This is a genomic window from Pseudoteredinibacter isoporae, from assembly GCF_040372805.1.
Taxonomy (GTDB): domain Bacteria; phylum Pseudomonadota; class Gammaproteobacteria; order Pseudomonadales; family Cellvibrionaceae; genus Pseudoteredinibacter; species Pseudoteredinibacter isoporae_A.
In genome coordinates this window covers 459164-516834 of the sequence record NZ_BAABWJ010000001.1, presented here as the reverse complement: position 1 = coordinate 516834, position 57671 = coordinate 459164, and the positions used below count along the sequence as shown (strand labels likewise).

Below are 57671 nucleotides of genomic sequence, written 5' to 3'. Positions count from 1 at the left end.
TCGAGTGTTGATTGAGAGTGCCTGTGTGGTTTTGGGTTTGGATCGAGCGGGTTTTGTTCTCGTTGCCCGATTCAAAATCAACACCCAGGCCATCAGGCTGGCTGCGATAAAAAAATAACTTAAACCCAATTCCCAGCCTGCCAGGGATTGCCAGCAAAACAGTGATGCCACCAACGCAAACAAGGCTGCGCCGCGAAATCCAGGTTTGCGGTGATCCGGCGATTGCCAGGAAAAAAACAGGCAGCTCATCATGGCTGCCTGAGTGGTCAGTGCAAGGGCAAACCACATGCTGAATACCTTATATTGTTGTCGTAACGGATATCGTCAGCAGCATTCATCGCGGCTGACGATGCCAATGTCGATTTAGAAACGGTAGTTAATGCTGGCGGTTACGGTACGACGTACACCTGGGAAACAATCGCCGCGAGTGAGGCAAGAGGTCAGGTATTCTTTATCGCTGATGTTGCGGACATTCAAGGCGGTGTCCCAGTGATCGTTAATGCGGTACCCGAGCATGGCATCGGCCAATGTGTAGGAGTCGGTGACATAACGAACAGTCGCGTTTTCTGAAACACTTTTGCCAACATGGCGAACTCCGACGCCCGCCCGGAAACCGTTCAGGGACTCTGGTTCCCAGCTTGCCCAAAGCGATGCGTTGCTTTCGGGGGTTGCGGACAGTTCAAAATCGTTGGGGTCTTTTGCGTCCAATTTCGACGCAGCGACTTGAAGGTAGAATTCGCCCAGACGAACATTGCCTTCGAATTCGATACCTTCCAATTTACTTACGCCCAGCTGCTGGCCTTGTGTGGCAGGCAACGCGTTGGGATTAGGTAGATTGGAAATTTCGATGTCGAAATAATTCAGTGTGAAGATGCCAGGGAAACCGTCTGGTTGAAACTTGATGCCGACTTCAACTTGCTCACCCTCTTCCGGTTTTAGCTGAACCCCTTGAGCAGTTTGTCCAACGACGGTCTCAAAGGACTCGGCGTAACTGATGTAAGGCGAAACGCCGTTGTCGAACGCATACAAAATACCTGCGCTCAATGAAACGGCATCGTCTTTTTGTACGCTGCTGCCATTATCATTTTCAACGTCGTCGTAACGCAAACCGGCGGTAAGGTGCCAGTTGCCAATGGTCATCAGGTCGGAGATATAAAGGCCAATGTCTTCAACATTCTGCTCGGGGTTGTCGAGGTAAATGGCATCGAATATGGCTTGATCGGGAGCGCCGGGGTAAACCGGGTTGGCGAGATCCAGCACATAACGGAAGTCGCCCTGAAGGACACCGCCGCCATAGTAGTAGGAATTGTTGTTGTCAGTGGTGACATCTTGATATTGCACACCGGACAGAACTTCGTGTTCAATCGCGCCGGTAATAAAGTTAGCACTCAAGCGGACATCCAGCGCGTACTGCTCTGATGTGTTGTCAGCTTGGTAAAACGAGCGTGGCACGGTGGTCCCGGTGGCAACCGGGGCTCCAACAACATCGTTTAAATAACGGCTGTTGCCATCACCTGTAAAAGCCGCCCAAGCTTGGTGGTAGTCGGCTTCGCCGTCACGCCACAAGGCGGTAGTCTGCAATTTAAAGGTGTCGTTAATGCGATGACTGGCCAGGAAAGTGAGCTGTTTGCTTTCGGTATTGAAACGGTTGAATCCCGGCTCACCCACATAGACATCCTGATCGAGATAGCTTCCATCGGGCAGCGGCTCCAGAGTACCGACAATAGGAATAAACTGTGAAGCACTGTCGCTGTCGGTATCGTTGTACATGCCAATCAAGGTCATGCTGGTGTCATCGCTGGGGCGATAAGTAATGGAGGGCATGAACACCTTGGTTTCATCGGATACATGATCGACCTGCGTATCACTGTCGCGATACTTACCCACCAAACGGTACAACCATTTGCCGTCTTCGCTTAAGGGGCCTGTCACATCAACCGCAATTTGTCGGCGATCGAAGTTGCCTATTTCGGTCACCACCTCACCGGCTTGTTCGTCTCTGGGGGTTTTGGACACATAGTTCACCAGGCCACCGGGTGAGCCTTGGCCGTACAGTACCGAGGCGGGACCTTTTAACACTTCGACCTGTTCAATGGTGTAAATGTCGGCGCGGGAGGCGTTGTAGCTACCGAACAATTCCTGAATAGAATCCCGATAGCGGGGAATTTCAAGCCCTCGAGAACGGATCCAGTCACCGCGAGTCGCGAAGCCGTAGGTTTCCGCCGTGACACCGGCCAGATAGCTCACGGTTTGCGACAGATTCAGAGCGCCTTTCTCGATAAATTGATCCGCCGTTTCGATGGAAACCGAGCGTGCTAATTCCAGAATGGGAGTGCTGTGCTTGAGCGCGCTGAAGTCACGCAGGGTACCAACCACTTCAACGGTTTCGATTTCGTCACTATTCGCTTCTTCGGCCAGACTGGCTTGAGCCACAGCTGCGGTAAGCACACTCAGGAACAGGACGCCTCGGCGGGACTGAGATTTCATGGGAACTCCTATAAAAATACAATTGATAATAATAATGGTTCCCATTATCTCAGTCACTTGCTTTAATTACAATTGACTAGATCAGGCAAAAGTGGGGCAAAAGTGGGACAAAAAACGCCGAAGAATCCGTGATGAAGTGCTCTAAGGGGGCTGGGAGGGCGCATGAACAGGGCGATTTCGCCGGATATGACCCGCTCTTATTAGGTGATTCTAATGTAGGGCTATTGCTCCTGTTAGTGTGCCAGGGCTTCGATATGGCTCAGTCCCCGTTTGAATTTTTTTTCAAATGCCGGCGACTACACTCAGCTGTCCAACTTAAGGAGGTTGTATGTCGAGTGTTAGATATCCGTGGCCCATCATGTTATCAGTCTTATGGGGCGCCCATATCCAGGCCGCCGATAGTGCGGTTAAAAGCCCGTCCGTTGAGTCGTTTTCAAAACTCTACCAGTCAGTGAAAATCAATCCCGAGCATCGGGAGATGGCGTTGATTCCATCCTCAGAATTTTCTATGGGTTGCGACCCCTATCGCGATGAAGTTTGCAGCTACGTTCCAGAAGAGCAGCAGCACAAAGTGTATGTCAGTGCTTTTAAGATTGATAAGTACGAGGTGACGACTAATAAGTACGCTGAATGTGTAAATGCCGGTGAATGTGATATCCCGACGGCAGGAGGACTCATGCACTACGGTGACCCAGAAGCGGGTAACTTTCCCATCAATGGTGTCTCCTGGTATCAGGCAAAAAAATATTGTGAATGGGAGGGTAAGCGGTTGCCAACGTCCGCTGAGTGGGAGTTGGCTGCACGAGGTACGGATGGGCGAACTTTCCCTTGGGGAGATGAAAAAGCGGATTGCACTCGCGCCGTGATGGACCGTGAAAACGCCGGTTTTCTAGGATGTGGAACGGGCAACAGTCTCAATGTGGGTTCCAAGCCTAAAGGTGCGTCACCCTATGGTGTTATGGATATGGCCGGTAACCTCTGGGAATGGACCAGCGATTGGTATGACGAACACTATTACTTCAACAGTGCTTACGACAATCCCAAGGGGCCTTCACACGGTGAATTAAAAATTACCCGTGGTGGTGATTTCTTGAGTCGCCAAAGTTATGAGCTTCGAACCACTGGACGTTTTCCTTATTACCCTTCTAACCCGAGCCCGGCGATTGGCTTTCGCTGTGTATTCGATGATGTCGCCGAGGTGAAATGATATGGCTATTAATATGTGGATCGCATTGGGTACTGTATCTGTTGCCCAGGCCTTGTATGGTGACGTTCAGCATCGGGAAATGGTCAATATTCCTGCCGGTGAATTTATCATGGGCTGTAAAGCGTCTGATGGTGTGTACTGTTCACCGGGTAGTGATGTTCACAAGGTGCATCTGGATGCTTATAAAATTGATAAGTATCTGGTTACATTCGAGCGTTATCAAGCTTGTATTGATGATGGTTATTGTACCGAACCGTATTATGGTGCGGCGTGCAATTATAAAATGAAATGGTCGGCAAAACATCCGGCCAACTGCATTACTTTTAAACAAGCTGAAATGATTTGCGCCTATGAGGGTAAACGACTACCGACAGAAGCCGAGTGGGCTAAAGCTGCTCGGGGGCCTAAAGCGAATCTTTTCCCTTGGGGGAATGCACCCGAACCAAGTTGTGACAGAGTGGTCATGAACCAGCGCGTGGATGGCAATAAAATTGGTCCAGGTTGCGGTGCAGGAACAACATTGGAAGTCGGTAGTAAGGTGAAAGGCGCATCCCATTACGGGGTTATGGATATGGCTGGCAATGTGTTCGAATGGACGTCGGATTGGTATTCAGAAACCTATTTTAATAAGAGCCCTTATAAAAATCCCAAAGGGCCTGCGACCGGCAGTGCGAAAGTATTACGTGGCAGTGCCTGGACAGCAAAATACAGAGACGGCTTGGCGCTGACGGTGCGTTGGCCTTATGCCCCTGCCGGACAGGGGTATGTGGTTGGCGCACGTTGCGCGCAATCGCTCAACTGATGGGCGGAATACTTTTTTTCAATAAGGTGAGAATCAGTTTCTGAGAATCATCCCGGTTGATCATTGTTGGGCCGTGTCGCAAAAACTGGGCATTGAGGTGGCTCAACAGTGCCATTAAATGTATGGCGTCGGCATGGGGGTGTGGAGAATTGAACAAGCGGAAAAAGGTTTCCATCAGTTCAATGTCAATCAGGTCCTGGGCGGCGATTTTTTTGGCGATGGCCGGGTAGTTGCTTAGTTCGTTCCTGAATAGCCGGTCCAGTTCCATTAGGTAAATATGTTGATCGTCTTGGGGGGTCGCGATCTCAAGCAGGACTTGACAGTACTGATTTAAAATTTTGTTTCGATCGGTTTCTGATGTGAGGTTGGTGTTTGAAAAGCCATCAATGAGTGAGTTGGCATAATCACGGTACTCGGACATTTCGCGATGGTAATGCGCCATATAAAAATAGAAAGCGGACTCAATGAGGTTTTCGATGGTTTTGAAATGATAGGAAATCGAGCTCGGGTACACGCCGGCCTTTTCCGAAACCGATTGAAACTTAATGCCTTTGATTCCTTCCTCGAGAAGAACATAAAGCGTCGCTTCTAGGATGGTGTCTTTGCTGAATTGGCTGCGGTTATTGTCGGACATGAAAAAGCTTAAATAGTTATTCGGTTTATCAGAAGAGCAGCTTATCGAATCATGGCGCGGGCGTCGAATGATTCCAAAGAGAAGCTCTCGCGAAGGATAGGAGAATGTCATGAAAGCATTATCACGAGAGCAATACCAAGCTGTGGTTCATGGGCTTTACAGTGTGTTGCTGGGTTTGTTGGGTGGAATCTTGTTAATTTACAGCGCTCTGGATGAAGTGGCGCTATGGCCTCTCGGCTCCTGGACGTGGACGCTTCCTGGCGAAGTGTCCTTGTGGCGTGCTCTGCATACTGGGCCGCTGCTAAATGGAGTGCTGGCGATTGTTCTGGTGTATGTCTCAGCCAGTCTTGGGGCAACAGCCGCACGAGCCCGTCGCATTGCTTACGCTTTAATCATGATGGTTTGGGGCAATGGTTTGTTTTATGTGTTCCGAATCTGGGGACAGACTCGAGGTTTGGCGGTGGAGAGCCAGCAATTCGGGGATGGTAATCTCGCCGATTTCGTTGCAATGGTTTCAGCTTCGCTTGCTATGCTCGCGACATTTTACGCTCTGACGGTATTGCTTGTGTTGGGTTTGACGAAAATCAGGAGTTTGCCATGAATTCCATTAATGTACGTCAACCGAATTTTGTGTTTGAAGATGATTTGGCGCTCATGCCGGATCCGGATGATTCTCTGTATTCTGCGTTCAGTTGCTCTGTCACTATTCTCGCTCCTCATATTGAGCGCTTTTTGATTCGAGTCATGCGGACCTGCAGCCAGAACCTGGAGCATGGTGCACTCAGGGATTCCGTCATTGCTTTTTGCGGTCAGGAGGCTAAGCATCTTGATAACCACGATCGCCTCAATGAGGTGTTGCGAACAAAACTCAGTGATGCCGGAAGGCAGAAACTATTAGACGCTGAAGCTGAGCTGCAAGGCGATTACGATCGCTTTTTTAAAGAAAAAGAAACGCTGTTTAATTTAGCCTATGCAGAAGGGTTTGAATCAGCAACCTGTGCGATATCGTTGTGGGCATTCGAGCACAATACGTTGCGTCATAGTCAAAAACCCTGGCGTGACATTATTGAATGGCATTTGGCGGAAGAGATTGAACATCGTTGTGTTGCCTATGATGTTTATCATGCAATGGGTGGTTCTTATCGCCACCGCCTGCTTTGGGGGTGCTATGGGCAATGGCATTTGTATCGCTATCTGCGTCTTTTTGGCTCTATATTTCTGAATGAATTTCCGGAGAGGGAGCAAAAACGGAATGTCTTAAAGCAACGTGGCCTGTCCCTGTTGAAAAAATGGATGGTGACTTTGGGACCGTCTTATTCTCCGGAAAAAATCAAGCTGCCGGAAGGTTTGGATAATATTTTATCGCAATACGAGTACAGCAGAAGGGTTGATCGAGTGTGAGAAGTAGGTAGGCAAAGAAACGGGCCAGGCTTAATCCAGTTGCCCGTCTTCAATCATTTCCAGAGTTTCGACCACATGTTCGGCAAAGCCATGGCCGCCCTCGTAATAGAGGTTGTACGTTACGCAGCCCATGCGTTTCAGTTGTCCAATTTCGTCGGGGAAGCGTGCGATCACCGCAATCTGGCCTTTGTACCCCAGGCGTTGAATCAGTTCGACCACTTCGACGTTCTCGCCGTGATTGGCAAGGCTGATCAAAATGATACGAATACTGCCCAGGTTCACCTGTTGCCAAAAATCCTGGTCACTGGCGTCGGCGCGAACGACCCGATAACCCTCACGCAGTAAACGTTTGGATTTTTTATCGGCTTCTTCCACGCCGACCACTCTGCCGGGATAAGCATGGCGCAGATAGCGATAGGCGCCCACGCCTACTCGCCCCATACCTAACACCAACACATCGGTTTGTTCCAAGTCCGGCCCTTGTTCCTGGGGCAGGCGTTTTTCCAGCTCAAAACGAGAGAATAAGTGACGGTAGCGGTTATAAATACCGTGGGCTTTGTCGTTGATCGGCGCGGCAATAAAAAATGACAGCGCTACGGCGATGGCCAGAGTGACCACCCATTCCTGAGGCAGCACGCCATTGCTTGCGGCGAGCGCAGCGACAATCAAACCGAATTCGCTGTAATTGGACAAAGACAATGACGCCAGCAGCGATGTTCGGGCTCGCAAATGTGTAATGGTCATCAACCAGTAGAACAGCAGGGGTTTGAAGCCTCCGGCAAATGCCAACCCAAGTGCCAGCAACAGCATAGCGATATCGGGCAAGCCATTCAGGCCAATGCTGAGAAAAAAGCCCACCAGGAAAATGTCTTTAAAGCTTAACAGGGCCTTGGACAATTCGTTGGATTTGATACCGCCGGCGAGCAACACGCCAAACACCAAGGCACCGAGATCACCTTTGACATTACAAAGTTCAAACAGCTTGGCGCCACCGAAGGCGATGCCAATACCAAACAAGACCAGCAATTCACCGTGACCGCTGCTGGCCAGCAAGCGATGCAAAAACGGTCGTGCGGGAATCAGTAAAAACAACAGGAGTGCCGTCCAGTCGGGAGACTTGCCAGTGCTGAGAGCAAGGAAAAAAACGGCTGCGAGGTCCTGAATAATCAAGATGCCGATGGCCACATTCGCGTGAATCGATGACGTCTCACCATGTTGTTCAAATACTTTGACGGCAAATACCGTACTGGAGAAAGACAGGGCGAAGGCGATGGTCCAGATGGCGGTGCTGTCGAGGCCGCCCAGGCTGGCAAGCCAGGGTGCCAGCATCATAAATAAAATGCCGAAACTGACCGTCGATGCCAGCATATGGCTGGAGGCCACGGCCCAAATCTGTGGGGCCATTAAATCTCGTACATTGAGCTTCAAGCCAATGGTGAACAGTAGCAGGGTCACACCGGCGTTGGCGATGGTGTCAATGATGCTGCCGGAGTTGCTGTCCAGGCCAAAGCCATGAATGAGGAAACCTGCCAGCAAATAGCCGAGCATGGGCGGGAAGCCTATGCGTTTAAAGCTCAGGCCAGCGAAGAGCGCAATAATGATGATAATAGGATCCAGCATTGGGTGCTCGCTTAATGGCTATGGTTAATCTGGCCTGCTTGTAGTTTAGCGCATTTTGTCGATAAGTCGCTGTTTTATAGATTTATTAGGAATAACTTTGTCCCACTAATGACTGGTTTGTCATCTAAGCTTTCATGCCAAGCCCCTAATGAGGGGGCATGCGAGCAAGAAGGGTATTTGACCTGGCTGCATTCGATAGTTAATTGCTATAAGGGATATCAAGTCAGTTAATTAGATTAATCAATAGTTGCCAGCCTATACTGCTCCTGTGTTCTGAGAGGCATCCTGGCGATGCCAATCATTGGAGAAGCTAACAGCCACAGCAAAAGAAGCGACAAGGGGTCTTACTATGAGTGAAGTTCAATTGCACAACCGCGAAGGTCAGCGCGTTCCATCGGTGACATTTCCCGTACGCGAGGGCGATGCCTGGGCGCATGTGAACAGTGATGAATTGTTTGCGGGCAAAACCGTTATTGTATTCAGTCTTCCGGGGGCCTTTACCCCAACCTGTTCCTCAACACATTTGCCGCGATATAACGAGTTGGCGCCCGTGTTCAAGAAACTGGGTGTGGATGATATTGTCTGCGTATCAGTGAACGATACGTTTGTTATGAATGCCTGGAAAATCGGACAAGAAGCTCAAAACATTACGGTGATTCCCGATGGTAACGGTGATTTCACTCGTGGAATGGGCATGTTGGTCGAGAAAAAGGAATTGGGCTTCGGCGACCGTTCATGGCGTTATAGCATGCTGGTGAAAGATGGCGTGGTTCAAAAGCAATTTGTTGAACCTCAGGAGCCGGGCGACCCGTTTAAAGTATCCGATGCCGATACCATGTTGAAATATTTGTCGCCGGAGTACCAACTGCCTGAATCCAGTACCATTTTCAGTAAGCCGGGTTGCCCGCACTGTATTTCGGCCAAGGCTCTGTTGAGTGAGCGCGGTTACAACTACGAGGAAATTGTGTTGGGCAGGGACGCGAGCATAGTCGCAGTACGTGCTATCACAGGGCGTGATACGGTGCCTCAGGTGTTCATCGGCGGCCAGCACATTGGCGGGAATGATGATTTGGTGCAGTACTTCGCCAGGAATTAACCGCAAGTTAGCAAGAGCCTGATAAAAAGGGGCAAAGCGTCAGCTTTGCCCCTTTTTATTGTCGGGTTTACTTCTTGGAGGCAACCCAGTCTTTCACTTTCATTTCTACGACCTGCATGGGCATGGCGCCGCTCAACAGTGCCACATCGTGGAACTCTTTTATGTCGAACTTATCGCCCAGTTCGGCTTTGGCCATGTCGCGCAGCTCCAGGAACTTCAGCATGCCCAGCTTGTAACCCAGGGCTTGGCCAGGCCAGGCCATGTAGCGCTCGATTTCGGCAACGGTTTCGGTTTCACCCATACCCGTGTTGGCCATCATGTATTCGATCGCTTCTTCACGGGTCCACTTTTTGAAGTGCATACCCGTATCTACCACCAAACGAACAGCGCGAAAAATTTCGGCTTTTAAGCGACCCAGGTCACCGAATGGATCATCTTTGTACTCTCCCATTTCCCAAACAACACGCTCAGAGTAGAGAGCCCAACCTTCAGAGTAGGCATTGTAGGCGGCTACACGACGCAGCAGTGGCAAACTGTCCTGAGCCAAGTTCAAAGCGATCTGCCAGTGGTGGCCGGGGTTGGCTTCGTGATACGTCAGGGTGCGCAAATCAAATTTCGGCACCGCTTTCATGTCGCGCAGATTGATCCAGTAAATACCGGGAACGCTGCCGTCCAATGTGGGTGCGGTGTAGCGGCCGCCGGCTTCACCGTCTTCTACTGCTTCGGGAATGCGGCGAACTTCAACGTCATAAGGGGGCTTGGTGGCGAATTGCTCGGGCATACGTTTGTTGATGTGTTCGATCATGCCGTTCAGATCGTTCAACAGCGCCTGGCGACCGGCGTCGGAATCTTCATACAGAAAACGTGCTTCATCGGTCAGGCCAATCATGCGCTCGCCCACGCTACCTTCGCTGTAACCCTGAGCTTTCAGAATGTCATCCATTTCCGCGGTGATACGAGCCACTTCGGCCAGGCCCACTTCGTGCACTTCTGCAGGGCTCATGTCGGTATCACCTAAGCGCTTCACCATTTCCAGATAGAACTTATCGCCGTTTGGCTGGGCCCAGATACCAGCGGCATCGCGGGCCTTGCTCTCATACTGGCGCAGTGTATCTGCAACCTTTCGATAGCCCGGGTATACGTATTTCTCGACGTTCGCTGCGGCCTGACTTAACAGCTCGGTTTTTTCTTCCTCGGCGAGGTCTTCGAGTTTATCCAGCTTGGTTTTCAGGCTGGTCACCAAGGTGTGTTCAGTCGCGGGGATAGCGCTGTAGCCGTCAACGAAATTCAAGGTGCTTTTCACCAGCGCTTTTGGCAGAACCCAATCGGTTTCTGAATCGCTGATCAGCTTACTGTTGATGTTCTCGATATAGGCTTCAAAGGCCACAAGGCGTTGGAGATACTGTTCCGCATCGGCTTTGGTTTTGATTTGTTGGGCATTTTGTAAGGTGGCAGGGCCATCAATCAGCGGGCCATTAATTTGGTTTACGATGAATGGGGTGTGGCCCATCCAGGTATCAATATAACCCTGCTCAAAACCTTCAACGCCGGCAAAGTAATTGAGAAGGTTGGCGCCCACGCGTTGATTGTCGAGGTTCAGGCCTTCGTTACTGACGTCCAGAGCGCTGATGGATTGTGCGGCAGTGGCCATGTTGCTGCGCAGTTGACGTTCCGCCTCCAGGGAGTAGTCTTCCATGCGACTGAGATATGCACCACCGGCGGTTTTTTCGTCCAGACCCACCTGGGTAGAGAATTGTGGTCGCGCGTTGAACAGGGCTGTGGTTGCGTCATCCAGCTGAGTGCCCAGACCTTTTTCGACGGGGGCGACTGGCGCCGCTTGCGCTACAGCCGGACTTTGTTGCTCGGCTACAGGCGCTTTGTTTTCTTCTTTGTTACCGCAGGCGCTCAGGGCGATAGCGGCGCTCAGGGCAATGGCGATGGGAGTACGTTTCATGCTTCTACTCGCTTTAGGTTATGTATTCTGTAATAGATCAACGGACGAGCGTGCGCAGGGCTCAATCAAAGCGCCACAGTTGCGGGCATTTAATCGCGTAAAAGGCTCGCCCAGTCGAGCCGAGGGTCACCAACCACATAAAAATCAGGGTTCAGCAGGCTGTCTTTGTGGTTGTAGCGTAAAGGGGAGAAGTCGGGGTTCAGTACCTGCCCACCAGCGGCTTCCACCACAGCTTGAGCCGCCGCCGTGTCCCATTCGCAGGTAGGCGCAAGTCGTGGGTAAAGCTGTGCTTTGCCTTCCGCAATCAGGCACAACTTGAGTGAACTGCCCATCGACAGCAACTCACAGCTTTGGAAGTCTTGTTGCAATCGTTCTAACAGGGCATCCAGAGCATCGGCGCCATGACGGCGACTGCCGACGACCGAGAGGGGGTCACCCAGGATTTGTTGTCGACATTGAATGGCTTCCTGGCGGATGTTCCCGGTACCCTGTCGGGTGTATTTCATGGCCCGCGGTTGCTCAGCCAGTTGATTTCCGAGGTAGCTGATGTCGAGAACCGGCGCATGCACCAGACCCAGCACCGGTCGATGCTGGTGAATTAAGGCAATATTTACGGTGAATTCGTCGTTGCGGCGGATAAATTCCTTCGTACCGTCCAGTGGGTCAATCAGCCAGTAATAGGGCCAGGATTGGCGTTCTTCGAAAGCGGGCATCTCAGCTTCTTCCGATAAAATCGGAATCTCCGGGCTGAGCTCGTTGAGTCTTTGGCAGATGATCTTGTGGGCCGCCAGGTCGGCCTGAGTTACTGGGGAATCGTCGCTCTTGTGCTGAACATTGATGTCCCCCTGTTGCCGGTAGACCGCCAATATGGCCTCACCGGCGGCGCACGCAATGTCCAGCAGGCGCTCATGCAAATCAGCTTGACTCAAGCTCGGGGCTTCTATGCTCATGGGGGTCCTTGTTTTATGTTAGTCTTAAATGGTGCAGGCCGCCGTTGGTGTAAGCCGCAAACGCCTGATGCCGCAGTGATAATGAGTAAAACAAATTATGATGTCTAATTCACCCCAAGTTCTGGTGGACTGGGAGCAGATCGATACTGTCTTGCTGGATATGGATGGTACCTTGCTGGATCTGCATTTTGATAATTATTTCTGGTTGCACCATTTGCCGCGACGCTATGTGGATACCCATCAAGTCAGTATGGAAGCCGCCACTGAAAAACTCCATGGCATGTTTGAAACCTATGCGGGCAAACTGGAATGGTATTGTCTTGAACATTGGTCAAATGCCCTGGAACTGGACATTCGGGCGCTTAAAGAAGAAGTGCAGGAGCGTATCGCCACACGCCCCTATGCCATTGAGTTCCTGCAACGGTTGCGAGCCTTGAACAAGAAATTGGTGTTAATCACCAATGCTCACCCGCAGAGCCTTTCTCTGAAGCTGGACATCACTGCGATTGACCAGTGGCTGGATGTGGTCATTTCTTCTCATGAGTACCGCCAGCCCAAAGAGCAGCAGGCGTTCTGGCATTGTTTGCAGGAGCAGGAACAATTTGACCCGGCGCGGACTCTATTTATTGATGATACCGTGCGCATTCTGGATTCCGCTGCGCAATACGGCATCAAACATTTGCTGTGTATTCATCAGCCCGATAGCCAACAGGCGCGCCGTGTTGACGACTATCCGGCCATCGATCATTTTGATGAAATCATGCCGCCACTGTAGTTTCGGTTGGCGACAATAAACGCCCTGACAGGCACAAGGTTCGATATATTTTGGACAAAGTAAGAATTGACAAATGGCTCTGGGCCGCTCGGTTTTTTAAAACCCGGAGCTTGGCAAAAACCGCGATTGACGGGGGTAAAGTGCACGCGGATGGCCAGCGGGTAAAGGCCAGTAAGGAAATTATGATTGGCCAGGTACTGACGATTCGTCAGGGCTGGGACGAAAAAGACGTTGAGGTGTTGGGCTTGTCTGACAAGCGTGGCCCGGCCCCTGTTGCCCAGCAGCTGTATCAGGAAACACCGGACAGTGTCGCCAAGCGCGAAGCTGAGGCAGAAAAGCGTAAAGTGTTGCGCGGTATTGATCTCATGCCTGAGCAGCGCCCAACAAAAAAACAACGTCGACAAATTCATCGTTTTCGCGAGCAGGATTATTCTGGTTAGCGACATAAAATAGCAATAGGTAAATTGGATGGTACTTATGTTTTCTCGCCGCATCGCTGTTGTGCTGGTGTCTATGGTTTCCTTGCTGCTGGCGGTTTCCGCTCAGGCTTCTCTCAGCAAGGACTACAACAAAGTCAAAAATGCGGTGATCAAAATTTACAGTACTTTGACGCCGCCGGATTATTTCACACCCTGGCGTTTGTTGAATTCCCAGCAGAGCAGTGGCTCAGGTGCGGTGATTTCGGGTAATCGCATTCTGACAAACGCACACGTAATTGCTGATGCCAGTTATTTGCAGGTTCAAAAAAACGGTCAGCCGAAAAAATATTTGGCGCATGTGGATTTTGTTTCTCATGAGGCTGACTTGGCGATCCTGAAGGTAGAGGACGAAAGTTTTTTCGATGGCATTACACCGCTTAAAGTGGGTAAGTTGCCCGAGCCGTTGGAAACCGTTTCGGTATTCGGTTACCCCTTTGGTGGAAATACGTTGAGCATTACCCAGGGCGTTTTGTCGCGCGTGGAGCACCAGTTCTATGCCCACGCTGGTGGTTACTTATTGGCTGGCCAAATTGATGCGGCGATCAATCCCGGTAATTCGGGTGGCCCTGTGATTGCAGGCAATAAAATCGTTGGCGTTGTGATGCAGGCAAACACCGGCGCGCGAGCGGAAAACCTTGGTTATTTTGTGCCGCCGTCTGTGATTCGTCATATTTTGAAAGATGCCGACGATGCAGAGCACAACGGTTTCGTGAATCTGGGGTTGCGTACCCAGAGTTTGGAAAGTCCGGCGTTGCGAGCAGCCCACCAGCTGAAAGACGGTGAGAGTGGTGCCCTGATTGTGAAAGTGTTTGAGGGCAGTGCATCCGAAGGTAAATTGTTTCCGGGTGATGTCATTCTGACAATCGATGACCATGATGTGGCGGAAGACCGCTCCATTGAGTTTCGTAAAAATCAGCGCACTAATTTCAAATACGCTCTGGATCAGCGTCATGTGGGCGACAAGATTACCCTGAACATCAGTCGCCAGGGGGAAAAGCAAACGGTGGAAATCATTGCCGCACCCTCACGACGTAATTACAGCTTGGTTCTAGCTGAGCGCTTTGGCCAACAACCTTCTTATTTTATTTATGGGGGTGTGGTCTTTGTGCCGTTGAATATGAACTTGATCAAACGTTGGGGCAGCAACTGGCACAGCAAAGCGCCGATTGATTTTTTGAGTGCTCGCGGACAATGGCGTTCACCAGAAAAAACTGAGTTGGTTGTGGCTTTGAAAGTGTTGCCCGCCGATGTGAATTTGGGTTTCCATGATTGGAAAAACTGGATTATCGAATCGGTTAATGGTGAGCCTATTCGTGACTTCAGCAGTTTTGTGGAGCAGGTTAGATCGAATCAAAGCGATTTCCTGACGCTGTCTGACAGTGATGGTTATCAGGTGATTCTAAATAAAGCAGAATCGGAAAGCAGTTTGCCCGACATTCTGGCTCGTTATCGTGTCCCAATGCCATTTTCCAGTGATCTGGAACCGGTGGCGATGGCTGAGCAGTCGTCCCCGTGAATCGCTCCTGGGCAGCGAGCGGTTTTGTAACAGCGATGCTTGGCATACTGCTTTGCAGTCCTGTGATGTTCGTTGTTGCTGAAACCAAGTTGTATAAATGGGTGGATGCCAATGGCAATGTGCACTACAGCGATAAGAAACCCAAGGGCCAGGCAGCAGAGGATATTTCTGATAGTTTGCCTGCTGCAAACATTGATTCCAGCCATGAAAAACTGCCGTCTCTGGACAGCATCAGTCAGCGGCGCCAGCAGGATGCCGAACGTAAGCAGAAACAACAGGCGGCCCGAGCCCAGCGCCGTCAAAAGGCCTGCCGAGAGGCCCGGCGCAATTTAAACCGCTACAGCAGCCGGTCTTATTTTCGCTATCGACCTGAAAATGAAAAAGTCAGCGAAGCTCAGCGCCAGAAAATGGTGAAAGATGCCAAGGCACGGGTAAGCGCCTTGTGTTCCTGAGCCCAGGCGAGTTCTCGCATGGGCGCAGGCAATCCTCTGCTCAGTCATGCGATGTGGGCTATCCCTTGATGCGCGAAAATTAGTCCCCATAATAAGGGGCTTACAGACATTAGCCGTGAGATCAGGTCCCAAGCAATGGCCAACAGCGATACGATTCAACACTTTATTTTCGAAAACACCGACATTCGCGGTGAAATTATCACTTTGGATGAGGCCTATCAGCAGGTGCGTAATAACAACGCAGCAGCTGAGCAGGAGGTGCCTGAGCGAGTATTGCGGTTGTTGGGTGAGTTTATGGCGGCGGTTGCGCTGCTGTCGGGTACTTTGAAGTTCGAGGGCTTGTTGACCCTGCAGGCGCGCGGTGATGGTGCAATGCCGATGATTATGGCCGAGGCGAGCTACCAAAAGGGGCTGCGAGCGGCGGTCCAGATCAACGATGCGGCAGCGATTGAAGCCCTTGAATCGGCCAGTCTGGCAGACTTGTTGGGTAATCAGGGCCTGTTGGCTATCCTGATTCAACCGGATAAGGGAGAGCGTTACCAGGGTATTGTGCCGTTGGTGAAGACCGATCTTGCCGCTTGCCTTGAGGATTACTTCGCTCAGTCGGAGCAGTTGGGTACCCGTTTTTGGTTGGCTGCTGACGAGAAGCGCGCCACCGGCCTGATGGTGCAGGAGTTGCCCCAACAGCTGGCGGATGCCGAGACCAATGCCGAGCACTGGCAAACCATTACAGCACTGGCAGAAACCATCAAAGATGACGAATTACTAAGCCTGGACCCGCACACGATTCTCTACCGCCTGTTTAATGAGGAAGACGTTCGTCTCTTCGACCCTCAAACGGTGAGCTTCCAGTGCAGCTGTTCAGAAGAGCGCTGCGTTGGCACCATTTTGTCAATTGGCCAGGACGAAGCCCAGCTGATTCTGAGTGAGCAAGATTTAATCACTATGGATTGCCACTTCTGTGGTCAGAAATACCAATTTGGTCCCCAGCAAGTAGAGAAAATTTTCGCTGAAGCGAACAACGCCCAGCACTGATTCCAGCGCTCAAATTTGACCTCCCGAAGGCGGCTTTTGGGCAATGCCCACAAAGCCGTTCTGGGCATTGCTACCGGGCGTTTCGGCGCCATCTCGAGCCTCAAAAAACTAGTAAAAATACTACCTAAAAAAGTGCCAGGATACGATCGAATCTCATTAGGTTTTCTGGCATAATGGCGCCCCCAAATTTACCAGCCCCCGGACATTGTAAGCCGGGGAGACAGATTTTAATTAAAAACGTCTATGCCTCTGGTGTTTCGGCAGTGTTTGCTGAAGTGCGGCGGTGCAGGCCCATAGCTGACAGGACACACCCATGACACAAATTGACGATTCTCCAACCGTCTACACAGATTTGAGCTCGGTAGAGCTGATTGAGCAGGCCCTGGCCCGTGGCGAAGGTAAGCTGGCTGCCAATGGCGCCTTTACCGCCGTGACCGGTGCTCGCACCGGCCGCTCTCCTGCCGATCGCTTCACCGTTGAAGAGCCATCCACAGCAGATAGCATCGACTGGGGTGCGGTTAACCGCCCATTTGACTCCGATAAGTTCGATGCTCTGTGGGAGCGTGTTGAAGACCATATTGCCAGTGTTGATTCTTTTGTTTCACACCTGCACGTGGCCGAAGACCCCGATCACTACCTCGCGGTAAAAGTGACTACTGAGACGGCCTGGCACAACCTGTTCGGTCGCAACATGTTTATCCGCACCGACAACTACAATCCGAAGGGCAAAGAAGAGTGGCGCATCCTGCACGCTGCCAACTTCGAATGTGTCCCCGAGCGTGATGGCACCAACTCTGAAGTAGCGGTTATCGTGAACTTCGCACAGCGCAAAGTGTTGTTGGCGGGTGCCAAATACGCTGGTGAAATGAAGAAGTCCATGTTTGCGGTTCAGAACTTCCTGTTGCCAGAAAAAGACGTGATGCCTATGCACTGTTCGGCTAACGTTGGTAAAGACGGCGATACTTGCCTGTTCTTTGGTCTGTCCGGTACCGGTAAAACCACCTTGTCTGCTGACCCTGAGCGTTACCTGATTGGTGATGATGAGCACGGTTGGGCAAAAGGCGCTGTGTTCAATATGGAAGGTGGTTGTTACGCGAAAACCATCGACCTGAGCCAGAAAAACGAGCCGGTTATCTGGGACGCTATTCGTTTTGGTGCCATCGTTGAAAATGTTGCCCACAATGACAAGCGCATTGCGGATTACAGCGACACCAGCCTGACTGAAAACGGCCGCTGTTCTTACCCGCTCGAGCACGTTGAAATGCGTGTTGAGGAAAACCGTGCTGGTGAACCGAAGAACGTCATCTTCCTGACCTGTGATGTATCGGGTGTGATTCCCCCGGTTTCCATTCTGAGTAAAGAAGCTGCGGCTTATCACTTCCTGTCTGGTTACACCGCTCGTGTAGGTTCAACTGAACTGGGTGCGGAAGCGGGTATTCACCCAGCCTTTTCAACGTGTTTCGGTGCGCCGTTTATGCCTCGTCCTGCTCGTGAGTATGCTGAGCTGTTGATGAAGCGTATCGAGGACTTCGATTCTAAAGTCTACTTGGTGAATACCGGTTGGACGGGCGGTGCCGGTGGTGCAAATGGCACTGGCTCTCGTTTCCCGATTCCGGTAACACGCGCAGTCGTTGCTGCGATCCAGAATGGTTCTCTGGAGGGCGTTGAAACTGAGCACATGGATATCATGAACATGGATATTCCTGTTGAAGTGCCTGGTGTTGATCAGTCTTACTTGAACCCGCGCGAAGCTTGGGCCGATAAAGACGCTTACGACGCTTCTGCTGGTAAGTTGGCAGGTTTGTTCGCCGAAAACATTCAGAAGTTTGACGTGAGTGCGGAAATCGAAGCCGCTGGCCCTAAAGCCGGTTAATCGATTCGCATAGAAAAAAGGCCCTGCGGGGCCTTTTTTTATGCCTGTTATTTTTTAATTCGAAAGAACTACTTTCTATCGGAGAACATTTTTTAAACTCGTACTAATTAGTTTTAGTGAGGGAACACTCCTCAAAAAAAGCCCTTGCCCAGCTGTGGCCATTTACAATATCAGGTGGGGCTGATAGATTCCCGCTCGCGATATTTGTCATAAAGATGAAACACAGGGATTGGGTGTATGTTCGACAGCGTTTTGGGTATTTTGAGTCTGTTTCTTTTTGCTCTGTTTGTTGTTCTTGCCTGCTTCTCCTATTTTAAACCCCTCCTCAGATCGTTCGTGATTGCCGCGGGTCTATTGTGGACTGCCTTAACGATTACTCATGTGTCTTCAGATTACTTTACCGGTAATGGCATTGATGAAGCGGCTATTTATCATATGTGGTATGGCTTCGAAGGCGCCGGTTTTCTGGAATACATCAAGCTGATGCTCTCAGCGGGCATTGCCCTGTTGCTGTTAGTGCTGACGCTGCTCTGGGTGACCGGGAGAATATCCAAAACCAAACAGGGGCGCCATAAAGTGTTGGTGCCTTGTGTACTGTTATTGGGTTCTGTGATTCTGAATCCCGCGGTGCACGATATTAAGGAATTATTGTCGGTGCAGTGGTCGCAGTCTGAGCAGAGTGATTTCTACCGCTATTACCAGTCACCGGTGATTACTCCGCTGGGAACAAAAAAGAAAAACATTGTTTTTATTTATGCCGAAAGTCTAGAGCGGACATATTTGGATGAGGCGCTTTTTCCTGGCCTGCTCGAAGGGATTAAATCGCTGGAGGCCAAGTCCACGTATTTTACTGACATCAAACAGTTAAGGGGAACGGGTTGGACGATCGGTGGTATTACCGCCAGTCAATGTGGCATTCCGCTTATTACTCCGTCTCATGTGAATTCCATGTCTGGCCTTGAGGGCTTTTTAAGCGGCACCACCTGTTTTGGGGATGTGATGAGCTCCATGGGGTATCAGCTCAATTTTGTCGGTGGCGCTAATCTGAATTTTGGCGGCAAAGGAAAGTTTTTTAAAACTCATGGCTTCGATCACGTTGAAGGTCGAACAGAGCTAAAAGATAAATTGAAGGTTGGTGGCTACTTGTCCTGGTGGGGCTTGTACGACGATGTGATCTTGAAATACGCCTATGAGCGATTCGAAGAACTTTCCCGTCAAAATGCACCTTTTGGTTTGTTCACGCTGACATTGGATACCCATCATCCCAAGGGGCACCCTTCTCGTCGTTGTAAGGGATTGAAGTATCAGGATGGCGAGAACGCTATTTTGAACTCGGTGAAATGTTCCGACTTCCTGATCTCTGAGTTTATAGAGAAAATTGAAGGCAGCGAGTTTGCTAAAGACACCGTTGTCGTTTTGGTGTCTGATCATTTGGCGATGAGAAATACGGCTTTTGACCAGCTTAAAAAGGGCAATCGCCGTGATTTGTTCATGATTCTGGATTTTGAAAACCCAGAAGCTAAAGCGATTAATGCGATGGGCTCGACGTTGGATGTCAGCGCAACGGTGTTGCCATTCATGGGCTACGAAGGCGCAATTGGCTTGGGGCGTAATTTGCTGAGTAGCGACCCGGTATTGACTCAGGATGTGCACAGCAAATTAAAATCCTGGGATGCGGATATCCTGAAATTTTGGAAATTCCCGAGTGTGCAAGGTGACACCCAAATTGACTGGGAAGCAAAGACGATCCTGCTGGGTGGACAGCAAATCAAGTTGCCGGCATTGCTCGAAATTAAACCAAACTTGACGACTGTGGCGCGTTTTCAGTTTAACCGCTCCCTGTATCACAAGACTTTTTCGGACGATATCGACGATATCCCGCCAGAGTCCTATTTTGCTTTGTTTGAAAGCTGCGAAAATATCGCCAAGATTCAACCCACCGCTCCCGAGGGAGAATATTGTGTGTTGAGTGGTCCAAACAAAACAGAAGCAAAAGTGGCTAAAATGGATTTGAGCACCACGTACAGTGCACGTGATTTTCGGCAGTTGTTGGGTATGGAATTGTAGTTCAACATCAGTCCACCGTGTGAGAAGCCAAGAGGTTCGCCAATGAAACTGCTGCATACCCAGGAAAATGCCTTCAGTTTGAGCAATATCCAAAACCTTATTGAAGCAGAAGGTATTCCCACATTGATCAAAAATCAGCATCTCGGTGCTGGGAGTGGCGAAATGCCCCACTTTGAAACCTGGCCGGAGCTTTGGGTACAGAATGAGTCCGACTACCCCAAGGCCAAAGCAATCCTGGATACTATTCTCGAGCGATTGGCGGCCCCGGGGGAGGCCTGGAAATGTGGAGCCTGTGGAGAAGAGAACGATGCCAGTTTTGAAATTTGCTGGCAGTGCAGCAAAGAGCGTTGATCCTGTCCACCCCTTCGATCGCTGATCCTAACTATCAGCTACCATCTATCTGTACCTATCTCAGCAGTGCCTCATCCATATAGGGTTGTGCTCTATGCCCGCGTTCGATGCCTGATTATTGTTTCCTAAGTATGACCAGGCCTCATCTCAGGCATCCCGTCCTCTTTTGCCGCTTGCTTTCGTAAAAGCAGACACGTTTTGGTGCGGTATGCCCGCTACAGTCTTCAGGCAGCTTATTTTTACCATTAGCCGATGGGGTATGTTTTATATGGGCACAGTGAATCAAGCCAGTCGCTTTCTGATGCAGGCTAGCCTTGGTGCCAACCGCTCGACAATCGAGCAGTTGGCTGACATGGGGCCAGAAGCCTGGCTGCAGCGACAATTGAATGCCAAGGCGCCGGAAGCGGGAAAGTTTCAGCGCAACACCGAGCAGATCTGGCACTACTTTCGTGGAGAGTTACTGAACGCTCATGGTAAGAGTGCCCTAGATGGCGATGGGAATAACCCGGCCCTGCCGTATAAGTGGTATTTTCATATGGCCTGGTGGCAGGATGCACTCAGTGAGCAGGAGCATCTTCTGCGTCAACGGGTGGCTCAAGCGCTGAGTGAGTTGCTGGTGATATCCGATAATTCCTCATTGGAACTGGATGCCATCGGCATGGCAAGCTTTTACGATCTGTTGTATGAGAATGCCTTTGGCAGCTACGCCGACTTGCTGTACGCCGTTTCCATGCATCCGTGTATGGGGGTCTACCTGTCCCATATGAATAACCAAAAAGCGGTGCCGGCCAAAAACATTCATCCGGATGAAAACTACGCCCGCGAAATCATGCAGCTGTTTTCCATCGGTTTGTTCATGTTGAACCCCGACGGTAGCTTGCAGCGAGACGAGCAAGGCAACAGCATTCCGAGTTACCACAACCGCGATATTCGAGAGTTGGCGCGCGTGTTCACTGGCCTGACTGCAGAGAGCTATCGCTATGAATGGAGTAATCGTTTTTGGTCAAGCAGTTACAACGGTCAGCCAGTTGGCTTTGATGACGGTGTTGAAAGCAGTTACAAAACCGTGCCTTTTGTGAATATGCGTAAGCCTATGGTGGGGCATGAGTCTCATCACGATCGTGGACGCAAGGAATTACTGGATGGTTTTATCAAACTACCGGGCGGGCAGTCAGTCAGTGAAGAAGTGCGTGAAGTGGTCGATCGTCTGGTTGCTCATCCGAATACCGCGCCATTTGTCGCCAAGCATTTAATTCAGCAAATGGTGACCTCCAATCCTTCCGGAGATTATATTGCTGCGGTCGCGGAAAAGTTCGGGGCACGCGGTGATTTGGCCGCAACCATTCAGGAAGTACTGAGTTACCCTTTGCGTAACTCTGTGAACGATACTAAGTACCCAGCCCAGCGTGAAGAAGATGGTCGCAGCTTACAGCCGCAAAAGCTGAAGTCGCCGTTGTTACGCCTGACGCAAATTCTGCGCGCGTTTAATGCCAGCAACCGCAGCGGTCATCTTTGGTTGATTGGGGATGATATTCAGGAGGCCGTCCAGCAGCATCCGTTGTCAGCGTCTACGGTGTTCAATTTTTATAAGCCCGATTTTGTGCCGCAAGGCATGTTAAAAGATATTGCCGAAGTTGCGCCTGAGTTTGAAATTCACACTTCAGCAACTTCAATTGCGTATGTAAATCTGATGTATTACTGGTTCTTTGGCAAATATTTGCCGGGAGTGAGCACTGAGATCAATCAAACAGATAATATCCAAAATGCCCCAGAATTGAATCCAGACTATCTGAATAACGTTGAACAAAATAAATTGCGCCTGGACTTTAGCGAAGAAATTCAAATCGCTCGTAATCCCGAGAGGCACGATGAGCTGATTGATCGTATGAGCGAATTGCTACTGGGTAAACGTCAGGCGGACATCAAGCCGGCAATACGCGAAGCGTTCCAGAGTTATCGCTTCAATCCAGAATGGGTGGTACAGACGATTGCTTTTATGCTGACCATTTCACCAGAATTCACCGTGTTGGAGGTGTAAGATGTTAAAGAATCTAACGCGTCGTCAATTTGTTCAAGGCAGCATGGCCGCGGGTCTTGCCGCAACGGCAGCGCCGACCTTTGCTCTTCCTGCTGTCGGGAATCAAAATCCACCTCCGCTCAATATTGATCAAGGCAAGCGTGCGCTGGTTTGTATCATGCTTGATGGCGGCAATGACAGCTACAATATGCTGGTGCCCCATTCGCCTTCCCATTATCGGGAATATGCTCAAAGCCGTGGTAATCTTGCGCTGGCAAAAGACAGTCTGCTGCCCTTGAATAATTTTCGAGACCGAGACGGACGCGAGTTTGCATTGCACCCGTCCATGCCCGAAGTGGCTGAGCTCTTCGAGCAGGAAAAGCTGTCTTTTGTAGCGAATATCGCGCCATTGATTGAGCCCACAAGCAAACAGGCATTTTTGGATCGCAGTGCACGTGTGCCATTGGGATTGTTGTCCCATGCAGATCAATTCAAGCACTGGCAAACCTCGCGCCCGGACATTCGTGTGCAACAAGGTTGGTTTGGCTACTTTGCCGATGCCATACAGGCGCAAAAGAAAGCAGATCAGATCCCAATGAACATTTCATTGGCGGGCTCGAACATTATGCAAAATGGTCGGCACAGCACCCACTACTCAATTACCGGGACGGGCAGTGTTGGTTTGGTGGTCAATGAAGAAGAGAGCGATTTGAATCGCGAAATTTTGCGCAGTTTCGAAACGATACTGAACACTTCTTATAGCGGCGATCCGTTTAAACAAACGTATTTATCCATTACACGTGAAGCACAGTTGCAGCATCGAAAGTTCAGTGAAGCAGTTGAAAAAATCAGTTTGCCTATCGAATTCAGCCGCAGCGATTTATCTCAGCAGTTGTCAAAGGTTGCGCAGTGTATCGCAGCTTCGGAAGAACTGGGCCTGCCTCAGCAAACGTATTTTTTGCGTTACATCGGTTGGGATCATCATGACGAGTTGTTGGCCAATCAAGCTCGCATGTTGAGTGTGTTGAGCAAGGCTATGGGAGAGTTCCAGCAGGCATTGGAATTAATGGGGCTGTCCGAGCAGGTGTTGAGTTTTACGGGCTCAGATTTTGGTCGCACGTTAACGTCGAACGGCAATGGCAGCGACCATGGCTGGGGTGGCCACTGTATGGTCATGGGGGATGCGGTTAAAGGCGGCAAAGTGCTGGGGCAATACCCTGCATTGTCTTTGGGGGATGACAATCCATTGGATGTTGGTGGAGGTGTGTTGATTCCTACGTTGCCGACTGATGTTTTGTTTGCTCAGCTGTCTATGTGGTTTGGCGTGAAGGAACAGGATATTCCTATGTTGTTTCCAAACTTACACAATTTTTCAGGGTTGAGTAATGAGCCCTGGCCTCGTCTGGATTTATTGAAAAGCTAATGAATACTCTTGCTCTTACGGCGCCCACTCGATTGGGTGCCGAAAACCATTTGTTGAATGATCTCAAGCCTCAATGGCAGTCGCGAATGGCCACAGCCACTCGCCTTATTCGTCAGCGTTTTAACGAATCGATTGATTGGCATTGGCTGGCGCAGCAATGTGCTGTATCGCCCAGTCATTTCCACTATGTTTTTAAAAGCGCTTTTAATGAAGGCCCTGGGCAGTTTCAACGTCGTATGCGCTTGCAGTACGCGTTGAGCCAGCTTCAGCTCAGTGACAAAAGTGTAACGGATGTGGCGTTGGAATCGGGCTTCTCTTCATCTCAGGCTTTGGCAAAGGCGCTGCGCAGGGTTCTTGGTTTGAGTGCTTCCGATGTGCGGCAGCTCTGTTCGCAACGAGATGCTCAGGTTTGGTTATCACTCTTGCCCAAACTTGGACAACCCCATCCGGATTTTCCGGAAAGCCTGGATAACTCGTTGTTAGAACGCATCGATATACGCTTGGAGCAACGAGGCGAACGTCATCTGTATCTGTATGAAGCCAATGCCCGGTCGGTAGGGCAAATTTATTGCGCTTGCAGTAAATACCTTCCACTCAATTGCGATACGGTGTTGGTGTATTCTCCTTGGGAAGCCTGTTCAGAGCCGGCCCAGTCCAGTTATTTCTGGGGCTATGAGGCCAAACCTGAATTGGCGAATCATCAGGTTCCTGCGCGGACTTATTTGAGTGCGACCGTCGTGATTGATTCTGAAGCGTCGTATCTTATGGTCTGGGAGGCGATCTATCGGCGTATGCTGGAAGAGGGGTTGGAGATTGATCAGGAAGCTTATCTCTGCGATGAACTTGCGGTGCAGCAGCGCGACGACGGTGGTATGTTGATTTCAATTGGTTTGCCAGTAAAACCCTGCAGCTGATTTCCCTGAGGGAATAAAAAAGGCCTGCTTGCGATACCGCAAACAGGCCTTTTCTTTTATGCCGGCATCAAATTGAGCAGGTCAGCTCACCCAGACGCTCGGTCAGTTTTTTGTTTTCGCTGTAGTCAATCGGAATGACGACCAGGCTTGGGCCATCGGTAGCAAAGGCGGTTTTCAATGCGCCCTGCAGGTCGCGAGAGTTTTCAACCTTCTGAGCATGCCAGCCAAAGGCTTCCGCCAGAGGCACCCAATCCGGGTTGCCGAAGTCGAGATCGGTATGCTTACCGAATTCATTTTCCTGCTTCCATTTAATCAGGCCGTAACCGCCGTCGTCCCACACCATAACGGTCAGATTCAGATTCAAGCGGCGAGCGGTTTCCATCTCCTGCATGTTCATCATAAAACCGGCATCACCGGAGATGGCCAGAATGTTGCGGTCTGGGTGCACAATGCTCGCAGCGATGGCGCCAGGCAGGGCAAAACCCATGGAGCAGAAACCATTGGGGATAAGACAGGTGTTGGGCTCGTGGCATTGGAAGTGTCGGGCAATCCACATTTTGTGTGCGCCAACATCACTCAGAGCGATGTCTTCCGGATTCATCACAGCGCGGGCATCCCACAGGGCTTTCTGTGGACGAATAGCCCCTTCGGTGTCATCGTCTTTATGCTTCGCCAGTTCGGCACTCATGTCGCGGCGCACCGCAGCTTGCTGAGACAAGTCAAAGTCCAGCTTATCCGCGCCGTATGCATCAACGCGTTCGTTCAGCATCCACAAGGCGTGAGCGAGATCGCCGACAACTTCCGTTTCAGGATGATAATGCTCGTCAATTTCCGAAGGCAGGAAGTCGATGTGCAAAATGTTTTTATTCTGATCGTTGTTCCAGAGTTTCGGGTGATACTCGACCATATCGTAGCCAAGGGTGATCACCAGGTCTGCGGCGTCCAAGGCGCAGGCGGGAATGTCCTTCGCACCCAGGCCGATGGTATAAAGGCAGTAATCCGCATTCATATCCACACAGCCTTTCGCCATAAAGGTGCTGACAACACCAATACCGGTTTTTTCACACAGTAAGCGCAGTTGTTTGGAGGCGCGGGTACGGATACAGCCGTTGCCCGCAATAATGACAGGGCGCTTGGCGTTTTTTATTTGCTCGAAGGCCTGATCCATAATCTTGTCGGCAGGTACCGGGCGGCGAGCTTTGCGAACCGATAGGGGAATTTTGTCGACGGGCAGCTTTGCAATATCTTCGGGCAGTTCAATATGCACAGCGCCCGGCTTTTCGGTTCGGGCGAGGCGTACAGCTTTGCGAACAATCTCGGGAATATTCTCTGGGTGCCATACCGTGGTGGCCCATTTGGTCACGGGCTCGAACATACCCACAACATCCATCACCTGATGGGATTCTTTGTGCAGGCGGGTTGAAGCGCCCTGACCAGTAAGCACCAGCATGGGCGCCCGGTCCATATTGGAGTCGGCGACACCGGTGATCAAATTGGTCGCGCCCGGGCCCAAAGTACCCAGACAGCCCGCAGGGTTACCTGTCAGACGCCCGTAGATTTCGGCCATAAATGCCGCGCCCTGTTCGTGTCGCGTGAGGATAAACTTGATCTTCTCGGACTTTTCCAGAGACATCATAAAGTCGGCATTTTCTTCACCGGGTACACCAAAGATGTACTCGATTCCTTCTTCTTCGAGGCATTTGACCATTAGATCCGATGCTTTCATCGCGCGGTTCTCCTATTGGTTGAGCGGCAGCGTCAGGCTTATGAAAAGTAAGAATTCGTGCTCCCAAGGCTCAGCTTAAGATGTTTTGTTTACTGTTCAAGCATAGACTATGTGAGCTGTTCTGCACATTTGGCAAAATTTATGACTGTCATAGCGCAGGCGCAAACATCTCCGTAATATTGGCGGCTGAAACAACCTTGCATCATCATTGCTCCTGATTATCGAATTGCAGCGGGGCCTAGAGTTGACGGGGGCATGCTGTCACAATAGGGCCTTTTGGCATGATCTGCCGCACTTACTATAAGAACTTATAAAAAGTACACAATAAGTACACTACAAGAACAAGAGACGAGACATGAGATCACGATTGGGCAAAATGCTGCCATTACTGTTCATAACACCGATGTGTTGGGGGGATTATCAGGCGCAGCAGATCCAGCAGGCTGAGCAGATTCGAGTAGCCGGGGACATGGCCTGGGGCGGCATTAAGGACTGGCAACTGAGCAATGGCCGTGTGTGTGCCGTCATTTCCGATGTGAAGCACGAAGGTGAACTGGCGGCTACGGGAGGTTATCTGACCGATTTCGGCTTCTGCCAACAGCCGGGGGAGGGCTTTGGCCAGCTCTATTTCGCAATCAATTTAAGCGGTACCAGCTCGCCAGCCTTTTATAAAATGGAGGCCCAGCAGGGCGACGATTTCGCCCGCGTCCTGGGGTGGGCAAAGCACGGCGGCTTCGAGCTGCAGGTGAGCTATGAGTTGAATGAGGACAATGCCGATAAATTACAAATCAAAGCTGAGTTAAGTCATAAAGAAGATGTGGATGGTTTCGACGCCGCAGCCTTTGGCTTGGTGAATCTGAACCGGGGCAATAAGGTCTTCAGCACCTCACTGGATGGGCAGGGACCATCGCCGGCCTATGAGCACAAACCATTACCCAGCGGATTGCTGGATGATCTCGGTGGCCTGGTCGGAGTCGATATGATTCTGAGTTTGCCCGATGCCGGAAAGCATCCGATGGTCTACGGCCAACACATCAAGAATGCTTATCTGCTGTCGGAAAACGGCGAGAAAAGCCAGCTGCCCAGCTTTGTCGGGGTAACAGAATCTTATTCCGCCGCGCTGACCTTCACTGAATCTTTTGTGTTCGATAACGACGGTGTTTTTCTCGACCCCTTAAAGCTGCTGGAAACCCAAATGGCGGATCTGGAGCTTGGTGAAACCCTAGTTGTGGAACATGAGATCAGCCTGGCTTCCGGGCGTGACGCGGCCTCTGTATTGAATCAATACTGGGATAAGCAACCGGCGGTGAAGTTGCAACTGCCGACTGCGGGGTTGTCGGTGTTTATGCAACGTGAGGCCGATGGGGCGGTAATCAATCACGCCATCAGTGATGTGGACGGACGCATTGCCTTGAGAGCGCCGGCCGGTAAGTATCGCCTGAGAATTGAAGCGCAGGGTCGGGTGTTGGCTGAACAAGCGGTTGATTTGCAAGCCGATATTGATCTGCCCAGTCCCGAATTAAAGGCCCAGGGGACACTGCGTTTGCCCCGGGGGCAAACTATGCGCTTGAGCTTTTTTCCTGAGGAAGGCCAATCCGTCAATTTTTCTCGCCAACCCTTCGGTTTCAGTACCGGGGGGCATCGTGAGGCTCCGGTTATTGATGTGATGCTCGCTGGGACAGAATCTGACCCTGACGTGATTTCCCTGGCGCCTGGTCGTTATCGTGTATTGGCCAGCCGAGGACCGGAGTATTCCGCTCATATGGTCAAACTGACGATCGATGCGACCAAGGAAAGCAAGCTCAGCATTACGGTACCGAAAGTGGAAGTTGCGACGCCCAATTATGTGCACGCCGATTTGCATACTCATGCGGCCCCAAGTTTTGATAACAGCTATCCTCAGGAACAACGCATTCGCAGTTATGTTGCACAAGGCGGAGAGGTGCTGGTGGCGACTGAGCATGAAACCATCTACGACTACCACCGCGATATCGCGGAAATGGGCTTGAGTGATCGTTTGGCCACGGTCACTGGCACCGAAATCACGGGCTTGGTGCAAAGTGAAGTCGCCCCCCATACTTTGGGGCACGCCAATGCATTCCCGCTGCAGATGCAGAAAGGGCAATACCGTAGTGGTGCGCCAGCCCATGAGAATAAGCGTTGGCGCGACGTTATTGCCGCGGTGCGCAAAAGCGATCCCGATGCCGTAATGCAATTGAATCATCCGCGTGTGATTTATCAAGCGGGCGAAATATCTGAGCCGGGCAGTCAACGTTACAACGAAAGCTATTTAATGCATCTGTTGGACGGGCGGGGTCATGATCCGAGTCAGCCTTTAACGGCTGAGCAGAATCGTAGTTTGATCGAAAAAGATCCTGAAACCGGTGTGCGAGATATTGATTTCGATGCGATGGAATTAATTAATGGTACCGGTGCTGGCCTGAATTCCTATGAGCAGCTGCGCAAAGACTGGTTCGCCTTTTTGAAGCAGGGCGTCAGGTTGGTGGGTACGGCCACCAGTGACTCCCATGGGCAAACCTATGGTGAAGTGGTGCTTGAGCCACGAACCTTGATTTACATGGCCAATGACGACGTCAGCGAATTTGATCAAGACCATTTTATTGCAGGAATTAAACGCGGCAATATGTATGGCACGACTGGGCCACTCTTGGATATCGCGCTGAGAAGCGGTGATCAGCAAGCCATGATGGGCGAAACTTTAGGCGCGAAAGACGCGGTATTGGCACTGACAGTGAATGCCGCCCAGTGGATCGATGTGCACACCCTGCGTATTTATATTAACGGTGAGCTCTACCAGCAAATGCCGATCAACAAGGGGCAGGAAAACCTTTTGCCATTAAGCTTTGGTAAAGACAGTTTTGTTACCGTGGAAGTGGAAGGTGACCGTAAGGGACTCTATGCTGAGATTGTTCCGGTGATGCCGCCTTTTGCTTTCAGTAACCCAATTTATGTGGATGCAGATCAAGATGGCCAATGGCAAGCCCCTGGCTTATAACAATTCTCTGAGGAATTTCGGCATCGTTGGTGTCATCTTTGCGATGATGGGTTTTCTGATGCTGTTTGGTGCGGGGCTTTGGGCCCACTCTGTATACAAGTTTAAAGCGAGTGCTGTGCTTGTTGAAGGGGAGGTCATTGATCTGCTGTCCCGCAGCGGTTCCGATTCGACCACTTACGCACCAAAGTATCGCTTTATGGTGAACGAGCAACAGGTTTACACCGTTGTGAGTCGCAGCAGCTCTAATCCACCAGCGTACGATATCGGTGAAAAGGTTCCGGTATTGTACGATCCCACCGACCCGATGGACGCGCGCATTGATGGTTTTCTTGGTTTGTGGTTTGGGCCAACATTAGTGGCGGGCATGGGGACGGTGTTTTCTTTGGTCGCCTTGATTCCTGGAATCCTGTATTGGCGCCGTCGAAAAGACGTTGATTATCTCATGCGTCAGGGTATGCCTGTGATGGCAGAGTTTCAGAGAGTTGAGCAGGATGACAGCGATAAGAAAGGCAACACGGTCTTTTATATTATCGCGCGTTGGCATGAGCGTGACGTCAATCAAGTGCACGTCTATCGCAGTGAACCCTTAGGCTTTGATCCCAGTGAGTTTCTGAGTCCCAAGCAATTGATTACCGTATTGGTTCACCGGCAAAAGCCGGATGTGTATTTTGTCGACACCAGTTTTTTACCCCAGCAACGAGTCTAGGGTTGCTTAAAAAAACAGCGCCTCAGCAGCTTGATTTGCCGCGTACCGCGGCATTTGATATATAAGCTGCTGTAGCGCCAGAAAGATTGTAGGAAGTGGCATGTCAGATTTAATTGGAGTTCAAGATGCGGACGAACGCATCTCTTTAAAGGAATATACCGAGAAAGCCTACCTGGATTATTCCATGTACGTCATTCTCGACCGGGCTCTGCCCAATGTAGGTGATGGTTTAAAGCCTGTTCAGCGTCGCATTGTTTACGCGATGAGTGAGTTGGGATTAAAAGCCAGTGCGAAATATAAAAAGTCAGCGCGTACCGTCGGTGATGTAATTGGTAAGTTTCACCCACACGGCGATTCGGCGGCTTATGAAGCGATGGTGTTGATGGCGCAGCCGTTCAGTTATCGCTATCCATTGATTGATGGTCAGGGTAACTGGGGTTCCCAGGACGATCCCAAGTCTTTCGCTGCCATGCGATATACCGAATCCAAACTCACTAAATACTCGGAAGTATTGTTGAGCGAGCTGGGTCAGGGCACGGTCGATTGGGTTCCCAACTTTGATGGCAGTATGGATGAGCCTGCGGTCATGCCTTCCCAGGTACCCAATGTATTATTGAATGGCACCACGGGTATTGCGGTGGGCATGGCCACCGATATTCCTCCGCACAATTTGCGCGAAGTGGTGACGGCAACCATCCATAAACTGGAAAACCCCAATGCCACCACCGCCGAGCTTTGTGAATTTGTTCAAGGCCCGGACATGCCCACGGAAGCTGAAATTATCAGCCCCAAGGCCGATCTGCAAAAAATGTATGAAACCGGCCGTGGCAGCCTCCGAATGCGCGCGGTGTGGTCTCAACAGGACGGCGACGTGGTTGTCACGGCGTTGCCTCACCAGGTCAGTGGTGCAAAAATTCTGGAGCAGATTGCGCAACAGATGCAGGCGAAAAAGCTGCCGATGGTAGCCGACCTGCGCGATGAATCGGATCATGAAAACCCAACTCGACTGGTGATTGTGCCACGTTCCAATCGTGTTGACGTCGACGCAATGATGAGTCATTTGTTTGCCAGTACCGATCTTGAACGCACCTACCGTGTGAACATGAACATGATTGGTATTGATGGCCGTCCTGGTGTGAAATCACTGGAAACCATTTTGTCCGAGTGGTTGAGCTTTCGCATGGTGACGGTGCGTCGCCGCTTGCAGTATCGCTTGTCTAAAGTCGAAGAGCGTTTGCTGCGTTTGGCTGCCTTAATGATCGTGTTCCTGAACGTGGATGAAGTGATTCATATCATCCGCACTGAAGATGAGCCCAAGCCTATTTTGATGGAACGCTTCAATCTGGTAGAGGCCCAGGCCGAATATATTCTGGATACCAAGCTGCGCCAGTTGGCACGGCTGGAAGAAATGAAAATCAAAGAAGAGCAGGAAGCCCTTGAGAAAGAACGCGATGACCTGAACAAGACCTTGGACAGTGCTCGTCGTTTGAAAACACTGGTGAAAAAAGAGCTGCAGGCGGCGGCTAAAGAGTTTGGTGACGACCGCCGCTCACCTATTGTTGCCCGTGAAGAAGCCGCGGCATTCAGCGAAACGGATTTGTTGGGCAGTGACCCAGTGACGGTGGTTATTTCTGAAAAAGGTTGGATTCGCGCCGCTAAAGGTCATGATATCGACCCATCGGCACTGAACTATAAAGCGGGCGATAAATTTAAAGTCGCTTGCAAAGGCAAGACGAATCAGAATGCCATCCTGCTCGACAGCACCGGGCGAAGTTATGCTCTGCCAGCACACACCTTACCTTCTGCTCGTGGCCAGGGCGAACCGATTTCCGGCCGACTGAACCCACCAAGTGGCGCCACTTTTGTGTCTACCATGATGGGGGATGCCAAACAAAAAGTGTTACTGGCCTCAGATGCTGGTTACGGTTTTATTGGCACGATGGGTGATCTGTTCACCAAAAACAAAGCGGGCAAAGCGGCACTGACCTTACCGAAGGGCGGCCGAGTACTGCCAGCCACCCCGATTCATGGCGGCGATGAGCCTCTCATTGTGGCAATCAGCAATGAGGGTCGCATGCTGGTATTCCCATTGAGTGAGTTACCGGAGCTGGCGCGAGGCAAGGGTAACAAAATCATGAACATTCCTTCTGCGCGGGTTCAATCCCGGGAAGAGTTTGTGGTTGCGGTGCAAGTGCTGAGTACAGGTCAACAACTGAAAATTTACTCAGGCAAGCGTCATCTTGGCATGAAGAGGGCCGACCTTGAGCATTACAAAGGCGAGCGTGGTCGTCGTGGCAATAAGTTGCCGAGGGGCTTCCAGAAAGTCGATTCTGTGGAAGTGGTCGAATAGACTGTTTTCTTATTAGGTTGGTAATGAGCCTATAAAAGGCGAGAATTTTCTCGCTTTTTTATAGGCGCCATATTCAAGGGCTGTCAGGCCGCCTCAGCTTTCTTATCGCTGAACTGCCTGGCGATTCGCACAAATTCAGCTTCGCAAGCTAAAAAGGCATCGATCACGCTCGGATCAAAGTGCGTGGCTGTACCTTCCAGAATGATCGTTTTGGCCTCATCATGACTTAAGGCGGGTTTGTAAACCCGAGCACTGATCAACGCGTCGTATACATCCGCCAGCGCCATTAAGCGTCCCGACAGTGGAATGTCTTCGCCCTTAAGCCCGGCGGGGTAACCACTGCCGTCCCATTTTTCATGGTGGCTCAAACTGATTTCCTTCGCGATACGCAAAAATGAATTACTGCCCAGCTGCCGCTCGGCCACCGCCAATGCATCGGCTCCGATTTGTGGGTGCCCTTTCATTATGTCGAATTCTTCTTCTGTCAGCTTGCCGGGTTTAAGTAAAATGCTGTCTGGAATGCCCACCTTGCCAATATCGTGAAGTGGGGCGGATTTATACAGCAGCTCTACGGTTTCGTCGTCAAGTTGTGCCGCATACGCTTCATGGTTTCTCAATTCCAATGCCAGGGCTTTTACATAATTCTGAGTACGTAAAATGTGGCCGCCGGTTTCGTTGTCACGAGTTTCTGCAAGACTGGCCAAGCCGAGAATGCTGGCGTCACGAGTCACGCTCAATTCGCGACTGCGTTCTGCCAGGGCGGCGATGGTTTGGTTTGTGTGCAAAGCCATTAAACCAAATTCATCGTTACTGCTGACAGGCACTTCGGCGCGCAAATCCCCCTTTGCTACGGAAGCCAGTGCCGCCTGCTCCATGCCGATGAACATCTTCAAATTGCCCGCGTAGGCAAAAATAATGCGCAATACATACACCATGATTACCGCAACGACAAAAGCCACCTCCGTCAGAATGTAACGTTGGGCAGTTGCGAGCGGTAAATCATCGCCCACTTGTTGCAACCATTGGAGATCTTTATTGATCACCATAAACACCACGCCAATGACGGCCATGGCACACACGCAAGCGAAGTGGCTGAATTTATGAGTGAGTGGATAGGGATCGCAGTCCGGCGTAATATGCTCGCCACTGAGGGCAAGTTGCCTGGCGATGGTACGCTCCAACAACAAGGCTTGATCACAGGCAATGAAAAAGCCGAGGATTGCCATTCCTATCAACACTTTTAAACCGCTGTCCAGCGGCGATTGGTAGAGCAGGCGGAAATAAATTGCCAACACAAATCCAAACAATAAAAACAGGCTGATATCCAAGGTAAACTGACGTTTAACCCGATATTTCAGTTCTGCCTTACCCACAAGCCCGCGCAGAGCGTAGCGCCCGACACCGACCAAGGCAAAGCTGAGCATGATAGGAATCAGTAGAGCCCCGAGGCTCAAACTGTCGAGAAAGGGGCATACCTGGACCCCATACAAACCGAACAGGGCTGCGGCGACCAGATAGTGTTGGCGATAGCTTTGTGTCATGATGCGAGTGATGATGAATATCCGCTAGTGTTCAAGTTATGTCGGCGGCACAAGCCCCGGCTTGAAGATTATTTCCCATGCCGATGGGGGTAGACAGCGGCTGAGCCGCGAGGAGTCTGTAATGGCGAAGGTACTAGGTGTCGGAGGTATATTTTTCTTTTGTGAGGATCCCAAGGCTCTTTCGTCTTGGTATCAGACGCATTTGGGTCTGCCCATTGATCCGAGCTATGGAGGTTGTGCCTTGCAGGCATCGGATATGCCGGAGAACGGTTATACCGTCTGGGCACCGTTCACCCAAGGCAGCGATTATTTCAAGCCGTCTAAAAAAGACTTCATGATGAATCTGGTGGTGGATGACTTAGCTGCCGCTCTGGAACAGGTGAAGCAGGGTGGGGCCGAATTGATTGGCGAGCCCGAGTCCCATGACTATGGTGATTTTGGTTGGTTTATGGATCCGGCCGGAAACAAAATAGAACTCTGGCAACCCAAGAGTTGATGGAGTGTGCTGGCCTTTGAGGGCAGCCCGATCAATACACAATACGATAAACAACGATAAGAACATCAGAGGTGACGATGTCCGAGTACCCCTTTATCCCTTTGGATTTTAAACCAATGCCGGAAGCTGAAATGAAAGCCAAGGCTGAATCGTTTTATGACATGATTAAACGTCGCCGCACCGTGCGGGACTTTTCTTCAAAACCTGTACCACGTGCCGTGATTGAGCATGCACTTAAAGCGGCAGGTACCGCCCCCAGCGGGGCTAATAAACAACCTTGGCATTTTGTGGTGATCAGTGATGCGGAAACCAAGCGCGAAATTCGCCTGGCCGCCGAAGAGGAAGAGCGTCAGTTTTATTCCGAGCGTGCGACGGAGGAATGGTTGGAAGATCTGGCCCCACTTGGGACCGATGATAAAAAACCTTTTCTGGAAACGGCGCCTTATCTGATTGCCATCTTCCTGCAGAAGTTTGAATACGATGAAGACGGCACCAAGCACAAAAACTATTACACGGCGGAGTCGGTTGGTCTGGCGTCGGGTTTTCTGATTGCCGCGCTGCATCAAGCAGGGCTGGCAACCTTGACTCACACTCCAAGCCCGATGAAATTTCTAAACAAAATCTGTAAACGTCCCGAGTACGAGCGCCCTTATATCCTTCTGGTTGTTGGATATCCGGAAGAGGATGCTCAGGTTCCGGATATCACAAAAAAACCGCTTGGTGAATTCACAAGCTTTATCGAATAAAACAACAAGAACAACACGATCATGAAAATACTGAAGTTTATTGCCTATGTGCTTCTGGCAGTACTCATCCTTGGGGGGAGTTTTGTTGCCCATGAGTGGTACGCCAAACCTGTCTTTATCAATAATTTTTTCAACCGGGAAGTGCTTAAGCAGGCCTTGAAAAGTCCTGAAATGCTGAGTCAGCTTCATATGCTGGAAAACATCGGCGTGCGTGGCCACAACCGAGAATTGGACGACGAAAGCATTGCCGCTGGCGATGCGATGCTGGCCGACCTGAAAGCCGCCAAAAGAACTTTGGATGAGTACAACGACGCTGACCTCAGTGCGTCGGAAAAACTGTCCAAAGATATCGCCAACTACTTATTCAGTTCGGTTGATGATTTTGAAAAGTACCGCTTTCACAATTATCCCGTGAATCAGTTATTCGGTGCCCAGAACGGCTACCCGAGTTTTATGGAATCTACCCATGAAATTAAAGTGGCCGAAGACGCCGAGAATTACATTGCTCGCTTAAACGCAGTGGGGAAAAAATTCCAGCAAGTACTGGATGGTCTAAAAGAGCGTGAAAAACGCGATATTTTACCTCCACGCTTTGTGGTGGATCGCGTTTTAGAGGAAATGAACAACTTTGTAAACACGCCGGCGAAAGAGAATATTCTGTACAGTAATTTGGAAAAGAAAACCTCTGAAATTGAAGGCTATGATAATACTGAGGTTCTGGCTCAGGCGGAATCGGCCATTCAGAAGGAGGTGTACCCGGCCTACCAAAACTTAATTGATTATTTCGATGCCTTGCGGGACAAAACCACCGAAGACGATGGTTACTGGAAGCTGCCCGACGGTGAAGGTGCGTATAAAGCCGCTCTGCGTTTATTCACGACAACGGAGTTGACCGCAGAAGAAATTCACGCGATTGGTCTGGCGGAAGTGGATCGGATTCAGGCGGAGATTCTGGCCATTCTGGCTGAGCAGGGTTACGACACCCGCGCTGGTTTCAGTGCCGCCATTGATGAAATGGCCTCTAAGAACGAATTTTATTATCCCGACACCGATGCCGGTCGCGAACAGATTATTGCAGACTATCAAACCATACTGGATGAAGTGAATCAGGGGTTAGGGGAAACCTTCAGCCTTCGACCCAGCACCACTGTGGACGTTAAACGCATTCCGGAATTCAAAGAGAAAACCTCTCCAGGGGCTTACTATCAGCCACCCGCATTGGATGGCTCTCGACCGGGGCAATTCTTTGCCAATCTGTACGACATTAAAGCCACACCCAAATACAGCATGCGTACTCTGGCGTACCATGAAGGCATACCCGGCCACCACTTTCAGGTCGCGATCGCTATGCAGCTGGAGGGCATGCCTTTGTTCCGTCGTTTCTCACCTTTTACCGCTTACGTTGAAGGTTGGGCGCTGTATGCGGAACAGCTTGCCTGGGAGCTGGGTTTTCAGAACGACCCCTTCGATAATATTGGTCGCCTCCAGGCCGAATTGTTCCGGGCGGTGCGTTTAGTGGTTGATACCGGTATTCACGCGAAACGCTGGACGCGACAGGAAGCGATTGACTATATGATCGCGAACACCGGTATGGCGGAATCCGATGTGGTTGCTGAAATCGAGCGGTATATCGTCATGCCTGGGCAGGCCACCTCATACAAAATTGGCATGATGAAAATTCTGGAGTTGCGTGACAAAGCCAAGACGGCGCTGGGCGATCAGTTTAACCTGAGCGATTATCATGATGTGGTGTTAAAAAATGGCGCTGTGCCGCTGGATATTCTGGAACAGCTCGTGGATAACTACATTCGCGAAAAACAGCAATAGCCTCTGAGGGCTTCGCTTGCCGGTGCTGACACTGGCAAGCGACTTGAACTTCGGGATTCCTGTTCTCTTCTTTTCATTCCTTTCTCTCCATTTGTCTGCTGCTTCGCGCGCCTTTTCTTGTTCATATGAGATCAAGATTGGCTCTGAGCTTTCTGAGTTTGTCCGGTGGGGCATTATTTTTGATCTTCTAATGCAAGTCAGGCTTGTTAGATAAATAAGAATAATTGATAATTGCATTTCTAATTGATAATTATTTGCAGGTGCTTCGCAGCCTGTTTTATTCAGTAATCAAGGCCGATTATGACTCTCCATCTCTTTGCCCTGGGGCTTTCCGCTCTGGCGGTGCCGCTCTTTTATGGTCAGCACCCTGTTCGACATATCCCTCCTAGTATTCAGCGCTTGTTAGCGCTTACTTTCATTGTGGTGGCTGCGGTACTGTGGGGGTTGAATGTCGGTTGGGAATGGGGCGTGCCTTTTCTGTGTTGCGCCCTGATGATTTCAGGCTTCGCTTGGGTGTTGATCTCACGCCGTTGGCAAGATTTTGTATCCACCTATCAATGGTTGAACCTGGCAGTAGCTGCTGCAGGGGCCGTAACCTGGTTTGGGGGGCTGTGAAATGAGTTTCAGTGGAAAAGCTTTAAGCGGTGCCATTGTATTGGGCTTGTTGTTTGCTCTGTTCACAGCGGTATTTCTGGCGCAGTTTCTCCCTTTGGAAAAAGCTCTGCATCGCACCTTCTGGGCAGGTTTGTCTGTCCCACTCACTTGGGCTTGGGGCAGTTTGTGGCTCTTTAGTCGAGAGCACTTTGCCCGAGCCGTGTGGCAATTATTGGGCTTATCAATCTTGCTCCTGCTGGCGGGCATGGGAGGAGCATTGTTATGAGTGATGCAAAAGAACGAGCATTCTTTCAAGGCTTGATGCGCAGCCACAAGCAGTTGGGTGTGCTATTGGGTCTATTTATTTTTGCTCTGTGTTTTACCGGTACGATCAGTCTTTTTCACAGTGAACTGGGCATTTGGGAGAACGCGACCCTATCCAGTGTTGCTGCGCCACCCAAAGGTCATCTGGAAGATCTCCCTGTCGATGGCATCATGCAGCAATCCATCCAGGCCTTCGGCGGCCCCGATGGAAAAGACGTCGAAGTGTTTTTTGTCAGCCAGGATATGCCGGGGCGACGATTTGCCATCAGCGGCACGCATACGGAAAGCGATGAGGCCTGGCACACCAGCTATTGGGATGGGGCCACAGGTGAATTAATTGTTCATCAGGACGGCGGGCTCAGTCATGTCATCACTGAGATTCATACGGACTTCTGGTTGCCTAGCCCCTGGGGCCGATACGCGATTGGTGTGTTGGGGGTTATCTTTATGATGCTGGCGGTTGCAGGCTTGTTGGTGCATCGTCAGTGGGGTCGGGAGAGTGATCAGCTGCGTTTGGATAAGCCCCGTCACAAATGGAGTGATTTGCATAAACTTGCGGGTTTCTGGGCGCTACCTTTTCATATTGTGATTGGTTTCACCGGCGCATTATTGGGTTTGCTTGGTGTTATTCTGATCATGATGGCTTTGGTTGCATACAACGGCGATCAAGATGCAGCCATTGCGGATATTTTTGGTAAGGATCCCGAGATCGCCGACGAATCGGCACCAATCCCGAGCATGATCCCCTTCGTTGAAAAATCACGAGAAGATATGCGTGAAGGGTTTACTCCGCAACAAGTGATGGCGGTTTATCCCGGCGACAAAAATATGTTTGTCCTGATCAATGGCAGCTATCCTCAAACACTGGGTATTAACAGTTTTGCTAAGTATCGAGTGGATACTGGTGAAACAATTAAACTGGTGGACTATATCCATGACAATGTCGCCCTGCGTGTGTATTCGGCCTCCGTGCCTTTGCACTACGCCACCTTTGGGGGCGCCGAAATGAAGTTCTTGTATTTTGCCTTGGGTATGATCAGCTGTTTGCTGCCCGCCACCGGTTTGTTTTTATGGTTGCGTCGTCGCGCTTTTGATTGGAAAGGGCGCGTGGTGTATTGGGGGCTTGTTAGCCTGCCAGTAGCGACGGCCTTTGGTTTTGTGATGGCGTTGATGACGAAATGGTTACCTGTGTTTTCGGTGCTGGACTTTTCGAAAACGGCGATTGATTACGCGGGTGCCGCATTTGTGTTGGGTTTGCTGTTTGTAGCGGTTCAAGCCTGGCGAAGTAGGGCGGTGGAAGCATCCTTTGCGCAAGCAATGCAGCTCGTAGTGGTGTGTTTAACCGCGACGGCGGTTTTGGATATTCTCTTGCAGGCCTGCAAAGGGTACGCGCAGTGGGCGCCACAAGCCTGGGGTGCGGATCTGGTGTTGCTGTTCATGGCTGGTTTGGCGTGTTTTCTGAAAGTGCGCTTGCAGGAAAGCCCTGAACCTGAATATTCACAGGAAGTCGCGGTTTAAGTTTTGATAAGGGGCAAGCTCTGCAGCTTGCCCCGACATGACCGGCAAATTTTATTATGGCTTGGGGGCTTCTCGAACCGGTACAGCAACACCGCAGACATCGACCACGCCGGGCTGTTCCACAAACCAGGGTTCAGGGCGGTTAGCTCTGGATTTGATCATTTCTTTGAAGTCCGCTGAATCGGTTTTCATTGTCTGCCATTGTTTCTGTTCCGTCTTATCCAAATCTGCGGCGACTTTCACAGCCCGAATTGGATTGAAGGTTTGATCCTGTTTGCTCTTTTTTCGTTGTAAAGATTGAAAGGCCTCCATGCCGTCAATGACTCGGCCGAACACGGTGACATTACGATCAAGATAGCGTGGCGCATGCCCCAGCACGACATAAAATTCTGTGCCCCCACTGTCCACGGGATTATTTCTGGCCATCGCGAAAACACCGGGGCAATGTACCATCCAGCTTTCCCCTCTTTTATTTTGGGCTGCTGGAAAACCATCGACGAAGCCGGTCTGTTCGGCAAAGGCATCGTGAAAGCCTAAGGGCGTGAACGCGAGAGAGTGTTGAGTGAAGCGCTCACTTTTTATCGTGCGTTTCGCATGCTTAATGGTTTTTTTACCCGACTCATCACCACCTTGAGCGACAAAGCCTTCCACAAAACGGTAAACGCTCAAGCCATCGTAAAAACCTTCCCGCACCAGTGCTTTAATGTTGCTGACGTGCTCCGGGGCAAACTGCGGGGCGAGCTCGATCCAGGCGGTGCCGGTATCCAGCTTCATGCGCAACAGGTTCTCAGGATCTATGGTTCTCCAGCTGCTGGCTTCGGCATTTTCAACAATGTCGTAGGGCGAGCGCAGTTCCTTAGTGTCTTCGTTGGCATAGCTGATGAAAGGCAAAGCATTCAACAGCGTGATCAGGCCGAGGCTAAGCTTCAGGGCGTATTGGGTTTTATTCATCGTTATTCTCACGGCTTTATGTCAATAGATTGGGTCGAGCGGGTGAGTGTTCTTTACCCGATAGTAACATTAATGGTAGTGTTCGTATATTGTATACAATTTGTATTCTGATCTCGGGAGCCCCCATGAAGACACGCTCATTGTTCCTTAAGTCCTGTGCATTGTTTATTGTTTCTGGCCTTCTTTTAAGTCTCTCTGTGGCCAGTCAGGCCGAAACCAAACGACGTCATGCTTACGCCATAAAAAACGTCACCCTTATTGATGGGAACGGTGGCAAACCTCTGCGCAATCAAAGTGTGTGGGTGGAAGATGGCGAGATTAAAGGCCGTGGCAGGGCAGGCAGTTTGAGTTTGCCTGATTATGTGCAGGTCATTGATGGCCGTGGTAAGTATCTCTTGCCGGGTTTTATCGACACTAACGTTCATGCGTCTATTTATGGCAATGCGCGCCGTAAGGAAACGGTCGTGAAATATGGTGAGCGCAATGATGAACTGGTGTTGGAATTTGTTCAGCGTCAACTGAAACGAGGCGTGACAACGGTGCGCGACAGTTATGGCGCTTTGATGCCGCTCATGAAAGTCCGCGATGATATTCAAAACGGTAAGGCCGTTGGCCCACGTATGTTGGTTGCCGGAAATATTATCGGTTGGGGTGGCCCTTTTTCCCTGACCTTCTCATTGATCAAAGAGTCAGATCTGACCTTATTTCAGCAAAAATGGAATGACAGCATTGCCCAAGGCGTGGGTGAAGAAACCATGGATATGGGGCCAGAAGAATTGCGCAAGGCCATTAATGAATACCTGGACAAGGGGCCCAATTTTCTGAAGTACGGTGGCACCAGCCACTTCGGTTACCCTTCGTTGATTGGTTTCTCACCACGAACTCAAAAGGTAATTGTTGAAGAAGCCCACAAACGGGGTTTGGTGGCAGAAACCCATGCTACCAGTCCGGAAGCACTGCGCATGGCGGTGGAAGCGGGCATCGATTTAATTCAGCACCCGGAGATTTTGAGTCGTCGCTATCCGCAGGATTTGATCGACATGATTGTCAAAAAGGATGTGATTTGTGCAATGCGCAGCAACACCTTTACGGGCGAGATGTGGCAGAAACATCTCGCCCGTCGAGAGGCGGCGCTAGCGAATTTGAAAGATGCTCCGGCACCCAAAACCAGTGCCGAACAACGCGCACGAAACGGTCGTCTCGGTGAGTTCTACGAGATTGAACGTGACAATGCCGTTCGCCTGATTAAAGCAGGTTGTCGTGTGACGATTGCAACCGATAACTACCAGGGGAAGGCTCCCGAGTTTCGTAAGTCTCCAAAAAGTATCGACCAAGAGGCTGGTATTGGTAGCTTGCTGGCGATTGAGGGATTGGTTGAACTGGGAATGAGTGAAATGGAAGCCATTGTGGCTGCGACAAAAAACGGCGCGATTGCCGCTCGGGGTCTCGCAGAGTTTGGTACGGTTGAAGTAGGTAAATCCGCCGATCTTCTGTTACTGGATGCGAACCCACTTAAAGACATCCGTAATATCCGTAAGCAATCCATGGTGATGGCCAAGGGTCGAGTGATCAATGTCGAAAGGCTTCCCGAGCAAGTGATATTTTACACGGGAGTGTAAGGGCCCGGGAGGGTTAACACTAAATAACAATTTAATGTCAGCACTGACCCTCTCTTTCGGGGTATATTGCGGCTTCTCTACTGTAATCAGCAGTCCAAAACATTGAGGAGAAGCTGCAATGCCAAAGGTCTATGGAGTGATATTGTCCCCTTACGTTCGTAAAGTGCTGTTGGCACTGGAAGCGAAAGGGGTCGCGTATGAAAATGAAGCGGTTTTCCCTGGTGCCCTGCCAGAAGGTTATACCGACATTAGCCCGCTGGGAAAAATTCCGGCTTTGGTGGATGGTGATTTGAAACTGTCCGACTCCACCGTCATCAATGAGTACATTGAAGAGCGTTATCCTGAGCCAAGCTTGTTGCCTGATGCTGTTGATGCGCGAGCACAGGCGCGTTGGTTGGAAGAATACGCAGATACCGCCTTCTTGAGTGCATTGATTGTGCCGTTCTTTCAGCGTGTTGTTGCACCGATGCGCGGTGTTGAAACCGATGAGGCGGCTATCGCTGAGGCCGAAGCAGAAAGTATTCCGGCCGCACTGGATTATTTGGAGTCCATGGTAAACGGCGCAGAGTTTTTGTTTGATGGCAAATTAACCATCGCCGATATTGCAATCATCTCCCCGATCATCAATGCACACCTTGGGCAATACAGCATCGATGCATCTCGTTGGCCAAACGCTGCGGCTTATGCGGAATTTATCCGTAGCCAGGACGTGGTCCAGAAGCGTGAAGCTGAAGAGCGCGCCATGCTGGGTGGCTAAAGAGTTATTCGTTCGATGAAACTGAGTGTTCTCGATCAATCCCCCTTGCGCAGAGGGGGCAGCGCTGAACAGGCATTTGCGGAAACGCTGGCGCTGGCACAACATGTTGAAGCCCTTGGCTATGAACGCTTTTGGGTGTCAGAACATCACGGTACAGATGCTCTTGCTGGCAGTGCTCCCGAAGTGCTGCTGGGGGCATTGGGTGCAAGCACAGAACGTATTCGCATTGGCAGTGGTGGCATTATGTTGCCGCATTATACGCCCTATAAAGTGGCGGAAGTTGCGGCGACATTAAGTGCCTTGAACCCTGGTCGAGTTGACTTGGGGCTGGGCCGGGCGCCCGGCACCGATATGGTAACCGCCCGTTTACTGGCCCAAAACGGTCAGCCGGATTTTTCTCGCTTTCCCGAACAAACGGCGCAGTTGCAGCGCATTCTACACGATCATCACTTCCAACCGAGCTTACGTCCTCAAGCTGAAATTCCAGCTGATGTATGGATGTTGGGTTCCAGCCCAGACAGTGCGGCATTGGCCGGGCAGTTGGGGTTGCCTTATAACTTTGCCTTGTTTATCAATCCGGCGATGGATGGACGTATCCTGGAGTATTACCGCCACTGCTTTCAACGTGAGGCGGGCCCCGGTCGTCTCGCCCGCCCACACAGCTGTGTAACGGTTAATGTACTGGTTGCCGATACGGAGGAGCAGGCGCACTATCTCGCTCGCAGCCGTTTGGTGTCTTATCTGAAATTTATTTCGGGCAAAACCGATACTGAAATCTGTCACCCGGATGAGGCGGCGATCTATCCGCTGAGCCCGCAGGAAGAAGCGTTTGCCACCCAACGAATGGCCAGTTCTGCCATTGGTACCGCCGAGCAGGTGAAAGAAAAATTGCTATCCCTCGCCAAAGAATACGGCGCGGATGAACTGATGACGGTAACTATCTGCTACGATTTTGAAGATCGAAAACGCTCTTATCAGTTGCTGGCCGAAGCGTTCGAACAAGAATAGATATTTAAATTCCGACTGCCAATGCAATTGGCAGTCGGGTATCTTTAGAGCTTATTTAGACGTTTTCTTTTCAAAGTAGAAGGGTTCGCGTTCTTTCAAACGATTGCCCACTTCATTCATCGTTTCAGCATCAAACAAACGGCCATTCACCATGACGTAGTCAACTCGGTCGGTGAGGCGAATGTCTTTTAATGGGTCGCCATCAATTACGATTAGGTCCGCAAGCTTGCCTTCTTTGATTGAGCCGATGTGCTTATCCAGTCCCAAAGATTTAGCCGGGTTGCTGGTTGCTGTGCGCAAAACCTTCATCGGTTCCATGCCGCCCTGGGCGTACATCCACAGTTCCCAGTGTGCGCCTAAACCCTCACGCTGACCATGAGCGCCGATATTGGTAAGAATACCGATATCGTTTAGCTCCTTCGCAGTTTGTGCAACCGTGACGTGGTTGTAATGATGGTCCGGTGCGGTCGGGCGACGCATGGCTCGCTTGGCTAGGACATCCGCAGGCACGTACTTGCTCAAGCGAGGGTGCTGCCAAACCTTGGTCTTGTCGTACCAGTAATTCTCACCCCAGATGCCACCGTAGGCGACAACCAGTGTGGGCGTGTAAGCCATGTCTCCCGCGGTCCAGAACTGCTTGATATCATCGTAGACTTTTTCTGCGGGAATGGAATGCTCCAGAGTGGTATGGCCGTCGGCAACCATGCTCAGATTATGTTGCAGCAAAGAGCCGCCTTCTGGTACTACCATCATCTCCAGCTCACGCGCAGCTTGAATAACCTGTTGGCGCTGATTGCGTCGAGGCTGATTGTAGCTCTTGACGGAAAACGCGCCGGCTTTCTTTAGACGCAGTAAGTGGAATTTCGCATCATCCAGGTTATCCACATGGGAGGTGTATCCTGGGCCGGAGGCACCGTACAAAATGGTTCCAGTGGAGTACAGACGTGGAGCGACAATCTTTCCGGCTTTTTGCAGTTCGCTTGCGCTGAAAAATTCGGTGGTGTCATTGGATGGGTCGTGAATGGTGGTGACACCCAAGGCCAGGCCCGCGTAGTTTTTCCAGTTCTGTTCCGGAATAATTTCATTGCTGCCTTGTGGACCGTGTGCGTGTGCATCGATCAGGCCAGGCATGATGGTTTTCCCGCTAATATCAATTTGTTTCGCGTCGGCAGGAATATCAATATCGCCTTTCTTGCCCACGGCAACAATGTGATTGCCATCGACAATAACCACGCCATCATTGATGACCTGGTCGTTGTTTTCCATCGTCAGTACCTGGCCGCCGACAAAGGCCAGCTTGCCTTGTGGTATATCAACATCGCTGCTGAATCCAATGGCGGTCACTTGGGGTTCTTTGTTCAAGGCTTCTTTGTTTTTGCTGTCGGACGACCCCACGGCAAACAGACCATTCAGCTCTGCTTGATACAGATCTGGCCCAAGACTCCAATACAGTTCGTTGCTGTCGGCGTTCCAGCTGATGTTTTCACCGGCGCGCACGGACAGTTTGCGAACGGGTAGGTTTTTGGCTTTCGGGCCAATGGTGATCAGGTGGCCGCTTTCAACAAAAGGAGTAACGAATACTTTAAAGCGCTCGGCAAAGGCCAGGTACTTACCATTGGGTGATACTTTAAATTCTGTGGCGTACTTTCCTTCGTACAGCGGCTGTTCTTTTTTATCGGTGATGTTAACGCGCACGAGTGACGGTTTTTCACCATGGCGCATCACATAGATACGATCATTGGCCGAGCCGTACTGTGGCAAGACACCTTTTTCAGTAACCAGCTTGGCTTGGCCACCTTTACTGCTTACTCGATAAATACCTGGATTCAAGCCCCACTTCGGATCGGTGATGTAACCGCCTTTGGCTTTGCGATAAACAATATGTTTACCATCGGGCGAGAAAGCAGGTTCGATGTATTTGCCCGGCTCTGTGGTGATGACTTTGCCTTTACCGCCACGAGCCGACATAACTCGAATACTGCCTTGCTTTTGGTCGTCCCAGGTTGCGTATACGATTTTTTTGCCGTCGCGTGAGAAACTGGCTTGCATTTCGAAGTGATCGTTTTGCTTACTTAAGCGCTTTGGTTTTCCATCTGGAAGGCTGCGACTGTAGATGTGTCCCAGAGCTTCGAAGAGAACCTGTTTGCCGTCCGGAGAAATATGCACATTGCGCAGCATGTTGACATCAAAACGGTCTTGGTCGATGTTTTGATCGAAGCGTACAGTGGTTTGAATTTTTTTGGTGTTTTTAACGTGAAATGGAATATCGCTGACGTTCAGATTGTCGATATTCAGCTTGTGTAGTTTCCCTTTTGCCCAGAATACCAGGTGTTGGTTGTCAGGTGTCCAGGCCATGCTTGGATAAACTCCGTGAATTGCCCAAGTCTCCTGCATATCACGTTCAAGCTTGTTGTACAGTTTGCGCTTTTCACCGGTTTTTAAATCCAGCAGGAACAAAGTGGTCTGGAAATCTTCACGTGCAATGTACGCCAGATAGCGCCCATCTCTGGAAGGCGTTGGACGAATCGCTCCACCGCGACCAGACAAAATCACTTTGATCTCGCCGGTTTCACGGTCGTAACGTTTAATTTTGTAGATGCCCTTTTCGGAATCTTTGCTGTAGTGGAAGGTTTTGCCCGGTGTTGCGTCCTGGGAAAAATAAACGTAACGCCCGTCAGGTGAAAAAGCTGGCTCACCCAGATCTTTTTGCTGATTCGGACGTTTGGTCAGCATCAAGCCTTTGCCACCGGCCTTGTGATACAACCAAACTTCCCCGGCGCCTAAGGAGCGGGTGCCCGTAAAATGCTTGCGAGCTACGAGGTAATCGCCATCGGGGCTCCAAGCAGGGCTGTTGAGCAAACGGAAGGTTTCATTCGTGACCGCAGTTTGATTACTGCCGTCGGTGTTCATAATCCAGATGTTGTCACCACCCCCCTGGTCAGAGGTAAAGGCGATGTGTTTTCCATCGGGGCTGAAACGGGGTTGCATCTGCCAGGCAATGTCAGTCATCAGAGCTTTTGCTTCACCACCGTCAATGGGCAATGTGTAAATATCACCCAACAAATCGAACACCAGGGTTTTGCCATCCGGGCTTACATCGATGTTCATCCACGTGCCTTCTTGCACATCGATATTGGCATCGACAAACTCACCCATCGGGGCATTTACATCCCACTTGGTTTTTTCGTCTTTTTCTTTGTCGGCGGTTTCGGCCGCGAACACGGGGCTGCAGATGAGCGCTGCACTGATGCTGGCAGCTAACAAGCGGAGTTTCATCATAATCTTCTTATTGCTGTTAAAAGGGCGAGGCTATTATGGCGGTAGGTTTATTGCCGAGTCCAGCCAGTGGAGGCTCCCGCAGGCTGTGCTTTTTGGCAGGCCATGATTGGGTAAATATTCTGCTGAAAAGTTGCTGGCCAAATATTATGCTTCAGCTGTCAGGGTTTTGTGCCAGAGCTCCTGGCCAAAGCGATTGAAGTGTTTAACCGTCATTGTGTTGTTAAGACCATCGATCTCGATTTCACCAAAGAACTGATGATTGTCTGATGGTGGTGCGTTGGCTGTTAAATCATCTGGAATGCCTTTGAAAACCAATTCCGGCCCAAAGGTATTGTCTAGCTCATTAGGCCCGAAAGTGCCCGCATGGAGGGGGCCGCTGACAAACTCCCAAAATGGTTTGAAGTGTTTGAACTGAGCTTTTCGCGGGTCGTAATAATGAGATGCGCAGTAGTGCACATCGGCGGTAATAAAATGCACATTGTGAATGTCGTTTTCGGCAATAAACTGTAATAGACGAGCGATTTCCAGTTCTCGCCCCAAGGCTGGGCCATCCCCATTAGCGGCGTTTTCGGCAATATCGCTTTGCCATTCTGTCACTCTGAGCCCAATGGGCATATCGGCGGCAATGATTTTCCATGTGGCGTTTGAGTTTGCCAGGGATTCCTGCAGCCATCGCAATTGTTGTTCGCCGAGAAAGGCTGTATCTGCTGAGGAATTTTTCTGACGATTCAAGTTGTTTGCGGCACGATAACTGCGCATATCCAGGAAAAAAATATCCAGCATGGGGCCATGGCTAACTTTGCGATAAATGCGGCGCGGGTCTTCCGGATTGAGGCGAATTGGATTGCATTGCAACAGTGCTTGCCGGGCTCGTTCGGCCAACAGTGACACGCTTTTTACCGTATAACGTTGGTCGTCCAGTAGTTGTTCGCCCGGATACCAATTATTGACCACCTCATGATCGTCCCATTGTTGATAGCAGGCGATCTGTTGGTGAAACTGTTTGAATTTCGGGTCCAGAAAATTGTAATAGTAATTTTCCCGAAACTCTTGCAGTGTCTCGGCTACTTTGCTTTTTCCCAGTGTGGTGATGTTGTTCCAAACACTGCCGTCGGCGAGTGTTTTCTGAGCTTGAATGGGGCCGTCGGCGTAAATCAAATCACCGCAGTGCACCAGAAAATCAGCTTGTCGTTTCAGCATTTCCTGATAGCAGTGCAGGCCGCCTCTGGAAGGGTCAATGCCATAACCTTGTCCGACGGTATCACCCGACCAGCAAAATCGAATCTTAGCAGCTTGGTTCTGTGCCGTTTTAAAGCGTCCCTGTTCCAGTTCACCAAACAGGCCAGGTTTATCCAGACTTTCAAACTGAACGCGATAAAAATATGAGGTGCCTGGCCGCAAACCGGTGAGGTTGGTTTTGGCATTATAGTCGGTTTGCGCCAAGGCAGCGGTGCCAGGAAAGCGTTGACTGTTTTTGAAATCCGCTTCGGTACTGACGCTAACCCACATCATCGCGGGGCGATCGCTTCGGCTCCAAATCACGGCACCGTCCTGACTGACATCGCCACTGCTGATACCACCTGGCAGCCTTGGACGTTGCCCCTGATGGCTGATGCTTGCACTCAGCGGCGCGCTGGCGAGGCCCAGGCCACTAAGTTGAAGAAATTGACGACGCTGGATCATATTGGACTCACGGTTTCAGAAAGGTCGCTGTTATCGCTCAGCTTAAAGGGTAACGTCGGTGTGTGACAAGGCGGTAACGATAGCCAAATGGTCGTAAAATATTGGCAGCGTTTAAGACAGCAGTTCCAAATGGTGTTTGTGTTTGGTTTTAACTCGCCCAATGCACATGCTGCGACGATAGCCTTGGTCATTTAAGCGCTCGAGTAATTCGCTGGATCTTTCCGCGGCAATGGCAATGAGCAGGCCGCCGCCGGTTTGTGGGTCGGCCAGAATCTCCGCTGCGGTGTTGTCAATCGAGTGGTTTGCATGGGGACGCAGGGTTCGCAGGTTTTTGGGGGATAAGCTGCTGCGAACCTTTTGTGTAAGCAGTGTACTGACGCCGTCGAGTAGGGGTAAATGCGCGGTATTTATTTCCGCACAGAGCGAGCTGTCACGCAACATTTCTAAAAGGTGGCCGCCCAAACCGAAACCGGTTATGTCGGTACAGGCGCTTGCACGGTATTCCAAAGCCAATTGTGCCGCTGGATAATTGGACTGCAGCATGGGCTCGATCGCGGCATCAATCCAGGGCCCCTGGCTCAAGCCCTGTTGTTCGCCTGCGAAGATAATGCCGCTGCCCAAAGCTTTGCAGAGAATTAAATGGTCTCCGTCTTGCAATTGATTTTTAAGCAGCGTTGGCCCTGATGCTTTGTATCCATTCACCACAAGACCGATGCTGTTGCTGTCGGCCAGGCTGCTGTGACCACCGATCAGTTTCGCTTGGTGTCGTTCGAGCTCAAAAAGAATGCCTTGCAGTATGCGTTTCAGATCACGCTTCACAATGTTCTCACCTGCGTGGGCAATAGTGATGAGTGCCTGGGCACTGTGAACCTTAGCGCCCATTGCAAAAATATCACTCATGGCGTGCAGGCAGGCAATGCGCCCTTGTAGGTGGGGATCAGTTACTAAACCATAAAAGCTGTCGACGGTTTGTAATAAGGTGCTTGTGCTTGGCAGGCTGAGCTGAGCAGCATCCTCAGGCAGTTGTTCCACATCCAAAGCAGGGCTGTCACTCAACTCCCGTAATGTGTTTTGCAGGGTATCGGCAGATACTTTGGCACCGCAGCCTTCGCAGTGCATATCGGGCAGTATGTTTCCATCGGGCAGATCAAGTGTCAGGGGGCGGCCGTGGGGATTACCCATCTTTTTGACGGGCAGTTTTCGGAAGCGTGCCATAAATTTTTGATCGATGTGATTCTTCCATTGCCAAACCAATGCGGCGCTTAGGCCTGGCCGGGCAATGGCTTTCTGGCCCCGGCTGGCCACCGCAGATCGTTTGCCGAGGCTGATGATTTTTAAAAATTCTTTTTGTGGCGTGTAGTGGTGCAATGCTTTGCCTTGGGCAATAGCTTGCAGGTTTTTAAAAAGAATCGGCCCCTGGCGAACAGCAAAAACACCCGCCTGAGGTCTTGGGTGATTCGCTTGCTGGGCCGTATCGCCCGCAGCAAACACCCAGGGATGACTGACAGACTGCAAGGCGTCATTCAGCAGAATAAAGCCCTGCTCATCACACTTTAGGCCAGACTCACGGGCAAACTGGGCGGGCTTGGCCTGGGTGCACAGCAGGTGAAAATCCGAATACAGGCGTAGTGCTTCTCCGTCTGGGGTCTCGCCGTGAATGGTGTCTTGGGTAAATTGTGTCACCCGGTAGCCTGGCAGGCATTCAATGTCATAAGCCTTGAGGGCATGGCTTAAAGTCTGGCGCAGTTTTGAGGGTGCGTCGGGCAACAGTTCTGGTTGCGGGTAGATGAGTTGAATGTTTGCGGTTCGTTTTTCTTTGTCGAGACGTTCAGCCATGGCCAAGCTGAGTTCAATACCCGCTACGCCAGCTCCTACCACGCTGATGATGCCGGCCTCTTCCTGTTGCAGGACAGTCTGCCATTGTTGGTAAAAGTTGCTGATAGGCTTCACGCCAATGGCAAATTCCTGGGCGCCATCGATGCTGAGGTCCGGTGTGATACCGTTATTCAGCGAAAGAAAGTCGCAAGGCAGATCGGGTTGCTCGGATAAAATAACCGCTTTGTTTTCAGTATCGACCGCTAGTGCTCGATCACTGATGTAGCGCACACCGGCCCAATGACAGAGCCGGCGAAGATCAATATGACTTTGTTCGAAGCTGTAATGGCCAGCGATAAGTCCCGGCAACATACCGGAATAGGGGGTAAAACTGCTGGGACTGATTAAACTCAAACGCACGCCAGGGAGAGGGTTCATCCCCCACATTTTCACAACTTGAGCATGCGCGTGACCGCCGCCAACCAAAACGATATCAATATAATGTGCACTGTCCATTATCGGATTATACGACAGTGCTCACTATAAATACTGAATCGAACGCGGGAGGTGAAAGCTTAGGCGATGGCGTAGTTGCCGCCGTTCAGCTCTTTCACATCCTGATTGGGGATGTCGAACAGATAGCTGTACAAAATATCAACCATGTTTTTGTTGATATAGTGTTCCAGAGCCTCGAGGGTCTGGAAAAGAGGAGAGACTTCCACACTTTCAATATCGAGATATTCACGAGTGCTTAACAGATAGCCCGAATCCTGCTGCATAATTTTAAAATCAAAGTCCTGCTGCATACGCAGTAACATCGGGTATTGAGCTTCCTGCTGCCCATCGAACGCGAACTCCATTTCCGAATTCCAATTTTTATCTAAAGTGCCCATTAACGGCCCCTTGTTTTTTGTGTCATTGGCGAATCGGTTTAGGCGGCTGATTACACCATGAGGTGACAATCGCCGACGTGACTAAGATCACATTAAAGCTAATACTTATTCATTTTGAATGAACCAGGACTTAATACTTAAGAATTACCTTAAAGTTTATTTATTGTTCGTCTTGTTCAATATGTGTTCAGTTTTGAGTCTGAGCTTGTGGAGTCGTCGCAAGGCAATGGAAGAGGGGTGTATGGCTTGGAAGCGATTTTGGCGTGAGCAGCGAGAGGGGAGTAATCATCCGGTGGGGCTGGCCCACCGGGATAGTGAGCGTCTAGGCTTGTGCAATTTGAGCGTCTGCAGGAAAGCGTCCGCGCAGGTATTCAATAATGTCGTTGGATTCGTAAAGCCAAGTGCTGTTATCACCTTCATCAATGCGCAGACATGGGACTTTAATGCGGCCTCCGCCGTGTTCCAGCTCAGAGCGGTAAAGTTCAGAGCTTTTCGCATCGCGCAGTGGCAGTTCCAGATCCAGCCGATGCAGCTCACGACGAACTTTGACGCAGAATGGGCAAGCGGCAAATTGATAGAGCGCGAGATTTCCGGCGCTGGCCTGTTGGGCGGCTTTTTGCTCAGGGCTCAGCTTGCGCTGACTCGGGCGAAAAATCGCATTCAGTAATAGAATAATGCGGCCTAAAATCCAGCGAATAACGGTCATGTCTGCTCCAGATAGGGTAAAACGGCTACGTATTTATAAATCTTGCTCGCGGCACCAATCGACAATTTCTGCACAGCGGCCGCGGAATAGTACTTGTCCCTGGCGCTGTTGCAACTGGTAATTGTACATCGGGTCGTAATAATCACGCAGCAATTGTTCGATGGGGCGATAGAACGGGCTTGGGTCTGGCGCCTGCTTCCAGGCCAGGCAGGCCTGGCTAAAGTCATTTAGCAGTTGCCCATAGCGCAAGCCCCCAAGACGCTTGCGAATGCGGTAGAGATTGTTTTGCAGCTGCTCCCCAAAGGTATCGATATCCACACGCTGCAGGGGCTCAAGGACATAGTCTTCGATTACCCAGCGACAACGCTGGCTCAGGGGCTCGTCAATTTGGAGCAGGGGCGCGCGCTGCATGGCACTTTGTAAATTGTTGGGTACGTTCAGACGACCGATCAATCGGCCTTCATCTTCCATAACAACGGCTTGCTTGCGCCCCAGCTGTAACCATCGTTGACTGATGGCGTTTTCGAAACTGATTTGTGCGGGCTGCTGACTGCCAATCCGTTGGCCAAAGGCCGAGCCACGATGGTTAGCGCTGCCTTCAAGATCGATGCTGCGCGCAATCTGATGTATTGCCTTGGTTTTACCGCTGCCGGTAGGCCCGGCGACAATCATCAGGGGCGCCGACTCACAAGCCTGCTCGAGCTCCTGCAAGAGAAACTGGCGCATGGCTTTATAACCGCCCTCAACAATCGGGTAGTCGATGCCATGGTCTCGCAATAGCTGTTGGCTGAAGCGCGAGCGCAAGCCGCCGCGAAAGCAGTACAGGCCGCCCTCGGGGTGTTGTTTGACGAAGCTCGACCAGGACTGCAGGCGGTGTTCTACAATCTCTTCGGTCGCCAATTGCCAGCCCAGCTCAATGGCCGCGTCTTGGCCCTGTTCTTTATAACGTAAGCCAATGGCTTGCCGCTGTTGGTCGTCTAGGAGGGGGTGATTGTGAGTATGGTTGAAATGCCCCTGATGAAACTCCACCGGTGCCCGAACATCCATTAAGGGGCGTTCTGATAGAAACAGCTCTCGATAATTGTTCAGGGTGTGTTTTGGGCTCATGGTTTCGCTGCGCAAAAAGCGGCATTGTATCAAGGCTTGGTGTGAGCTTGCTAAGCTTGGCTTGACTTTCTTCAAAGTGAGCATGTTACACTCATTTCAATATTAAGTTAATCAAAGTAATAAATGGCTGGTAACCCCTAAGCACAATCGTTTAACACCTGTTAAACAGCGGTGTTGGGCAGTAAAGGTTTAAACAAAGGTGTCAGATAATGGTGCGCATTGAGAAGCAGGGCCCCGTGACGACAATCATCATCGATCGTCCCCACGCAAAAAATGCCGTTGATGGGCCAACCGCCCGGGCTTTGGCGAAGGCTTTTATGGATTTTGAACAAGACGATGATGCCAAGGTGGCCGTGTTTTATGGCGATGGTGGTTTTTGTGCCGGTGCAGATCTAAAAGCCGTTGCTCAAATGGAAGGTGCAAACCCCATGGCCGATCCCGCCCCAGTGAAAGGTGAAACAATCAGTCTGGATGACAGCGGCCCCATGGGCCCTTCCCGTCTGTTATTGAGTAAGCCGGTGATCGCGGCCATTGAAGGCCATGCGGTGGCGGGTGGTATGGAGCTCGCGCTGTGGTGTGATATGCGGGTAATGGAAGAGGATGCGGTGTTCGGCATCTTTTGTCGCCGCTGGGGGGTGCCTCTGATCGATGGCGGGACTCAGCGTTTGCCGCGTTTGATTGGTTTGAGTCGCGCAATGGATCTCATTTTGACAGGTCGTCCAGTCGAGGCCGCAGAAGCGTTGCACATAGGCTTGGCGAACCGCGTGGTTGCGACAGGAACCGTGAGAGCGGAAGCGGAGCAATTGGCCTTGTCCATTGCCCAGTTTCCCCAAGAGTGCCTGCGCGCAGATCGATTGTCGGCTTACCAGGCCTTTGATGGCAGCCTTGAAGAAGGTCTGGCGATTGAATTCTCACGCGGTCGCCCGGTGGTTGACGAGGGGCTTGCCAGTTCAGGTGCAGCGCGTTTCGCCTCGGGCAAGGGCCGAGGCGGGGACTTTTCAGATATTTAAATTCATTGAGTTGATGCGCCCGGAACAGGGGTGAATGGCTTTATTTAATGATCTGATAATTCTGTTCGCTCATCAGATCTACGCCACACTTCAGGCCACTGATCCATTTCAGGAATTGCGCAATCATGGTTCGTCCTACAAAGGGGCGGCCGTGTTGTGGCACAATCATTTGCACATCCAGCTGGCTGACCATCTTGGCCCATAATCGACAGGCTTTGTTGCTGGTCATATAGCGGCGGTGGAAACCTTCCATCAGTTTGATATGCGTTGCGAAATCATCCACCGGATCGGCGGCATGGCTGTCGACAATTGATGCACCCATGTCTCCCGAAAACAGAATTTTGCTCACCGGGTCGTAAAAATTCAAATTGCCGACTGAGTGGAGAAAGTGCGCGGGCAAGCAAATGATATGATCGCGCCCAAAAGGAATTTTCTGACCTTCGTCGGGTACGCCAATGATGCGGTCGTCAACTGAGGCGCTGAGTTTGTCCGTAATGAAACTGGATGCCAGATGTGGCAGAAAGCGTGACCAAAGTTTAGGGGTCACAACTTTGCAGTGGCTGTGCATCATCCAGCGTGGTAATGAAGCAATGATGTCGGGATCCTGGTGGGAAGCAAAAATATAATCCAGTTCCTGGAGGCTGACATGTTTACTGATCTCAATCGATAAGGGGGTGTAGGTAAGATCGCCACCGGGATCAATAAGCGCAGTATGATTTTCGTCAATAATAAGAAACTGGTTAGCCTGGACACCATGGCCCTCCACCAGATCGGAAAAAACGATGCAGCTATGGTTATCTTTACGGTAGAGAACCGTCGCCGCTTTACTAGAGATATTCATGTATGAAAGGCCTCTTCTGGGCTTTTAGTATTGGGGCGTGCACCTTAATGCTGAGTGCCGGAAGAGGATATGATCTGGATCAATAGGGGGGCGATAGTTGATCTAAATGGATCAATTAATGAGCTGCGTCCACATTGAATGCAGCTCATGTCACTTGAAGCTTTGACCGTTGTGCTTTACTGATCGATTTTTTTGACGAATACCTTGGAGTTGCGTTGGTAGTTGTAAAATGACTGTTTTTCGTCGGGCAAAATCGCAACATTGGCCGATTCGAAGCCTTGTTCGATAAACCAATGCGCCGTCTGAGTCGTCAGCGTAAACAGCTGTTCAAAGCCCAGTTTTTTCGCTTGGCGTTCAATGTGTTTAAGCAATTTTGCTGCGCGACCACCGCCTTGATATTCCGGTGCCGTGACGACGCAGGCCAGTTCACCCGAGTTAGCCGAATTAAAAGGGTACAGCGCAGCGCAAGCGATAATGGCGCCGTCTTTTTCCATCACGGTAAAGTGTTCGACTTCCATTTCGAGTCGTTCTCTGGAGCGACGCACCAGGACACCTTGCTTTTCCAGCGGGCGAATCAAATCCAGAATGCCACCAACATCACTGATGCGTGCGCGGCGAATCAGCTCATAGCTGTCGCGGTACACCATTGTGCCGGCTCCGTCGCGGGTGAACAGTTCTTTAAGCAATGCACCATCGTCGCCGTAGTTCAGCACGTGTGCGCGCGCGACGCCCTGATCACAGGCGCGATAGCAGGCTTCCAGGGCAAGGCGGTGGTCGTTCAGGTCGCCGTCTTGCCCTAAGGTTGCCTGGCACTCGAGCAGTGTTAGCTCACGGTAAAGTTCGCCGTTGGCATTGTAGGCGCCGTCTTCCGAGCAAAAAGCAATGAGCTTATCGGCCTTAAGGTCAATGGCTACCCGTGTCGCCAGCTCCGCGTAGGACAGATTGAAGGTCTCACCCGTTGGGGAATAGCCGAGAGGGGAAATCAGCACCAGTTGACGATTATCCAACACGGTATCGATGGCCTCAGTGGCGAGTTTGCGCACCTTGCCGGTGTGTTGCAGGTCGACGCCATCGATGACCCCGATGGGCATGGCGGTGACAAAGTTGCCTGCGACGACTTGAACGTATTCAGCGCCTTTGGGGGCATTCAAGTGGCGACTGAAAAAAGCGGCTTCGATTTGATTGCGCACTTCACCGATAGATTGGCAGACCAAGCCCATACTCTGTGGGTCGGTGATGCGTTTACCTCGGTGCAGCTGACTTTCAATGCCGGCTGCCGCAAAGCGAGACTCTATTTGTGGGCGAGCGCCGTGAACCAGCACCAGGCGAACACCCAAGCTGCTCAACAAATTAATGTCACTGACAATGTTCATAAAATTGTCGTGGGCAATCGCGGCTCCAGGCATCATTAATACAATGGTTTTGCCACGCTGCGACTTGATGTAAGGCGTGGTATCACGAAACCACTTTACATAGTCTTGCTTGTTCACTTTGGTAAACTCTTATGGATTTAAGATATTGAGTATAGCTTGCGTACTGGGCGAAATAAAAGCCATGTGACCCTGCTTGTTTGGGCGCTTTGGCCATTTTTCGCTGGCATTCTTTTTAACGATCATTCATCGTCGGGAAGCGCTGGGTAAACAGAAGCGTTGAATTAAGCCGCAGAGGATGTCTATCGCCGGTGCGATTTGTTCCTGGGCGATAAACTCATTGGGTTGATGGGCCTGATCAATACTGCCAGGACCTAATACCAGCGTTTCCATTCCCAGCTGTTGCAGGAATGGAGCTTCAGTGGCAAAAGCAACGGCTTCGCCATCTTGCTGACAGAGCTGTTCGGCGGTTTTGAGTAGCACAGAATGTTTGTCTTCCGCAAAGGGTTCGACTCCGCCAAAGAGGGTTTCCATTTCAATGCGTACCTGGCGTCGTTGGGCAATCTGTTCAACCCGATCCCGGATGGACTGCCGTAACTCTTCATTGCTCATACCAGGAATGGCTCGCAAATCAAATTGCATTGCGCAGTCCGCACAGATTCGGTTGGGGTTGTCGCCGCCGTGTATGCAGCCAAAATTCATGGTGGGGGTGGGCACCGCAAATCCTGGATTATT

General features: G+C 50.8%; 47 protein-coding genes (2 of these 47 running past the window's edge). 29 read left to right on the top strand and 18 right to left on the bottom strand.

All coding sequences use genetic code 11. The annotated features are described in order from the left end of the window. Positions 1–288, bottom strand: partial view of a hypothetical protein gene (locus ABWW03_RS02360; protein ID WP_353406131.1) — the 5' portion only. 249 nt of this gene lie to the left of the window's left edge; 288 of the gene's 537 nt are visible here — the first part of the coding sequence; its start codon is at positions 286–288; its stop codon lies off the left edge, out of view. 75 nt (positions 289–363) lie between these two features. Continuing rightward, positions 364–2487: a TonB-dependent siderophore receptor gene (locus tag ABWW03_RS02355; protein ID WP_353406130.1), complete on the bottom strand. Its 2124-nt coding sequence runs from the start codon at positions 2485–2487 to the stop codon at positions 364–366. A gap of 328 nt (positions 2488–2815) precedes the next feature. Between ABWW03_RS02355 and ABWW03_RS02350 the strand changes: the two genes are divergently transcribed. Next, complete coding sequence (locus ABWW03_RS02350) at positions 2816–3694, top strand: formylglycine-generating enzyme family protein (RefSeq protein WP_353406129.1); 879 nt, start codon at positions 2816–2818, stop codon at positions 3692–3694. A 1-nt stretch (position 3695) separates the two neighbouring features. Beyond that, positions 3696–4496, top strand: coding sequence for a formylglycine-generating enzyme family protein (locus ABWW03_RS02345; RefSeq protein ID WP_353406127.1), 801 nt, complete (start codon positions 3696–3698; stop codon positions 4494–4496). On the opposite strand, the gene ABWW03_RS02340 is transcribed toward ABWW03_RS02345, so the two are convergent. Further along, positions 4489–5130, bottom strand: a complete 642-nt coding sequence (locus ABWW03_RS02340) for a TetR/AcrR family transcriptional regulator (protein WP_353406125.1) — start codon at positions 5128–5130, stop codon at positions 4489–4491. The two genes, ABWW03_RS02345 and ABWW03_RS02340, sit on opposite strands and share 8 nt — an antisense overlap. 109 nt (positions 5131–5239) lie before the next feature. Between ABWW03_RS02340 and ABWW03_RS02335 the strand changes: the two genes are divergently transcribed. Both ABWW03_RS02335 and ABWW03_RS02330 read left to right on the top strand, forming a co-directional pair. After that, positions 5240–5731 (top strand): hypothetical protein, encoded by a 492-nt coding sequence (locus ABWW03_RS02335; protein WP_353406123.1) that lies wholly within the window; start codon positions 5240–5242, stop codon positions 5729–5731. Next, positions 5728–6531 (top strand): metal-dependent hydrolase, encoded by an 804-nt coding sequence (locus tag ABWW03_RS02330; RefSeq protein WP_353406122.1) that lies wholly within the window; start codon positions 5728–5730, stop codon positions 6529–6531. The genes ABWW03_RS02335 and ABWW03_RS02330 overlap by 4 nt, the downstream gene beginning before the upstream one ends. Before the next feature lie 30 nt (positions 6532–6561). On the opposite strand, the gene ABWW03_RS02325 is transcribed toward ABWW03_RS02330, so the two are convergent. Next, the gene (locus tag ABWW03_RS02325; protein ID WP_353406121.1) at positions 6562–8151 is read right to left on the bottom strand and encodes a cation:proton antiporter family protein; all 1590 of its coding nucleotides are present in this window, start codon (positions 8149–8151) and stop codon (positions 6562–6564) included. Positions 8152–8500: 349 nt separating this feature from the next. Here ABWW03_RS02325 and ABWW03_RS02320 point away from each other — a divergent pair, with 349 nt between their 5' ends. Continuing rightward, on the top strand, positions 8501–9247 hold the full coding sequence (locus ABWW03_RS02320; RefSeq protein ID WP_353406120.1) for a glutathione peroxidase: 747 nt from the start codon (positions 8501–8503) through the stop codon (positions 9245–9247). Between the two features lie 67 nt (positions 9248–9314). On the opposite strand, the gene ABWW03_RS02315 is transcribed toward ABWW03_RS02320, so the two are convergent. Continuing rightward, on the bottom strand, positions 9315–11201 hold the full coding sequence (locus ABWW03_RS02315; RefSeq protein ID WP_353406118.1) for a DUF885 domain-containing protein: 1887 nt from the start codon (positions 11199–11201) through the stop codon (positions 9315–9317). A gap of 89 nt (positions 11202–11290) precedes the next feature. Next, positions 11291–12151, bottom strand: a complete 861-nt coding sequence (gene cysQ, locus ABWW03_RS02310; RefSeq protein ID WP_353406117.1) for a 3'(2'),5'-bisphosphate nucleotidase CysQ — start codon at positions 12149–12151, stop codon at positions 11291–11293. A 121-nt stretch (positions 12152–12272) separates the two neighbouring features. Between cysQ and yrfG the strand changes: the two genes are divergently transcribed. The 11 genes from yrfG to ABWW03_RS02255 all read left to right on the top strand — a co-directional run bounded on the left by yrfG (position 12273) and on the right by ABWW03_RS02255 (position 25053). Continuing rightward, positions 12273–12926, top strand: a complete 654-nt coding sequence (yrfG, locus tag ABWW03_RS02305) for a GMP/IMP nucleotidase (RefSeq protein ID WP_353407112.1) — start codon at positions 12273–12275, stop codon at positions 12924–12926. Between the two features lie 50 nt (positions 12927–12976). Next, positions 12977–13366, top strand: a complete 390-nt coding sequence (locus ABWW03_RS02300; protein ID WP_353406115.1) for an RNA-binding S4 domain-containing protein — start codon at positions 12977–12979, stop codon at positions 13364–13366. Positions 13367–13403: 37 nt separating this feature from the next. Continuing rightward, positions 13404–14921 carry a S1C family serine protease gene (locus ABWW03_RS02295; RefSeq protein WP_353406114.1) on the top strand — a complete coding sequence of 506 codons (1518 nt, stop codon included), beginning with the start codon at positions 13404–13406 and terminating at the stop codon, positions 14919–14921. After that, positions 14918–15373: a DUF4124 domain-containing protein gene (locus tag ABWW03_RS02290; protein ID WP_353406111.1), complete on the top strand. Its 456-nt coding sequence runs from the start codon at positions 14918–14920 to the stop codon at positions 15371–15373. The genes ABWW03_RS02295 and ABWW03_RS02290 overlap by 4 nt, the downstream gene beginning before the upstream one ends. A 135-nt stretch (positions 15374–15508) precedes the next feature. Beyond that, positions 15509–16408 carry an Hsp33 family molecular chaperone HslO gene (hslO, locus tag ABWW03_RS02285; RefSeq protein ID WP_353406109.1) on the top strand — a complete coding sequence of 300 codons (900 nt, stop codon included), beginning with the start codon at positions 15509–15511 and terminating at the stop codon, positions 16406–16408. Between the two features lie 313 nt (positions 16409–16721). Further along, positions 16722–18281 carry a phosphoenolpyruvate carboxykinase gene (locus ABWW03_RS02280; RefSeq protein WP_353406106.1) on the top strand — a complete coding sequence of 520 codons (1560 nt, stop codon included), beginning with the start codon at positions 16722–16724 and terminating at the stop codon, positions 18279–18281. 237 nt (positions 18282–18518) lie between these two features. After that, positions 18519–20348, top strand: a complete 1830-nt coding sequence (locus ABWW03_RS02275) for a sulfatase-like hydrolase/transferase (protein WP_353406104.1) — start codon at positions 18519–18521, stop codon at positions 20346–20348. A gap of 42 nt (positions 20349–20390) precedes the next feature. Beyond that, positions 20391–20699, top strand: a complete 309-nt coding sequence (locus ABWW03_RS02270) for a DUF2007 domain-containing protein (RefSeq protein WP_353406102.1) — start codon at positions 20391–20393, stop codon at positions 20697–20699. Between the two features lie 268 nt (positions 20700–20967). Then, complete coding sequence (locus ABWW03_RS02265; RefSeq protein ID WP_353406099.1) at positions 20968–22737, top strand: DUF1800 family protein; 1770 nt, start codon at positions 20968–20970, stop codon at positions 22735–22737. Between the two features lies 1 nt (position 22738). Continuing rightward, on the top strand, positions 22739–24139 hold the full coding sequence (locus ABWW03_RS02260) for a DUF1501 domain-containing protein (protein ID WP_353406097.1): 1401 nt from the start codon (positions 22739–22741) through the stop codon (positions 24137–24139). After that, the gene (locus tag ABWW03_RS02255; protein WP_353406096.1) at positions 24139–25053 is read left to right on the top strand and encodes a helix-turn-helix transcriptional regulator; all 915 of its coding nucleotides are present in this window, start codon (positions 24139–24141) and stop codon (positions 25051–25053) included. The genes ABWW03_RS02260 and ABWW03_RS02255 overlap by 1 nt, the downstream gene beginning before the upstream one ends. 67 nt (positions 25054–25120) lie before the next feature. On the opposite strand, the gene ABWW03_RS02250 is transcribed toward ABWW03_RS02255, so the two are convergent. Next, entirely contained in the window at positions 25121–26779 is a 1659-nt protein-coding gene (locus ABWW03_RS02250) for an acetolactate synthase large subunit (RefSeq protein ID WP_353406094.1), read from the bottom strand. 355 nt (positions 26780–27134) lie between these two features. Here ABWW03_RS02250 and ABWW03_RS02245 point away from each other — a divergent pair, with 355 nt between their 5' ends. From ABWW03_RS02245 to parC, 3 genes are all read left to right on the top strand, one after another. Then, positions 27135–29795 carry a CehA/McbA family metallohydrolase gene (locus ABWW03_RS02245; protein ID WP_353406092.1) on the top strand — a complete coding sequence of 887 codons (2661 nt, stop codon included), beginning with the start codon at positions 27135–27137 and terminating at the stop codon, positions 29793–29795. Continuing rightward, positions 29749–30501, top strand: coding sequence for a DUF3592 domain-containing protein (locus tag ABWW03_RS02240; RefSeq protein ID WP_353406091.1), 753 nt, complete (start codon positions 29749–29751; stop codon positions 30499–30501). The genes ABWW03_RS02245 and ABWW03_RS02240 overlap by 47 nt, the downstream gene beginning before the upstream one ends. A 100-nt stretch (positions 30502–30601) precedes the next feature. Then, positions 30602–32851 (top strand): DNA topoisomerase IV subunit A, encoded by a 2250-nt coding sequence (gene parC, locus ABWW03_RS02235; protein ID WP_353406088.1) that lies wholly within the window; start codon positions 30602–30604, stop codon positions 32849–32851. Between the two features lie 83 nt (positions 32852–32934). On the opposite strand, the gene ABWW03_RS02230 is transcribed toward parC, so the two are convergent. Continuing rightward, positions 32935–34392, bottom strand: a complete 1458-nt coding sequence (locus tag ABWW03_RS02230) for an HD-GYP domain-containing protein (protein ID WP_353406087.1) — start codon at positions 34390–34392, stop codon at positions 32935–32937. Positions 34393–34513: 121 nt separating this feature from the next. On the opposite strand from ABWW03_RS02230, the gene ABWW03_RS02225 reads away from it, so the two are divergent. The 6 genes from ABWW03_RS02225 to ABWW03_RS02200 all read left to right on the top strand — a co-directional run bounded on the left by ABWW03_RS02225 (position 34514) and on the right by ABWW03_RS02200 (position 39897). Then, the gene (locus ABWW03_RS02225) at positions 34514–34888 is read left to right on the top strand and encodes a VOC family protein (protein WP_353406086.1); all 375 of its coding nucleotides are present in this window, start codon (positions 34514–34516) and stop codon (positions 34886–34888) included. Between the two features lie 77 nt (positions 34889–34965). After that, entirely contained in the window at positions 34966–35634 is a 669-nt protein-coding gene (locus tag ABWW03_RS02220; protein WP_353406085.1) for a nitroreductase family protein, read from the top strand. 21 nt (positions 35635–35655) lie between these two features. Next, on the top strand, positions 35656–37461 hold the full coding sequence (locus ABWW03_RS02215; protein ID WP_353406084.1) for a DUF885 domain-containing protein: 1806 nt from the start codon (positions 35656–35658) through the stop codon (positions 37459–37461). A gap of 300 nt (positions 37462–37761) precedes the next feature. Then, positions 37762–38076, top strand: a complete 315-nt coding sequence (locus ABWW03_RS02210; RefSeq protein WP_353406083.1) for a hypothetical protein — start codon at positions 37762–37764, stop codon at positions 38074–38076. A gap of 1 nt (position 38077) precedes the next feature. Then, entirely contained in the window at positions 38078–38341 is a 264-nt protein-coding gene (locus ABWW03_RS02205; RefSeq protein WP_353406082.1) for a hypothetical protein, read from the top strand. Further along, complete coding sequence (locus ABWW03_RS02200) at positions 38338–39897, top strand: PepSY-associated TM helix domain-containing protein (protein ID WP_353406081.1); 1560 nt, start codon at positions 38338–38340, stop codon at positions 39895–39897. The genes ABWW03_RS02205 and ABWW03_RS02200 overlap by 4 nt, the downstream gene beginning before the upstream one ends. 54 nt (positions 39898–39951) lie before the next feature. Here the strand turns inward: ABWW03_RS02200 and ABWW03_RS02195 are convergent, their stop codons facing one another. Further along, positions 39952–40848, bottom strand: coding sequence for a peptidylprolyl isomerase (locus ABWW03_RS02195; RefSeq protein ID WP_353406079.1), 897 nt, complete (start codon positions 40846–40848; stop codon positions 39952–39954). 125 nt (positions 40849–40973) lie between these two features. Here ABWW03_RS02195 and ABWW03_RS02190 point away from each other — a divergent pair, with 125 nt between their 5' ends. From ABWW03_RS02190 to ABWW03_RS02180, 3 genes are all read left to right on the top strand, one after another. Then, complete coding sequence (locus ABWW03_RS02190) at positions 40974–42467, top strand: amidohydrolase family protein (RefSeq protein ID WP_353406078.1); 1494 nt, start codon at positions 40974–40976, stop codon at positions 42465–42467. Positions 42468–42585: 118 nt separating this feature from the next. Next, entirely contained in the window at positions 42586–43224 is a 639-nt protein-coding gene (locus tag ABWW03_RS02185; RefSeq protein WP_353406076.1) for a glutathione S-transferase family protein, read from the top strand. A gap of 15 nt (positions 43225–43239) precedes the next feature. Then, entirely contained in the window at positions 43240–44232 is a 993-nt protein-coding gene (locus tag ABWW03_RS02180; RefSeq protein WP_353406075.1) for an LLM class flavin-dependent oxidoreductase, read from the top strand. A 51-nt stretch (positions 44233–44283) separates the two neighbouring features. Here ABWW03_RS02180 and ABWW03_RS02175 read toward each other — a convergent pair whose 3' ends face one another. The 6 genes from ABWW03_RS02175 to mnmH all read right to left on the bottom strand — a co-directional run bounded on the left by ABWW03_RS02175 (position 44284) and on the right by mnmH (position 53715). Beyond that, on the bottom strand, positions 44284–47511 hold the full coding sequence (locus ABWW03_RS02175) for an amidohydrolase family protein (RefSeq protein WP_353406074.1): 3228 nt from the start codon (positions 47509–47511) through the stop codon (positions 44284–44286). A gap of 144 nt (positions 47512–47655) precedes the next feature. After that, positions 47656–49194, bottom strand: a complete 1539-nt coding sequence (locus ABWW03_RS02170; protein WP_353406073.1) for an alkaline phosphatase D family protein — start codon at positions 49192–49194, stop codon at positions 47656–47658. A gap of 111 nt (positions 49195–49305) precedes the next feature. Then, positions 49306–51525 (bottom strand): selenide, water dikinase SelD, encoded by a 2220-nt coding sequence (gene selD / locus ABWW03_RS02165; RefSeq protein ID WP_353406072.1) that lies wholly within the window; start codon positions 51523–51525, stop codon positions 49306–49308. Between the two features lie 59 nt (positions 51526–51584). Beyond that, complete coding sequence (locus ABWW03_RS02160) at positions 51585–51902, bottom strand: hypothetical protein (RefSeq protein WP_353406071.1); 318 nt, start codon at positions 51900–51902, stop codon at positions 51585–51587. Positions 51903–52224: 322 nt separating this feature from the next. Continuing rightward, a complete protein-coding gene (locus ABWW03_RS02155) occupies positions 52225–52608 on the bottom strand; it encodes a glutathione S-transferase N-terminal domain-containing protein (protein WP_353406070.1) in 384 nt (127 codons plus the stop codon). Between the two features lie 33 nt (positions 52609–52641). Then, positions 52642–53715 carry a tRNA 2-selenouridine(34) synthase MnmH gene (mnmH, locus tag ABWW03_RS02150; protein WP_353406068.1) on the bottom strand — a complete coding sequence of 358 codons (1074 nt, stop codon included), beginning with the start codon at positions 53713–53715 and terminating at the stop codon, positions 52642–52644. Positions 53716–53924: 209 nt separating this feature from the next. Here mnmH and ABWW03_RS02145 point away from each other — a divergent pair, with 209 nt between their 5' ends. Further along, the gene (locus ABWW03_RS02145) at positions 53925–54725 is read left to right on the top strand and encodes a crotonase/enoyl-CoA hydratase family protein (protein WP_353406067.1); all 801 of its coding nucleotides are present in this window, start codon (positions 53925–53927) and stop codon (positions 54723–54725) included. 40 nt (positions 54726–54765) lie between these two features. Here the strand turns inward: ABWW03_RS02145 and ABWW03_RS02140 are convergent, their stop codons facing one another. The 3 genes from ABWW03_RS02140 to argE form a co-directional block, all read right to left on the bottom strand. Then, the gene (locus ABWW03_RS02140) at positions 54766–55566 is read right to left on the bottom strand and encodes an MBL fold metallo-hydrolase (RefSeq protein ID WP_353406065.1); all 801 of its coding nucleotides are present in this window, start codon (positions 55564–55566) and stop codon (positions 54766–54768) included. A 176-nt stretch (positions 55567–55742) separates the two neighbouring features. Next, positions 55743–57056: an amino-acid N-acetyltransferase gene (gene argA, locus ABWW03_RS02135; RefSeq protein WP_353406064.1), complete on the bottom strand. Its 1314-nt coding sequence runs from the start codon at positions 57054–57056 to the stop codon at positions 55743–55745. A 126-nt stretch (positions 57057–57182) separates the two neighbouring features. After that, a protein-coding gene (argE, locus tag ABWW03_RS02130; RefSeq protein WP_353406063.1) for an acetylornithine deacetylase crosses the window boundary here: on the bottom strand, positions 57183–57671 show its 3' portion. The gene runs 684 nt beyond the window's last position; only the last 489 of its 1173 coding nucleotides appear in the window; its start codon lies off the right edge, out of view; it ends in the stop codon at positions 57183–57185.

What these genes read in the sequence shown, in the direction of transcription:
- ABWW03_RS02355 (WP_353406130.1), bottom strand. Translation starts at nt 2,487, where the DNA reads ATGAAATCTCAGTCCCGCCGAGGCGTCCTGTTCCTGAGTGTGCTTACC.
- ABWW03_RS02350 (WP_353406129.1), top strand. Translation starts at nt 2,816, where the DNA reads ATGTCGAGTGTTAGATATCCGTGGCCCATCATGTTATCAGTCTTATGG.
- ABWW03_RS02345 (WP_353406127.1), top strand. Translation starts at nt 3,696, where the DNA reads ATGGCTATTAATATGTGGATCGCATTGGGTACTGTATCTGTTGCCCAG.
- ABWW03_RS02340 (WP_353406125.1), bottom strand. Translation starts at nt 5,130, where the DNA reads ATGTCCGACAATAACCGCAGCCAATTCAGCAAAGACACCATCCTAGAA.
- ABWW03_RS02335 (WP_353406123.1), top strand. Translation starts at nt 5,240, where the DNA reads ATGAAAGCATTATCACGAGAGCAATACCAAGCTGTGGTTCATGGGCTT.
- ABWW03_RS02330 (WP_353406122.1), top strand. Translation starts at nt 5,728, where the DNA reads ATGAATTCCATTAATGTACGTCAACCGAATTTTGTGTTTGAAGATGAT.
- ABWW03_RS02325 (WP_353406121.1), bottom strand. Translation starts at nt 8,151, where the DNA reads ATGCTGGATCCTATTATCATCATTATTGCGCTCTTCGCTGGCCTGAGC.
- ABWW03_RS02320 (WP_353406120.1), top strand. Translation starts at nt 8,501, where the DNA reads ATGAGTGAAGTTCAATTGCACAACCGCGAAGGTCAGCGCGTTCCATCG.
- ABWW03_RS02315 (WP_353406118.1), bottom strand. Translation starts at nt 11,201, where the DNA reads ATGAAACGTACTCCCATCGCCATTGCCCTGAGCGCCGCTATCGCCCTG.
- cysQ (WP_353406117.1), bottom strand. Translation starts at nt 12,151, where the DNA reads ATGAGCATAGAAGCCCCGAGCTTGAGTCAAGCTGATTTGCATGAGCGC.
- ABWW03_RS02295 (WP_353406114.1), top strand. Translation starts at nt 13,404, where the DNA reads ATGTTTTCTCGCCGCATCGCTGTTGTGCTGGTGTCTATGGTTTCCTTG.
- hslO (WP_353406109.1), top strand. Translation starts at nt 15,509, where the DNA reads ATGGCCAACAGCGATACGATTCAACACTTTATTTTCGAAAACACCGAC.
- ABWW03_RS02280 (WP_353406106.1), top strand. Translation starts at nt 16,722, where the DNA reads ATGACACAAATTGACGATTCTCCAACCGTCTACACAGATTTGAGCTCG.
- ABWW03_RS02275 (WP_353406104.1), top strand. Translation starts at nt 18,519, where the DNA reads ATGTTCGACAGCGTTTTGGGTATTTTGAGTCTGTTTCTTTTTGCTCTG.
- ABWW03_RS02270 (WP_353406102.1), top strand. Translation starts at nt 20,391, where the DNA reads ATGAAACTGCTGCATACCCAGGAAAATGCCTTCAGTTTGAGCAATATC.
- ABWW03_RS02265 (WP_353406099.1), top strand. Translation starts at nt 20,968, where the DNA reads ATGGGCACAGTGAATCAAGCCAGTCGCTTTCTGATGCAGGCTAGCCTT.
- ABWW03_RS02260 (WP_353406097.1), top strand. Translation starts at nt 22,739, where the DNA reads ATGTTAAAGAATCTAACGCGTCGTCAATTTGTTCAAGGCAGCATGGCC.
- ABWW03_RS02255 (WP_353406096.1), top strand. Translation starts at nt 24,139, where the DNA reads ATGAATACTCTTGCTCTTACGGCGCCCACTCGATTGGGTGCCGAAAAC.
- ABWW03_RS02250 (WP_353406094.1), bottom strand. Translation starts at nt 26,779, where the DNA reads ATGAAAGCATCGGATCTAATGGTCAAATGCCTCGAAGAAGAAGGAATC.
- ABWW03_RS02245 (WP_353406092.1), top strand. Translation starts at nt 27,135, where the DNA reads ATGAGATCACGATTGGGCAAAATGCTGCCATTACTGTTCATAACACCG.
- ABWW03_RS02240 (WP_353406091.1), top strand. Translation starts at nt 29,749, where the DNA reads ATGTGGATGCAGATCAAGATGGCCAATGGCAAGCCCCTGGCTTATAAC.
- parC (WP_353406088.1), top strand. Translation starts at nt 30,602, where the DNA reads ATGTCAGATTTAATTGGAGTTCAAGATGCGGACGAACGCATCTCTTTA.
- ABWW03_RS02230 (WP_353406087.1), bottom strand. Translation starts at nt 34,392, where the DNA reads ATGACACAAAGCTATCGCCAACACTATCTGGTCGCCGCAGCCCTGTTC.
- ABWW03_RS02225 (WP_353406086.1), top strand. Translation starts at nt 34,514, where the DNA reads ATGGCGAAGGTACTAGGTGTCGGAGGTATATTTTTCTTTTGTGAGGAT.
- ABWW03_RS02220 (WP_353406085.1), top strand. Translation starts at nt 34,966, where the DNA reads ATGTCCGAGTACCCCTTTATCCCTTTGGATTTTAAACCAATGCCGGAA.
- ABWW03_RS02215 (WP_353406084.1), top strand. Translation starts at nt 35,656, where the DNA reads ATGAAAATACTGAAGTTTATTGCCTATGTGCTTCTGGCAGTACTCATC.
- ABWW03_RS02210 (WP_353406083.1), top strand. Translation starts at nt 37,762, where the DNA reads ATGACTCTCCATCTCTTTGCCCTGGGGCTTTCCGCTCTGGCGGTGCCG.
- ABWW03_RS02205 (WP_353406082.1), top strand. Translation starts at nt 38,078, where the DNA reads ATGAGTTTCAGTGGAAAAGCTTTAAGCGGTGCCATTGTATTGGGCTTG.
- ABWW03_RS02200 (WP_353406081.1), top strand. Translation starts at nt 38,338, where the DNA reads ATGAGTGATGCAAAAGAACGAGCATTCTTTCAAGGCTTGATGCGCAGC.
- ABWW03_RS02195 (WP_353406079.1), bottom strand. Translation starts at nt 40,848, where the DNA reads ATGAATAAAACCCAATACGCCCTGAAGCTTAGCCTCGGCCTGATCACG.
- ABWW03_RS02190 (WP_353406078.1), top strand. Translation starts at nt 40,974, where the DNA reads ATGAAGACACGCTCATTGTTCCTTAAGTCCTGTGCATTGTTTATTGTT.
- ABWW03_RS02185 (WP_353406076.1), top strand. Translation starts at nt 42,586, where the DNA reads ATGCCAAAGGTCTATGGAGTGATATTGTCCCCTTACGTTCGTAAAGTG.
- ABWW03_RS02180 (WP_353406075.1), top strand. Translation starts at nt 43,240, where the DNA reads ATGAAACTGAGTGTTCTCGATCAATCCCCCTTGCGCAGAGGGGGCAGC.
- ABWW03_RS02175 (WP_353406074.1), bottom strand. Translation starts at nt 47,511, where the DNA reads ATGATGAAACTCCGCTTGTTAGCTGCCAGCATCAGTGCAGCGCTCATC.
- ABWW03_RS02170 (WP_353406073.1), bottom strand. Translation starts at nt 49,194, where the DNA reads ATGATCCAGCGTCGTCAATTTCTTCAACTTAGTGGCCTGGGCCTCGCC.
- selD (WP_353406072.1), bottom strand. Translation starts at nt 51,525, where the DNA reads ATGGACAGTGCACATTATATTGATATCGTTTTGGTTGGCGGCGGTCAC.
- ABWW03_RS02160 (WP_353406071.1), bottom strand. Translation starts at nt 51,902, where the DNA reads ATGGGCACTTTAGATAAAAATTGGAATTCGGAAATGGAGTTCGCGTTC.
- ABWW03_RS02155 (WP_353406070.1), bottom strand. Translation starts at nt 52,608, where the DNA reads ATGACCGTTATTCGCTGGATTTTAGGCCGCATTATTCTATTACTGAAT.
- mnmH (WP_353406068.1), bottom strand. Translation starts at nt 53,715, where the DNA reads ATGAGCCCAAAACACACCCTGAACAATTATCGAGAGCTGTTTCTATCA.
- ABWW03_RS02145 (WP_353406067.1), top strand. Translation starts at nt 53,925, where the DNA reads ATGGTGCGCATTGAGAAGCAGGGCCCCGTGACGACAATCATCATCGAT.
- ABWW03_RS02140 (WP_353406065.1), bottom strand. Translation starts at nt 55,566, where the DNA reads ATGAATATCTCTAGTAAAGCGGCGACGGTTCTCTACCGTAAAGATAAC.